Origin of the sequence: Epilithonimonas sp. (assembly GCF_036780765.1) — a bacterium.
Classification (GTDB): domain Bacteria; phylum Bacteroidota; class Bacteroidia; order Flavobacteriales; family Weeksellaceae; genus Epilithonimonas.
In genome coordinates this window covers 57,672-99,497 of the sequence record NZ_DAIQCG010000001.1, presented here as the reverse complement: position 1 = coordinate 99,497, position 41,826 = coordinate 57,672, and the positions used below count along the sequence as shown (strand labels likewise).

Sequence of the window (41,826 nt, the reverse complement as noted above, 5' to 3'; positions counted from 1 at the left end):
GGAAGCGCGGCAGAGCCATACCATTTATAAATTTCCATATCAAAAATTCCTGACTTTACAGAAGGGTCTGTCAAAACTAAACTTTCTGCTTCTTCTTTTGTTTTCGCATCGAGAATGAAAATTCCAGAATAATTATTATCATTTTTTTCTGCCATTGGTCCAGCGACAATCAGTTTTCCATCTTTTGCCATTTTGTTGATGTTGTCCATATGACCTTTCATCAACTCAGCTTTCTTTGCTTTGTCCGTAATTTCAGCTTTTCCTTTTTTGAGAATTATCAGATAATAAGATTTCATCCCGTAATCGTCCGCTCCGAGAGAATCTGCCAGTTTTTGGTCAAATCCTTTGTTCTGGGCATTGAGGAATGCTGAAAATAGAATTAATGAAAAAATTGTAAATACGGATTTCATTTTCTGAAGTTTTACTCAAATTTAGAATAAAAAATGAAACCTCAAATTAGCATAAGACAATTATCTTCGGAATCTGAAATACTCTGATAATTCGTGTTTTTTGCCCTTCAGAAATGCAGAAGCCATTTCCATTCCGATGACCGAAAATGTAATGCCGTTACCGCCAAAACCTAACACAAAGTAAGCACTTTGGAAATTCGGATGTTTTCCAATATAAGGCAATCCATCTTTGGTTTCTCCGAAAGTTCCAGCCCAAACAAAATCTGTTCTAAAATTATTTTCAGGAAGATATTTATCAAGTTTTTTAACTAATTTTTTTTCCTTGTCAAAAAGTAAAGAATCTCGTTTTTGCGCATCAACAAATTCTTCATCTTCGCCACCAATCAAGATTCTATTATCGTCTGTTGTTCGCATATAGATATAAGGTTCAGCTGTGTTCCAAACCAAAAGGTCGTTCAGCTCCTTGTGATTTTTTTCGTGCTGTTCGCCAACAATTGCGAAGGTTGATAAAAGATTGACAAATTTGTCTTTGATGATTTCTGTACTTTCGAAACCATTGCAAAAAATGACTTTTTTAGCTTTAATCGTGTTTCCGTAATCTGTTTTTGCTGTAACTCCGTTTTTCTTGTAATAGAAATTTGTAATATCGGTTTTATCAAAAATCTGCAATCCTTTTTTGTGATTATGATGTAGAATATCGTGAGCTAAACAAAACGCATCAATGCTTCCGCCTTGTTCGGAAAGGATTCCTCCAAATGTATTATCAATTTTAAATTTCTTTTTGATTTCTTCTTTCGAAAGCCATTTCACAGGAAATTTCGCAGATTTTCTAGCTTCGAATTCTTTCTTCAAATCATCGACATCTTTTTTGAAAGCAGCGAAATAAAGGGATTGTTTTTTCTTGAAACCACAATTGGATTTGACTTCTTTAGCTATTTTCTGCAAATTATCAATCGAATCATAACAAGCCCAATATGATTTTTCAGCACCTTTTCGTCCAATCATTTTTGAAAGTTCAAACAACGGAACATCAATCTCATACTGAAGCATAGAAGTTGTTGCACTCGTACTTCCATTCCCGATTTCGCGACGGTCAATTAGAACAGTTTTATAACCATCTTTTATCATTTGATGGGCGAGAAGAGAACCAGTAATTCCGCCTCCGATGATGAGGATTTCTGTTTCGAAATTTTCTCGGAGTGATGGATAAGAATGTTTTAATCCGTCTTTTACCAGCCAGAATGGTTCGGGAGATTTTAGTTTCATAGTTTGATTTTGATTTGATGTTTTTGTTCTAATCAAAAAGTAAACCGCTAATTTATTTTAAAGCTTTTGATTTTACTTAATGAAAATTAGCTGCTATTATTGAAAATTGAAAGCTTTGCTAGCTGTATGAAATTGTATTTTAATAAGGTAAACTTGATGTTATTAAAGTAAAGTCATATTAAAGAGTGTTCGAGTAGTATTACAGAATAGAGGTCTAGTGTTACAGATTACCTGAGTGGTATTACAGATGGTCGGAGTATTATTACAGGTTACCTGAGTAGCATTACGGATCAGCCGAATGGTATTACAGAATAGTGCAGTAGTATTACAGATGAGTAAAGTGGTATTATAGCTGGTTTTTTATAATTAGGAATAAGCTGGGGAGAAATTAGTTACTTCTAAATAAAAAAACCGCAGAATTTTCTGCGGTTTTGATTTTATTTCTTAATGAATTTTGAAGTCCAACTATCTTTACCCGTTAATATCCTTATGTAATAAACTCCTTTGAGGAGTTTACTAACGTCTATTTGGTTATTAGAATTTAATTCTCCGTTTACTTTTTTTCCTGAAGAATCGTAAATCTCAAAATTGTTTATTTTTTCTTTTGTATTGAGGGTAAGAAAATCAGAGGTTGGATTGGGGTAGATTTTTAAAGTATTATTTTTATCAACATCATTAGTTGCGAGAACTTCCTCTTCTAAAACTGCAATGTAATAATTATCACCATTAAGATTGTTGATGTCTCCATTTAGTAAATTATTGCCTAGAGTATTACCCGCCAAGGCAATTTTACTATTTGATAAAACCGAAATTTCTAAATTTGAAGGAGTGCTTCCGCTGCCTCTCGGAGCTGTATAGAGTTCTTTTGCATATTTGATGTTTCCATTATTGTCCAGCTTTAATAGGTTCACAGAAAAGTCATATGGTGATAGATTAAAATTAAGATTTTGGATATTGAGCTTTTCCATCCACGTACCAAAAACATAAGTATTGGAAGAACTGTCAATGTTTATCTTAGAATAGTTGAAAGTTTTTGAAAAAATAGGGGTTTCCCATATTATGTCACCTTGTTTAGAAATTTTTGTTACAAAATTATTGACTGTACCGGCATCATTAGGTGTGGAATGAATTTGCCCGTCTACTCCATAATACGTATTGTCTGGATTCTTAATCGAGGCTCCATAAGCAATGAAGTCATTACCGTTATACCTGAAGTCATTAAACCAGCCGCCAGAATAATCTTGTGGTAGATTTTCATAAAAATTTTTACCAAAAAGAGGATTTCCTTCAGAATCAAATTTTACCATTAATAAATCAGATTTTTGAGAATTTGATGGAATAGAAATATTCCCGAATTTGTAATGGTCAATTGTTTCAGGCTCCCAAACTAATGGTTCAAGAAAACCATATATATTGTCATTTTCATCAAAAGATAAATTGGCTTCATAAATGTCAGTGTTATTATAGAAATGTTTCACAAATTTAATCTCTCCATTGTTGGCAATTTTTATAAGAAAAAAACTCATATGAACATAGCCGTCCTCTATCCCATATTTTACATTATCAATTTCAATCAGCCCTTGGTCAACTCCTAATATATAATGATAACCATTATGTTCAGCAACTGTATAATTGTAAGAGTTAATATTCATTAATTTTATCCAATTTACTTCTCCTTGGCTATCAATATTTGTAATTATAACTCTACCAAATGAGTTAGGAATGGTCTGCAAGGAGTTGTTTTTTGATAAGATGCAATTGTTGTCATAACTGCATCTTGATAATGATGTAATATTACCATCCGTATCTATATAATTTGTTTTATTAAAGCCATACAAGCTTGATGGTAATGCTTCTATTCCTTTAATACTGGTTTTCCATTCTAAATTGCCAGTTGAAGAGATTTTAGAAAATACTTGTGTATAAGAATTGTCGGATAGATTTGAAACATTATTTCCAAAATAATCTGACACATTATTTTGTGTTACAACTCCATTATAAAAACTACCATCAGACATTGCTTTGAAAGCATTTGAAGAAATTACACCTTTTTTGGAGATGATATTTTTTGTAAAATTATTTTCATATGAATTGATGTTTTTTACTTCATAAACAGATGTATTTGTCATATTGCCATCACTTACAAATGCTTTGTTATTTATTAATTTAAAATCAAATTCTGATTCGGAGAATGTTCCAATGTAATTTGGGTAACCACCAATTGCATAGCCATTTTCACCATAATGCAATAATGTAGAACCTATTACCTTTCTGGATTGACTTGAATTGAAGAATTGAATTGTAGGGGAGTTACCTTTTGCGGGGGAATAATAGAAATATAAATTTTTATTAGGAAGATGATATAACTTTATATTATGTGAAATGGGAGATGAAATATTTATCATATTTCCAGCAAGCCAATATATATTTGTAAAGTCAGCTGAGGTTCTCCCTGCAAATAAATTAGAAAAGTCCTGATCCATATTATAATTACAATCTTCGACCAATCCATTTTCTCCATAAGCTTTTATTTTCTTTGAACTTAATCCAGCAAAACTAAGACTCCCATCTGTCAATATCTCTATATCAACGATTATATTATTCGCAGCTGAGAGTGTAGTTTCATAAAATTGCAATGAAGAATTTACATTATAATCTAAATCTGATTTGAGAATAAAAGACCCTTTTTTCAAAGATTCACTCCCTATATTAATTCCAGCATAAGAGTTTCCAGCGAAATATAAACTTTGGTCTTTAACTTCCAAAGAGGTTAAAGTAAAATCAGAGTTGTAAAAAGAAGAAATTAATTCCCCTGTCACATCATTGAATCTAAAAATTTTATTATTAATAAGAAAAAATGCATTGCCATTTTGTATGCTTACATCAAAATGCTTTTTTAATGTCATTGGTTCAACACTATTAGACCAGAGCACATTTCCGTTATCATCCATCTTGATTATAACCCAATCTTTTTCCGTTGAGTTATAAGTCGAATTATTAAGTGTTACAGAACCTTTGAAATTAAAAACAATATAAGTTTGGTTACTCTTAGAATAAACTAAATATGGCTTGATGCTTCCTTTGCTGCTTGGAGTAATCGTTTTAAGCCAGATTTTTTGGCCAACTTGATTATCAGACTTTAGAACAAATAAAGTATTAGTATTGGTCGTAGGAATGGTTTCGTTTCCTAAACTAAATTCACCGTTAGCGTATCCAACAGTAATATTATTCTGATTGTCATCAAAAACTGTTTTGAAAACCTCACCGCCATTGTATGTATTAACTTGATGTAATGATTTTAAGTTTAAAGATGTTTCTTGTGCGTAAGTGAAAATTCCGAAAATTACTAAACTCAGAAAATATAATTTCTTCATAGAAAATAAGTTTTTTACAAAAATACAAAAACCTCAAAGAATTTCTTTGAGGTTTTTATTTTTAAATAATAAGCTGGCGACTTTCGCTTACATATTCCTTCTATACTTTCCACCTACTTCAAACAAAGCATTGGTAATCTGCCCAAGAGAACAGTATTTCACGGCATCCATCATCACTTCAAATAAGTTTTGCTGATTGATTGCTGCATGTTGTAAAGTTTTCAAAGCTTCTGCGGATTTATCTTCATTGGAATTCTGGAAATTATGAAGCATTTCAATCTGGAATTGCTTTTCTTCCTCAGTCGAACGGATAACTTCACCTGGACGAACCGTTGGTGAACCGTCTTTTCCTAAGAAAGTATTTACCCCGATGATTGGATATTCTCCGGTGTGTTTCAACCATTCATAATGCATCGATTCTTCCTGAATTTTTGAACGTTGGTACATTGTTTCCATTGCACCTAAAACACCACCTCTTTCTGTGATTCTGTCAAATTCTGCGTAAACCGCTTCTTCAACTAAGTCAGTCAATTCTTCAATAATAAATGAACCTTGAAGCGGATTTTCGTTTTTCGCCAACCCTAATTCTTTATTGATAATCAACTGGATTGCCATCGCTCTTCTTACCGATTGCTCAGTTGGCGTTGTAATCGCTTCGTCATAAGCGTTTGTGTGAAGAGAATTACAGTTATCATAAATTGCATAAAGAGCCTGAAGCGTTGTTCTAATGTCGTTAAAATCAATTTCCTGAGCGTGAAGCGAACGTCCTGAAGTTTGGATGTGGTATTTCAACATCTGGCTTCTTTCGTCGGCTCCGTATTTCAGTTTCATTGCTTTTGCCCAAATTCTTCTTGCCACACGTCCGATTACTGAATATTCAGGGTCGATTCCGTTGGAGAAAAAGAATGATAAGTTAGGTGCAAAATCATTGATGTCCATTCCTCTTGATAAATAATATTCCACATAAGTGAAACCATTTGCCAAGGTAAATGCCAACTGAGAAACCGGATTTGCGCCTGCTTCCGCAATGTGATAACCGGAAATTGAAACAGAGTAGAAGTTTCTTACTTTTTCGGTAATAAAATATTCCTGAACGTCGCCCATCAATCTCAAGGCAAATTCGGTCGAGAAAATACAAGTATTTTGAGCCTGATCTTCTTTTAAAATATCAGCCTGAACCGTTCCACGAACTGTTGCAATAGTTTTAGCTTTAATTTCAGCATAAGCTTCCGCGGGAATAACTTCATCTCCCGTGATTCCTAATAATTTTAAACCTAAACCATTATTAGAAGGAGGTAATTCTCCGTTATATTTCGGTCTTGCTAAACCTTTATCGTCAAATTTTGCTTTTAAAACTGCTTCAACTTTAGCTTCAAGATTATTTTCAGCGATGTATTTCTCAACATTTTGATCGATTGCAGCATTCATAAAGAAAGCCAACAACATCGGAGCAGGACCATTGATTGTCATTGAAACTGAAGTCAATGCATTCACCAAATCAAATCCTGAATATAATTTTTTCGCATCATCCAAAGTCGCAATAGAAACTCCCGCATTTCCGATTTTACCGTAAATATCTGGTGGTAACGCTGGATCTTGTCCGTAAAGTGTTACCGAGTCAAAAGCGGTAGACAAACGTTTTGCTGGCATTTCCGCAGAAACGTAGTGGAATCTTCTGTTGGTTCTTTCAGGTCCTCCTTCTCCGGCAAACATTCTGGTTGGATCTTCTCCGGTTCTTTTGAAAGGATAAATTCCCGCAGTGTATGGGAAACTTCCCGGAAGATTTTCCTGGCCTTTCCATTTAATTAAATCGCCCCAATCGTTGTATTTTGGTAAAGCAATTTTTGGAATTCTTAAATGGGATAAAGATTCTGTTGAGGTCTCCACTTTAATTTCTTTTCCTCTTACAAAATAGGAGTAAAACTCTTCGTGGAAGGCTTTTTTCGTATCGTCCCAAGTTTTTAAGAAATCAATGTTTTCCTGTTGAAGTTCTTTTTCAGCTTTTTGATATTCAGCGTCCAAAGTTTCGTTGGAAATGATTTTTTTAACGCCTTCAATATGATACATTTTTCTTGCTAACTCAGCCTGTTTTTCAACGTTTGCGTCATAAATTCTGTTGTTTTCAACAATTTCAGATAAATAACGAACTCTTTTTGGAGGAATAATCGTGACTTCATCTGTAATTTCCTGTTCAACAAATCCCTGTAGATTTAAACCAGCAAATTTATCGTTGACTTTAGAAACGAGTCGGTTGTATAATTCGGTCGTTCCGTGGTCGTTGAACTGAGAGGCTTTTGTAGCATACACCGGCATTTCATCCAATGGCTGTTCCCACAATAAATGGTTTCTTTGGAACTGTTTTCTCACCGCTTGAAGTGCATCAAGAGCGCCTCTTTTATCTGATTTATTTAAAGCCACCAAATCTGCATAATCCAACATATCGATTTTTTCCAACTGCGTAGAAGCTCCATATTCAGGAGTCATTACATACATTGAAACATCAGCAAAATCAGATACCTCTGAACCTGATTGTCCGATACCTGAAGTTTCCAGAATGATAACATCTGGATGAGCCAATTTCAAAACATTCAAAGCAGAATGAATGAACGGAGAAACGGAAACATTGTTTTCTCTCGTCGCCATCGAACGCATATAAACTCGAGGATCATTGATGGCGTTCATACGAATTCTGTCACCCAAAAGTGCACCTCCGGTTTTCTTTTTCGAAGGGTCAATGGAGATAATCGCAATTTTTTTATCGGTATTTGAACGTAAAAAACGTCTTACCAATTCGTCTGTTAGAGAAGATTTTCCCGCTCCACCTGTACCTGTGATACCGATGATTGGAATATTTAAATCTTTTGATTTTTCGTCGATCGCTTTTACCAATTCTGGCTTTTCTTCTGAGAAGTTTTCAACAGCAGAAATGATTTTAGCAATGCTTGTAGAATTTTCAAAACTAATTGAATCTAAATCGCTTGCTTCAACCTCTTTTCCTGTTGCGAAATCTGATCTTTTTACCAAATCGTCGATCATTCCCTGTAAACCAAGCTCACGGCCGTCGTCCGGAGAATAAATTCTGTCGATTCCGTAAGCCATAATATCTTCGATTTCTTCAGGCAGGATTACACCGCCACCACCACCAAAAATTTTGATTTGTGGTGAGTTTTTCTCTCTTAAAAGGTCGTAGATATATTTAAAATATTCGTTGTGACCGCCTTGATATGAAGTAAGGGCAATTGCATTGGCATCTTCCTGAATGGCTGTATTCACCACTTCTTCAGCAGATTTGTCGTGACCAAGGTGAATCACTTCACATCCTGTTCCCTGAATGACACGGCGCATAATATTAATCGCAGCATCGTGACCGTCGAATAAAGACGCAGCAGTTACAATTCTTACTTTATTTTTAGGTGTATATTTTGAGCTTTCCATTTCTTAAAATCGATGTTTCCAAAGATAATATTTTTTGGGAAATGGGAAAGAGTCAGAGGCTGGAAGTCAGAAGTCGGATGTTTTCGTAGCCCCGATTGACTCTCATTTTATATTTTTAATTTTTGAATCGCCGAATCTCGTTCCTCGATTTGACACGACATCCTTTTTTGTGATGGCGCTGGCAAGCTTCGGAAAAGATCCTCAAGTTGTTTGCCATTACAAAAAAGATATAGTGGAAAGTGGGATTAAGCTCCTGAAAAAATTATTGTTTTATGAATTTGAAATTTTTGTTGCCTTCCTGTGTTTTGATAATCAGCATATAAACGCCGCTTGGGAGTTTGGAAACGTCGATTCTGGATTTGGATTCTGATAACATTTGTTTTCCACTCAAATCGTAAATGTGGACTTTCTGAATGTCATATTTTGTACTTACAATATTCAAAAATTCGGAAGTTGGATTTGGATAAATGTTGAAATATTTTGCAGATTCTTCGGTGCCTAAGACTTTAACCAAAGAAATCGGTTCTCTGAAAAGTGACAAATCAAAAACTACGGAATTGTCCAAGACGGAATAAGTGTAAGCCTCTGCAGTATAAGTGGCGTAGTCCGATTCTTCCACACTTGTGAAGTTGAGGTCTGCTGTAGTTGTAGTGGTTTTTTGATCCAGATTTTTGTACCACGTGAAAGTATAATCACTACCAGATAATGACTGGTCCAACTTCGCTGGTTGACCAATTACGCCTAAAACTTCTTTCGAACCATCGTAACGCTGAGGCGAGTAATCTAAATCGGTTTGCACATTATAATCAGCAACATAATTGGAAAGTTGTGCCTTGTTGAATCTATTATTGCTAAGATGCGTAATAGGCGGAAGTCTATCGTTGAGATCACCCGAAAGCTGATTGCTGTTGAGGTTTAGCATCAATAATTTTGGCATTCCTAAAAATTCTGATGGGAAAGCTCCGGCAAGTGAATTATTGTTTAGAAATAATTGTTGAAGGTTTGTTAAGCCAGTCAATAGAGAAACCCCGCCAGAAATCTTATTTCTACCAAGATTAAGCGTTTGCAATTTTTTCAGTTGAGGAATCTGAGAGGGAATTTGGGCTAACTGATTATTCTCCAAAGAAAGCCAAACAAGATTGGTCAAATTTGATAATCCGGAAGTATTTTGTTCGGTAATATTATTGTTGCTTAAGTTAAGGTTTGTCAGCTGTGTCAACTGAGAAACTTGAGTAGGGATTTGAGCTAACTGCAATCCAGACAAAGAAATGTTTGTCAATTTAGGATGATTTGCAATATTTCCAAAAGCATTGGCTGGGATTGGATTATTATCAAGAATCAAAGTTTCTAGATTGGTGAAAGCTGTGATTTTTGTAGGAATGCTAATTAATCCTAAATCTGAAAGATTCAGAGTTTTGATATTGTTGAAGTTTTGAAGCAAACCGTTAACATCTGGAATCGTAAAAAGATTTCCGCCCAAAGCCAAATCATCTACATTGAAAAGTCCTGTTAAAGATTGGGTTGGATCTCCAGTCAATCTATTATTGCTAATATCCAATTTTGATAAAAGACTCAGAGAAGAAATTCCCGCAGCCACATCTCCAGAAAGTTGATTATTACTAAGGTCTAGTTTTGTAAGTTTAGGAAATGATGTTAAATTGGAGGGAAAATTACCTTTAAGCGCATTGCCGGAAAGATTAAGCTCTGTAACCGCTCCGTTTTTTACGGAAATACCAAACCAGTTGCGTGGATCTTTGTCGAGATCCCAAGTTCTATTCCAGCTTTCGCCATTTGTAGCGTTGTATATGCTAATCAATGCATTACGCTCTCCATTGGAAATACTCCATTGTGAGAATAGGAAATTGGAAATCAGTAAAAAGAATATAATTTTTTTCAATTGTGTATAATATTAATGGGCAAATATAAGAGATAATAGAATTAGTTAATCTGATTTATAAAAAATTAATGATTATTTTCGCAAGCAAAATAAAAACTATGCGCAGATATCTTTATTTTTTGATTCTATTTTTTACTTTTATATTAGGCTTCCATTTTTATCTGGCGTATAGCAATCTCTCTGGAAGTGTATTTGTATATCCAATAGATGATGCTTATATTCATCTTGCTCTTGCAAGAAACTTTGCTGAAAATGGAGTGTGGGGAGTCAATCCGGGTAGCTTCGATAGTGCATCATCCTCCATTTTGTATACACTTATACTTAGCGGATTGATAAAATTATTTGGAGACAATGTTTATTATCCATTAGTCATCAACGTGGTTGCTGGTTACGGAACGGTTTATTATGCATACAAATGTTTTAGTGATTTTTATGGAAAGAAAGAGGTTTTGTGGGGATTGATTTTACTTATTCCTTATTGCCAACTTTGCTATATGGTGCTTATCGGGATGGAGCAGACCTTGCATATTCTTTTGACTGTAATGATGCTCTACTATCTGGTAAAGAATCTGAAATCTGATTTTGCTAACTATGATTGCCTTAAATTATTTTTTGTTTCCATATTATTTGGAGCAGTAAGATTTGAGAGCATGTTTTTCATTTCCATACTTGCATTTCTACTACTATTAAGAAAAAATTGGAAAGTCGGTTTAATGGTCTTTTTTGCTGGATTTCTAACAATAGTTATTTTCGGGATTTTTTCAGTTAAAAGTGGCGGTTATTTTTTTCCTAACTCGCTTCTGATGAAGGGAAATTATCCTGAAGCTAATTTTTTTGCAAGCGTTTGGAATATCTTCAAAAATGGAATAGTACTGAATATTTCTTTTTATAAATTGTTTTTAGCGCCGTTTCTTATACTATTCTTCTACTTTTTGTCAAAGTATAAAACTTTTGATTGGAGAAAAATAGTAGCTAATGAAGTTGTTACAATAACTGTTGTTGGAACAATTGTGTTGCACAGTCTTTTTGCAGTGATACGTTTCAGGTATGAAAGCTATCTAATGGCTGCTTTAGTTTTAATTGTTGTCCCGATTGTTGTTGGATTTTTCACGCAAAAACAAGCAGATAGGAAATCTTCTTTATACAAGAGACTTGTTTTGGGCTCATTTTCATTAGTGTTAGTTTATAGCATATATATAAGTGTGTTTAATTATAAGGTTGTTAGATATGCTTCAAAAAATATAGAGGAACAACAGATAGAAATGTCTAGATTTTTACATCTTTTTTACCCAAATCAAAAGATTGTAGCCAATGATATCGGGGCGATTTCTTACTTTTCCAATGTAGAGATATTTGATATTGCCGGTTTGGCTTCTACCAATGTTGCAGGTTTTTATCTTGAGAATAAGCATTTGGATACAAAGGTTTTTGATAAGAAATACCACGATTATATGTCGGAAATTATTCGGAAAGAAAAATTCCGAGTAGCCGTTATCTATCCAAAATGGTTTCCTGATGGTGTTCCAGAGGATTGGATACCCATTGTGTCATGGACAATCAAGAAAAAAATGGGCGTTGCTAATCGGACAGTTGTTTGGTATGCTGTTAATGAAAAAGAAGCGGATATTCTTTTGCACAATCTTAAAAAGTTTGATCTTAATAAGAATGTTGAAAAACAATATTATAAATAAAAAAAATCCAGCTTTCATAAGCTGGATTTTATGTTTAGTTTAAAATTACTTACCAAGATAAGAATTGTACATCCAAACTTCTTTTTCTTGTTCTGTGATGTAATCACTCATTTGAGAATTAGTTCCTTCGTCTCCTGCTTTATCTGTAATGTCTAGGAGTTCTCTTTGAAGATCAATTACAACTTTGAAAGAATTTAAAATAATTTCGACACTTTTATTGCCATCACTCACTTCTTTACTTTCTTTGATGGTAGAGACTTTCAAATAATCTGAATAATTATGTGCTGGTGTTGCGCCTAAGGTTAAGATTCTTTCCGCGATCTCATCTATTTTCAAAACTAAGCTATTATATAGTTCTTCAAATTTTGGATGAAGTGTAAAGAACTGCTCTCCCTTGATGTTCCAATGCGAACCTCTTGTATTTTGATAAAATACGGAGTAATTAGCTAAAAGGATATTTAATTTTTCTGAGATGTTTTTACAATCGGCTTCTTTTAATCCGATCAGTGTTGCATTTTTCATAGTTCTTGTAATTTATATTAATTAATGAATGTATTCTTGATTTTATGCTTCGGTAATTATCAATAATCTTTCCAAAATTAATATTCTTGAGATGATATTGATAAAAAGTGGCGAACAATCATATTGGAAAATTCTATCGTAAATTAATTTTTTATAACTACTTGTAGATTAAAAAATTATTCATATTTTTGCACCCTAAAATAAAAAGCAATTAAATGCCTACTATTCAACAATTAGTTAGAAAAGGAAGAGTCGCACTTACCAAGAAGAGTAAATCGGCTGCCCTTGATTCTTGTCCACAAAGACGAGGTGTATGTACGAGAGTATATACTACCACTCCTAAGAAACCTAACTCTGCACTTAGAAAAGTTGCAAGGGTAAGACTTTCAAACGGAAAAGAAGTTAACGCCTATATCCCAGGTGAAGGACATAATCTTCAAGAGCACTCGATAGTATTGGTACGCGGGGGGAGAGTTAAGGATTTACCAGGAGTAAGATACCACATCGTAAGAGGTGCGTTGGATACTGCTGGAGTAAACGGAAGAACACAAAGAAGATCTAAGTACGGAGCTAAGAGACCAAAACCAGGTCAGGCAGCTGCTGCACCAGCTAAAGGTAAGAAAAAGTAATCATTAAATAAGGTACAGAAACAATGAGAAAGACAAAAGCGAAAAAAAGACCGTTGTTACCAGATCCAAAATTTAATGATCAATTGGTAACTAGATTCGTAAACAACTTGATGCTTGACGGTAAGAAGTCAATCGCATTCAAAATATTCTATGATGCATTAGATATCGTAGAAACTAAAAAAGGAGATACTGAAAAAACTTCACTAGAAATCTGGAAAGATGCATTAACAAACGTTATGCCTCACGTAGAAGTACGTTCTAGAAGAGTAGGTGGAGCTAACTTCCAGATCCCAATGCCAATCAGAGCGGATAGAAAAATTTCTATGGCAATGAAATGGTTAATTAGCTACTCTAAAAAGAGAAATGATAAGTCTATGGCTTTGAAATTGGCTAATGAAGTAGTAGCTGCTTCAAGAGAAGAAGGTGCTGCTTTCAAAAAGAAAACAGATACTCACAAAATGGCGGAAGCTAACAAAGCGTTTTCACACTTTAAATTCTAATCTGAAATGGGTAGAGATCTTAAATTTACAAGAAATATTGGTATTGCTGCGCACATTGATGCAGGTAAAACTACCACTACAGAAAGAATTTTATTCTATACAGGTGTAAACCACAAGATTGGAGAAGTTCACGATGGGGCTTCTACAATGGACTGGATGGAGCAGGAAGCAGAAAGAGGTATTACAATTACTTCTGCTGCGACTACTTGTTCTTGGAACTTTCCAACAGATCAAGGTAAAGCTTTACCAGAAACTAAACCTTACCACTTCAACATCATCGATACACCGGGACACGTTGACTTCACTGTAGAAGTAAACAGATCTTTGAGAGTATTAGATGGATTGGTATTCTTATTTTCTGCAGTAGATGGAGTAGAGCCTCAGTCTGAAACAAACTGGAGACTTGCTGACAACTACAAAGTTGCTAGAATGGGATTCGTAAACAAAATGGACAGACAAGGTGCTGACTTCCTTAACGTGGTAAACCAGGTTAAAGATATGTTAGGATCTAACGCAGTTCCAATCGTTTTACCAATCGGTGCTGAAGAAGATTTCAAAGGTGTAGTTGATTTAATTAAAAACAGAGCGATCATCTGGGATGAGGCTGGACAAGGTGCTACTTTCGAGGTAGTTCCAATTCCGGAAGACATGAAGGATGAAGTTCTTGAATACAGAGAGAAATTAGTAGAAGCTGTTTCTGAATATGACGAAACTTTGATGGAGAAATTCTTCGAAGATCCGGATTCAATTACAGAAGAAGAGATCAATGCTGCATTGAGAGCTGCTACTATTGACCTATCTATTATCCCAATGACTTGTGGTTCTTCATTCAAGAACAAAGGAGTACAGTTTATGTTGGATGCAGTATGTAAATACTTGCCTTCTCCATTGGATAAAGATGATATCAAAGGTACTGACCCAAGAACTGACGCTGAAATCACAAGAAAACCATCTGTAGATGAGCCTTTCGCAGCTTTAGCATTTAAGATTGCTACTGACCCGTTCGTGGGAAGATTAGCATTCTTCAGAGCTTACTCTGGAAGACTAGATGCAGGTTCTTATATTTTGAACACTCGTTCAGGAGATAAAGAAAGAATCTCTAGAATCTATCAGATGCACGCTAACAAGCAAAACCCGGTAGAATATATTGAAGCTGGTGATATTGGTGCTGCTGTAGGTTTCAAATCTATCAAAACTGGTGATACAATGTGTGACGAGAAAAACCCGATCATTCTTGAATCGATGGTTTTCCCTGATCCGGTAATTGGTATCGCTGTTGAGCCTAAAACTAAAGCTGACCAGGATAAAATGGGTAACGCTCTAGCTAAATTAGCTGAAGAAGATCCTACGTTTACTGTAAGAACTGACGAAGCTTCTGGACAAACGATCATCTCTGGTATGGGTGAGCTTCACTTAGATATCATTGTAGACCGTATGAAAAGAGAGTTCAAGGTTGAAGTAAACCAAGGACAACCTCAGGTAGAGTACAAAGAAAACTTAACAAAAGTTGCTAGCCACAGAGAAGTTTACAAAAAGCAGTCTGGTGGTAAAGGTAAATTTGCTGATATCGTATTTGAACTAGGACCTGCAGACGAAGGTAAAGTTGGTTTAGAATTCATCAATGAGATCAAAGGTGGTAACGTTCCTAAAGAATTTGTTCCTGCAATTGAAAAAGGATTTAAAGCTGCAATGAAGAACGGTCCATTGGCTGGTTTCGAAGTTGAAGGTATTAAAGTTACTCTTAAAGATGGATCTTTCCACGCAGTGGATTCTGATGCTCTTTCTTTCGAAATGGCTGCAAAATTAGGATTCAAAGAAGCGGGACGTGCTGCTAAACCAGTAATTATGGAGCCTATTATGAAATTGGAGGTTGTAACTCCGGAAGAATATATGGGTAACATCATTGGTGACCTTAACAAGAGAAGAGGTACTATCAGTGGTCAGGAAGAAAAGAACGGTGCTGTTGTAATCAAAGGTTCAGTTCCACTTTCTGAAATGTTTGGATATGTTACAACTCTAAGAACACTTTCATCAGGAAGAGCTACTTCTTCTATGGAATTAGAGAAATACCAAGCTACTCCTCAAAACGTTGCTGAAGATATTATTGCTAAAGCAAAAGGTTAATTTTTAAAGTACAAGAAATGTCACAAAGAATCAGAATAAAACTAAAATCTTACGACTATAACTTGGTAGACAAGTCTGCTGAGAAAATCGTAAAAACGGTAAAGGCTACCGGTGCTGTTGTAAACGGTCCAATTCCTTTGCCAACGAACAAGAGAATCTTCACAGTGTTGAGATCTCCGCACGTAAACAAGAAAGCAAGAGAGCAGTTCCAATTATCAGCTCACAAGAGATTGATGGATATCTACTCTTCTTCTTCTAAAACTGTTGATGCTCTAATGAAATTAGAACTTCCTTCAGGAGTTGACGTAGAAATTAAAGTGTGATAAATGAGCTTGAAGATGGAAGTCGGAAGATGGAAATTTTTAGCTACACATTAAATATAAATCCCTTTTCGAAAGAAGAGGGATTTTTTTTAGCATAGATTATAAACTTAAAGTAAGCTTAAAATATTTGGAGTACGTTTTTGGACCGCTTTTTTTATTGGAAATTGATGACTCAGCGTCTGTAAAAGTGTTGCAGGAAATTGTAAAAACTCTTAGAAACACTTAACAGCGACAATTACCTTAAAAGAATGAAGAAGTGTAAAATTAATTTTTTAAGGATTATTGTGGTAAAATGTCCTGCTTGTGAATTCAATTGATAAAAGGTTCAAAAATCTTTGGCTTATAGAGACCAACTGTTAATAGCATTGATTGCTATTTTGAAAAATGCTCCTACTGTACTTTTCTCGACCTATACTTTTTTCTATCAACAGGTCGCCTTTACAATGTTTTTCGGGTTATTGGGATTTCATAACATAAAATTTATCAAAACACCAGATTGTATTTTTGTATTCCACAACTTCATAATCATTAAATCAAAAGCCGCCTCAAAATAGGAGGCGGCTTTTTTAAAAATTGAAATCGAAAACTTATTTTTTGGTATAATATCCGAAATACAGACAGCTGCTTTGGAGATTTTTGTAAGTAGCGGTTTGGCTGTAGCTGGTTTTCAGCTTGGCAAAATATGTTCGGAATTTATCGTTTTTGGTTTTGTTGAATAGTAATTCTTTTTGCTTATACTTTTCATCATAGTTGGGATCGCTGTATTCTATCTTGAGAGGATTGTTGGCTTCCCATTGGTAATATTTGCCTTGTTCAGCGCTTGCCATCTGGAAGAGGATTCTGGCTTGGTTCTCCTTGTCTTTTGATAAGTCCAGTGCTTTCTTATAATAATTGATGGCGAGGTCAAAGTTGTCTGCTTCTACAAAGCTTCTGCGGGAGAAGTTTTTGTAATAGAGGTAAAATGGCGATTGCAACTCGTTACCAAACTCAAACTTCGGACCGTTGTAGTTATTCACATCCATTACAAACAATTCACGGAAGTAACCGAGAACCGACGTGTTGTAAAGCAGATTCCCCAAAAGCTGATTCGCTAGTCTGGCTTTGTCATCATTTCCTTTACTAATATGTTCAAGTTGGATTACAGCGTCTGCTAGCTCAACTTTATTCATTTTGTTTTTGATGAATGGGAAGTTGGAAAGACCTTCTGCCTTCATAGACTCTTGGGGCTTGCTCTGGAAACTCTCCCAAACATTGTGTCCGAAAACAAGACTGGAGATGTTATTGAACCCATTATAAAAGCCACTATCAAAAACCATAGGTTTCTGGACATAGCTTGTGCCGTCATTACTCCATTCATAAACCAATCTTGGGATACCTTTGAAGTTTTTGGCTTTTTGGTAATACTCCTGCGCTTTTTTGAAATCTGCCAGTCGCATCGCACGGTCACCATAGATCACATTGAAGAAAGACTCAGGATCTGCAACGTCTTCCATTTTCTTCACGAGGTAATTTTCCAGAGCGGTTTTGTTAGGCTTCTTATAGAAAGCTTCTACCTTTCTCACCAAATCTGAGTTCGGGTTGTACTGTAAATCCGAAAGGCTGTTGTTCATCAGAAAAGATTTGGCATCCTGCTTTTCTATGAAGTAGCGGTTAGCGAGGATGTCCAGCACAAAATCTTTGGTGGCAGGCATCGTTTCCCAGTTTTTGGTTTGGGATTTTTGGTCAAAAACTGCAGCATATTTTTTCATCAACGTATTTTCAAACGCTGGTGTGATGGTCGGTTGAGAAACAATCTCATTCAGCATTTTGAATTTCTCTATTTCTGCCAGATACTGTTGGTCTGTGGTTTTGATTTGAGACAGGATGTTTTGGCTTCCTTTGTAATCGGTATTCAGGAATTTGATGTAGGCTTCGCAGATTTGCCAAAACTCATCATTGCCTTGCTTGTTTTTGGCTGATACGATAGTTGCTTCCAATTCCTTAGCGAAGTCTTTGCTTTCCTGCGCGTAGTTGTCCGGTGCATAGACAGGTAATCTTTTGTTTCGGAAATGCTCACATTGGTCATCGTTACAGTAAGGATTCACCACCAGATAATTTCTCTCCAATTGATTGATGGCGCGAACGGTAAGGACTTTCAGAATATCAGATTCCGTATTGTTGGCGATCATCTTATTCATAATCGGAACCGGATTGTTGAAGGAATTGTATGCCAAGAGGAAGTACGCCATATTTTTGTCTTCCGGTGTTTTGGTCTGTGCTAAGATTTTGTTGAAGTCTTTATCCGTCGCCAAAAACATAGAGTTGTAGGCACTTTCTTTCTTATTCTTCGTATTCTTGAAGACTTGGAAGAAATCCCAGTTAGCTTTGTCCAGTTGGTTCAGTCCGCGTTCTGCACCTGCTTTTTGGTCGAGTGCATAATAGTACATATGGTTTTTCAGCTTCAACGGTTCCACATAGGTCTGGAAGGCATCTACTGCAGGTATGTATTTTCTGGAGTAATGATTGAAACGAACGATTTGGTAAGCATATCTCAGTTTGATTTCTGGATTGGTAGCGGCTTTGTAAAGTGAAATTAAGGCTGCGTTTGTTTTATCATAGTTTAATTGAGTGGCATTTTTGTCTTTCGGGTCACTTGTCCGATAAGAGTAGGAATTGGGATTCTCGACATAATTGATGCGCATATAAGGTTCCATATACTTCGCCTGAATGAGATAATCCATCGCTTCCTGATACTTAGTATAAAAACCTTTTCCCAGCTTTTGAAAAAGAGGATGCGTGAGTTGTCCTTTCTTTAGGTTGTTCAGATGTTTGATGTCAACCTTAGTTACTAAGGCGTTAGTTTCGTCATAAGTTAGTTTGTTGTCGAAGTATTTGACCCAAGATTCTATGTTTTCATCCGGAACATTTTTGTCAGTTCTGCCATCATAATCGTAACCATAAAAGTGATTGCTGTAGGTGAGAAGAAAAGGTTCGTAAGTTTTATTATGAATGATTTCCTGCGCAAAGAGATTAAAGTAATCATAATCTGGATCATACCAGCTACAAGCATTATAATTTTGGTTAAATCCTAAGAAGAGAGCAGCGGTGATTATTATTTTTTTCATTGGAAAAGGGTATTGTAGTTTTTAGTAAATCGTTCGTCTAAATGATAGTAAATGATATTAAATGGATAGTCTAACTTTTCATCAATAAAATTAAGGCTTTCTGTAATGTCTTTTTCAGCAATCTCCTCGATTTTAATTTTGAAGCCTTTATTAAGATAGAGTCCGTAATAGAAATCGTCTTTCAAAACTTCGAAGTTATTTTCATTGATTATTTTGAAGTTTTTATTTTGCATCAATTCTTCTGCGGTTAATGCATTAATGAGTTTTTTCTTTCCAAGATGATTAGTCACAATCCCCCAAGAGTATATAGGAAGGGCGATGTCTAGTTTTACAGGATAATCTTCCAAATTTCGCAAATAGGATTTCAAAGTCGGAACATCCAGAATTGAGTTTTTGGTTTGATTCTCCAAAGGCGAAGATGTGGCGTAACACATTAGGTACATCTTATCAACAGGCGGAACTCCGGTTTGCAACTTATCCTTCACCTGATGAAGCCGAAGCGTACAGCTGATATTTTTCTTGGAAACTTGTTTCAGTGTTTGCAAAAATTTGAAATAATCATTTTTTGTAGAAGCTGTCCAGTCGCTGTCTATTTGGATTTCGTTTGCGGGGTTCAGTAGGTTATTTGATTGTATCCTATTAATACGGTCATTAATCCTATCAGCCAAAAATTGAATGTCGTTTGGTTTGATGTTAAACCAAGTTTCATTAGTGATGAAAATAACGGGAACGATTTTCTTGTCCGTCGAAATCTCTTTGTTGATATTAATAACCCCAAATTCCAGAAATTGGTCATTCTGTTTCACAACATCGAAGAATCTTGTGTAGAGATTTTCCACTTTACTTTTATGGAGTGTTTGCTGTTCGTTTTTGTTGAGATTAAAAGTTGATCGCCAGTAGTAGAAGCCGTAGTCATTGTGAACCTCAGTTTTGTTACAACTGTATATTAATATGATAGAGAATAGTAATATTAAAATCCTTTTCATTTTAACCATTGTTTAGGAATATTAATGAAAATTATGTCTAAATTTATTTTTTAGTTAACGCTAAAGTACATCATTAATTTAATCAATTCAAAATAATGAACAATAAAAACCTCTTCGAAAGATTCTCCAATTGGGCGACTAATTTTACAGGCAGTTCCTACGCATTTATAGGAGCTGTTTTGATTGTATTACTGTGGGCGGTGAGCGGTCCTGTTTTCAATTATTCCGAAACATGGCAATTGGTCATCAATACGGGAACTACCATTATTACATTCCTGATGGTTTTCTTAATCCAAAAAGCACAGAACAAAGATGGCAAAGCCATCCAATTAAAATTGAATGAACTTATCGCAGCGAGCAAACAAGCGAGTAACAGAATGGTAGATATAGAAGATTTGACAGAAAAAGAATTGGATCAGCTCCACGCTTATTTCGTGAAAATAGCAGAGTTGTCCAAGCAACGAGAGAATATTCATAAATGTTATTCTATAGATGCGGCGGAGAAAAATCATCACAACAAATACAAAGATGTAAATCCAGAATTATAAATCTTACACTTTAACCTTAGGCAAAAAGAGAATTTTTTACCAAAATCTCGTAACTCACAAAAAATCAAATAATTTCCGAATAATTATTTGTCATTATAAAAAATATTCTTACATTTGCACACTCATTTTAGGGAAGGAGTCTGCCTATTTCAAACATAGTATATGACAAAGACCTTTAAAATGTAAGTTTTAATATAATAGATATATATAAATAATGTCAGGTATTATTGGAAAAAAAATCGGGATGACATCTCTGTTTGACGAGAACGGCAAAAACATGCCTTGTACCGTTATTCAAGCTGGTCCATGCTCGGTTTTACAGGTCAGAACCGAAGAGGTTGACGGGTATGTTGCCGTACAACTAGGTTTCGATGACAAGAGTGAGAAGAACGTTGGTAAAGCGTTAGCTGGTCATTTTAAAAAGGCTGGTTCAGCTCCTAAAGCTAAGTTGGTAGAATTCAGAAATGCATTCGAACACGATGTTAAAACAGGAGATTTAGTAGAAGTTAACATGTTCTCAGAAGGAGAGTATGTAGATGTAACAGGAACTTCAAAAGGTAAAGGTTTCCAAGGTGTTGTTAAAAGACACGGATTTGGAGGTGTAATGCAGGCAACTCATGGTCAGCACAACAGACTTAGAGCTCCAGGTTCTATCGGTGCTGGATCGGATCCTTCGAGAGTATTCAAAGGAATGAGAATGGCTGGTAGAATGGGAGGTAAGCAGGTAACTGTACAAAACCTTCAAGTGTTAAAAGTGGATCAAGAACAAAATCTTTTAGTAGTAAAAGGTGCTGTTCCGGGAGCTAAAAATTCTTATGTAATTATCAAGAAATGGAACTAGTAGTATTAAATACATCAGGAAAAGAAACCGGAAGAAAAGTAACTCTTGACGAATCAGTTTTCGGAATTGAGCCAAATCAGCACGCGGTTTACTTAGAGGTTAAACAATATCTTGCTGCACAGCGTCAAGGTACTCATAAATCAAAAGAAAGAAGCGAAATTACTGCTTCTACAAGAAAGCTTAAAAAGCAAAAAGGTTCAGGATCTGCGAGATATGGTGATATCAAGTCGCCAACTTTCAAAGGTGGAGGTAGAGTTTTTGGTCCAAAACCAAGAGACTACAGATTCAAATTGAACAAAGCGCTTAAGAGATTGGCTAAAAAATCTGTTTTGTCTCAAAAATTGAGAGATAACAGTATCAAAGTTTTAGAGAATTTGAGTTTTGATGCTCCTAAGACTAAAGAATTCATCGCATTGTTGGATGCTTTGACTCTTACAGGTAAGAAATCATTATTCGTACTTCCTGAGGCTAACAAGAATGTATATTTATCTTCAAGAAACTTGCCTAAAACAAGAGTGTTGAATTATAACGAGATTTCTTCTTATGATTTGATCAACGCTGGTGAGATTATCTTCTTAGAAGGTGCAGTAGAAAAATTTCAGGACAACTTAAAGAAATAAATCAATGTCACTTATTATTAAACCAATTATTTCAGAAAAAGCAAACTATCTTACAGATTTAAGAGGTGCTTATTCTTTCTTGGTTGCTCCAAAAGCAAACAAGATCCAGATTAAAGGTGCTATAGAGGCAGCTTACGGTGTAAAAGTAGCGGACGTTAGAACGATGATTTATGCGCCTAAAGTTTCTGCTAAACATACAAAAAAAGGACTTCAAGTTGGAAAGACCAATAAATTGAAAAAAGCTGTGGTAACACTAGCTGCTGGAGAAGTTATTGATATTTTCGCAACAAATTAATTAATTATAAATAATAGTAATGTCTGTTAGAAAATTAAAACCTATCACCCCGGGACAGAGATTCAGAGTTGTTAATAACTTTGAGGAAATTACTACCAACAAACCAGAGAAATCTCTAACAGTTGGTATTAAAAAGTCAGGTGGACGTAACCAAACTGGTAAAATGACCATGCGTTACACCGGCGGTGGACACAAAAAGAAATACAGAATTATCGACTTCAAAAGAAACAAATTCGATGTTGAAGCTACGGTAAAAACTGTAGAGTACGATCCAAATAGAACTGCTTTCATCGCATTGGTGGAGTATGCAGACGGAGAGAAAAGATATATCATCGCTCCAAACGGGATCAAAGTTGATCAGAAAATTGTTTCTGGAGAAAATGTAGAACCAAATGTAGGTAACGCAATGAAATTGAAAAATATTCCATTGGGTACTGTAATCTCTTGTATCGAATTGAAACCTGGACAAGGTGCAATTATGGCAAGAAGTGCTGGTTCTTCAGCTCAATTGACTTCTAGAGATGGAAAATATGCAATCGTTAAATTACCTTCTGGTGAGTCTAGAATGATTCTTACAGAATGTATCGCAATGGTTGGTTCTGTTTCTAACTCAGATCATCAGTTAACTGTATCGGGTAAGGCTGGTAGAAGCAGATGGTTAGGTAGAAGACCAAGAACAAGACCAGTAGTAATGAACCCAGTTGATCACCCAATGGGAGGTGGTGAAGGACGTTCTTCTGGAGGTCACCCAAGATCTAGAAACGGTATGCCGGCTAAAGGTTACAAAACTAGAAAGAAAAACAAAGTGTCTAACCGTTACATCGTATCTAAAAGAAAATAATTATGGCAAGATCACTTAAAAAAGGACCATTCATTCATCATACTTTAGATAAGAAGGTTCAGGCAAATGTAGAGTCTGGTAAGAAGACTGTAATCAAAACTTGGTCTAGAGCATCTATGATTTCTCCAGACTTTGTAGGTCAAACTATCGCTGTACACAATGGGAAATCTTTTATCCCAGTTTATGTTACAGAAAACATGGTTGGACACAAATTAGGCGAATTTTCTCCGACAAGATCTTTCAGAGGTCACGGTGGTAACAAAAATAAAGGCGGTAGATAATCATGGGATCAAGAAAAAGAGAAAGTGCATTAGCACGTAAAATAGCAAATCAAGATGTAGCAAAAGCGTTACACAACGATTGTCCATCTTCTCCAAGAAAAATGAGATTAGTTGCTGATATCATTAGAGGAGTAGAGGTAGAAAAAGCTTTATCTATTCTTAAATATTCTAAGAAAGACGCTTCTAATAAATTAGAAAAAGTATTGCTTTCTGCTATCGCAAACTGGCAGTCAAAAAACGAAGGTGCTGATATCGAAGAAGCTAACCTAATCGTTAAAGAAATATTTGTAGACAGTGCAAGACAATTGAAGAGACTAAGACCAGCACCACAAGGTAGAGGTTACAGAATCAGAAAAAGATCAAACCACATTACATTAATCTTAGGTACTAAAAATTAATTCAAGGTATGGGACAGAAGACAAATCCAATTGGTAACAGATTAGGTATCATCAGAGGATGGGATTCTAACTGGTTTGGTGGTAAAAACTACGGTGATAGAATCGCTGAAGATTACAAAATCAGAAGATACCTTGAAGCAAGATTATCTAAGGGTGGTATCTCAAAAATTTATATTGAGAGAACACTTAAATTAGTAACAGTTACAATCACTACAGCAAGACCAGGTTTGATCATCGGGAAAGGTGGACAAGAGGTTGATAAATTGAAAGAAGAATTGAAGAAATTGACTGGTAAGGATATTCAAATCAATATTTTCGAAATCAAAAGACCTGAGCTTGATGCAGTTTTAGTTGCTGATAGCATTGCTAAACAAATTGAAAACCGTATCTCTTACAGAAGAGCTGTGAAAATGGCTATCGCTTCTACAATGAGAATGGGTGCAGAAGGAATCAAAGTTCAGATCTCTGGAAGATTGAACGGCGCAGAGATGGCACGTTCTGAAAACTTCAAAGAAGGAAGAATTCCTTTATCTACTTTCCGTGCAGATATCGATTATCACATCGGTGAAGCATTGACTCAATACGGTAAATTAGGTGTTAAAGTTTGGATTATGAAAGGAGAAGTTTACGGTAAAAGAGACCTTACTCCACTTGTAGGACAACAGAAAAAAGCACCAGCTGGCGGTAGAAACGAGAGAAACGACAGAGGAGACAGAAAACCAAGAAGAAATAATTAATAAAATTTTAGAGGATAGTTTTTAAATGACCGTTACTTTTTTAAAATCTAAATTCTAAAATCTAAAATTTAAGAAATTATGTTACAACCAAAAAGAACCAAATTCCGTAGAGTTCATAAGATGAAAATGAAGGGGATTGCTCAAAGAGGTAATCAACTTGCATACGGAACATTCGGAATCAAAGCGACTGAGGGAGCTTGGGTTACTGCAAGACAAATTGAAGCAGCTCGTATCGCTGCTACAAGATATATGAAAAGAGAAGGTCAACTATGGATCAAAATTTTCCCAGACAAACCTATTACTAAAAAACCAGCGGAAGTACGTATGGGTAAAGGTAAGGGAGCTGTAGAATATTGGGTAGCTGTAGTAAAACCTGGTAAAATAATGTTCGAACTTGGTGGTGTACCTTATGAAGTAGCAAAAGAAGCTCTTAGGCTTGCTGCTCAGAAGTTACCAATCGTTACTAAGTTCGTAGTTGCAAACGATTTCGTTAAACCTCAATAATCTCTATTAAAATGAAAAAAGCTGACATCAAGAATTTAAGCGTAGAGGATATCAACGTACAATTGGCTGAGGCTAAAGCTAACTATTCAAAATTGAAATTAGCTCACAGAATTAGCCCTGTTGAAAATCCGATTCAGATCAGAGATTTGAGAAAGACAATCGCGAGACTTAATACAGAATTAACTAACAAACAATAACTCCTTTTTACAATGGACAGAAATTTAAGAAAAGAACGTATTGGAGTAGTTTCCAGCAATAAAATGGAAAAGACTATTGTTGTTAGTGAAACTACCAGAGTGAAACATCCAATGTACGGTAAATTCGTTTTGAAAACGAAAAAATATACGGCACACGATGAGAACAACGAATGTACAGAGGGCGATACAGTATTGATTACTGAAACAAGACCTTTGAGCAAGAGCAAAAGATGGAGATTAGTAAGAATCATTGAAAAAGCTAAGTAATAATGTTACAAACAGAATCAAGATTAAAAGTTGCTGATAACACAGGTGCAAAAGAAGTACTAGTTATCAGAGTTCTAGGAGGAACTAGAAGAAGATATGCTTCAGTTGGTGATAAAATCGTTGTTACTATCAAAGATTCTACACCATCAGGAAACGCAAAAAAAGGTCAAGTATCTAAAGCGGTTGTAGTAAGAACTAAAAAAGCAGTTAGAAGAAAAGATGGATCTTACATCAAATTCGAAGACAACGCTTGTGTATTGCTAAACGCTGCTGGAGAAATGAGAGGAACTCGTGTTTTCGGACCTGTTGCACGTGAGTTGAGAGACAAAGAATATATGAAAGTTATTTCATTAGCTCCTGAAGTACTTTAATTTTAAAATTTTAAGAAAATGACAAAAGTTAAAATAAAAAGAGGAGACAATGTACTAGTTACTACTGGAAAAAATAAAGGTAGTAAAGGTGAGGTTCTTGAAGTAATCAAAAAAGAAGGTAAAGATCCAAGAGTAGTAGTTGCTGGTGTAAACATCGTGAAAAAACACGTTAAGCCATCTGCATCTAATCCTCAAGGTGGAATTGTAGAAAAAGAAGCTTCTTTACATATCTCAAATGTAGCACTAGTTGATAAAAACGGTAAAGCTACTAAAGCAGGTTACAAAGTAGACGGAGATAAAAAAGTAAGAGTAGCTAAAACTACCGGTGAAACTTTATAATTAAATTACGATGGAATATATAGTAAGACCAAAACAACAATATAAAGAGAAAATTGTTCCTGCAATGATGGAAGAATTTGGGTACAAATCTGTTATGCAGGTTCCTAAATTGGAGAAAATCGTTGTAAGCCAAGGACTTGGTGCAGCTGTTCAAGATAAAAAAATCGTTGACTATGCTGTAGAAGAATTGACTGCTATCACTGGACAAAAAGCAGTAGGTACTCTATCTAAAAAAGATGAGGCTGCTTTCAAACTAAGAAAAGGTATGCCAATCGGAGCTAGAGTAACTCTTAGAGCTGATAAAATGTATGAATTCTTAGATAGATTAACTTCTTCTGCACTTCCAAGAATTAGAGATTTTTCTGGAATCAAAGCTGAAGGATTTGACGGAAGAGGTAATTACAACTTAGGTATTACGGAGCAGATTATCTTCCCAGAGATCGTAATTGACAAAGTGAAAAAAATCCAAGGGATGGACATCACTTTCGTAACAACTGCGAAAACTGATAAAGAAGCAAAATCATTATTAACTCACTTCGGTTTACCTTTCAAAAAGAACTAAGAGATGGCTAAAGAATCAATGAAAGCGCGTGAGCGCAAAAGAGAAGCTACAGTGGCTAAATATGCTGAAAAAAGAAAAGCTTTGAAAGAAGCTGGAGATTATGATGCATTACAGAAATTGCCTAAAAATGCTTCTCCTGTAAGATTACACAACAGATGTAAACTAACAGGAAGACCAAGAGGATATATGAGAACATTCGGTATTTCCAGAGTAACTTTCCGTGAAATGGCTAACAATGGTCTTATCCCAGGAGTTAAGAAAGCTAGTTGGTAAGCAATTAAAATTTTACAGCTGACTTTTATTTTTTTAGAAGTCAGCTGTATTTTAATAAATAGAGAACAAAACTAAATCAAAGTAAGGGCAAAGAAAAAAATATTTGTTATTATTTTTTTTGTACTTTTGCACCCGCTCAGAAAAATTATTATTTCTATGAGAGGCAATTTTTCGTTTTGACTATATTTATTAGAATAAAATGAAATTAAGAAAATCAAAGTGACAATTAAGTTGTTGAGATACTGAAGGTAAAGAGATTCGGCGAAGAATTATTCGAAGCTCTATAACTCTTTAATCTTCAAGTCTTTTCAATACTGGTTGTCATTAACCAATAATTTTAAAACAAAGAAATGGTAACAGATCCAATTTCAGATTTCCTAACAAGAGTAAGGAACGCACAAAGCGCAGGCCACAAGGTGGTGGAAATTCCTGCATCGAAAATCAAAAAAGAGATCACTAAGATTCTTTTTGACCAAGGTTATATCTTGAACTACAAGTTCGAGGATAATGCAGTTCAAGGAGCTATCAAGATCGCTTTGAAGTATGATAAGCAAACAAACAAGCCAGCTATCAAGTCTATCCAGAGAGCATCAAGACCAGGTCTTCGTCAGTACAAAGGTTCTGAGGAACTTCCAAGAGTACTTAACGGACTAGGTGTAGCTATCATCTCTACTTCTAAAGGAGTAATGACTGATAAAAAAGCTAGACAAGAGAAAGTAGGAGGTGAAGTAATTTGCTACGTATATTAATTTTTTAAAACAAGGAAAATGTCAAGAATTGGTAAAGCAATTATAGAAGTTCCTGCTGGTGTTACAATTTCCGAGAATAACGGTGTTGTAACGGTTAAAGGTCCTAAAGGAGAATTATCTCAGGAGCTTACAGGAGGGATTAGCTTCTCACAAGAAGACGGTGTACTTACGTTCACTCGTCCTTCTGACTCAAAAGAACATAAAGCGCTTCACGGTTTATACAGAGCGCTTATCAACAATATGATTGTTGGTACTTCTACAGGTTTCACTAAGCAATTAGAACTAGTAGGAGTTGGATACAGAGCATCTCACAATGGCCAAAGATTAGAATTGGCTCTTGGATTCTCACACGGTATCGTATTGGAACTTCCAAAAGAAGTTACAATCGATACATTGACTGAAAAAGGGAAAAACCCAATCATTACAATATCTTCTTACGATAATCAACTTCTTGGAATGGTAGCTGCGAAGATCAGATCTTTCAGAAAACCTGAACCTTATAAAGGAAAAGGTGTTAAATTCGTGGGTGAAATCATCAGAAGAAAAGCCGGTAAATCTGCATAAAATTTAAGAAAATGGCATTAACAAAAGTTGAAAAACGAATCAGAATCAAGAGAAGAGTAAGAGGGAAGATTTCCGGATCTGCAGAATTACCAAGATTATCTGTATTCAAAAGTAATAAAGAAATCTATGCTCAATTGGTAGATGACAAAGACGGTAAAACATTAGTATCTGCTTCTTCTAGAGAGAAAGGAGTAGACGCTAAAGGAACGAAAGTAGAAGTATCTGTAGCAGTAGGTAAAGCTATCGCAGCTAAAGCTAAAGCGGCAGGTATCGAAAGTGTTGTATTTGATAGAAATGGTTTTGTGTATCATGGTAGGGTGAAAGCTCTTGCTGACGGTGCTAGAGAAGCAGGTCTTAAATTCTAATTTTAAAAATCTAGAAAACATGGTAGATAGTAATATAGAAAGAGTTAAACCTGGAGGATTAGAATTAAAAGATCGTCTGGTTGCTGTTAACAGAGTAACTAAAGTAACCAAAGGTGGTAGAGCATTTGGATTTTCTGCAATTGTTGTTGTAGGAAACGAAGATGGAGTAATCGGTTACGGACTTGGTAAATCTAAGGAAGTTGCTTCTGCTATCGCGAAAGCTGTAGAAGATGCTAAGAAAAACTTAGTGAAGGTTCCTGTAATCAATCACACAATTCCTCACCAAACTTCTGCTAGATATGGAGGTGCTGATATCTTCTTGAGACCAGCTTCTCACGGTACAGGACTTATCGCAGGTGGTGCGGTAAGAGCGGTACTAGAATCTGCAGGGGTACATGATGTATTGTCAAAATCTAAAGGTTCTTCTAACCCACACAATGTTGTGAAAGCTACTTTCAACGCATTGTTGGATATCAGAAGACCAGAAGAAATTGCAAGAATGAGAGGAGTTTCTTTAAGTAAAGTGTTTAACGGTTAATCAATATAGCAATGGCAACAATCAAAGTAAAATTAGTTAGAAGTGCTATTAATCGTTCTAAAACTCAGAAAAGAACACTTGAAGCACTAGGATTTAAAAGACTTCAACAAGTTGTAGAACACGAAGCTACGCCTTCTATTTTAGGAATGATCGCTTCTGTAAGCCACTTATTAGAAGTTCAGAAATAAGAACAATAGACAAAGGGAAAAGAGACTCGATTTTAGCAGTCTCTTGTCTCTTATCTTTTAATCTATAATCTCAATACAACAATGAATTTAAATAATTTAAAACCATCAGCTGGTTCTACATTCAGCACAAAAAGAATTGGTAGAGGCCAAGGAAGCGGATACGGTGGTACTTCAACAAAAGGACATAAAGGTCAAAAAGCGAGAGCTGGTTATTCTCAGAAAATCGGTTTCGAAGGTGGACAGATGCCTTTGCAAAGAAGACTACCTAAATTTGGTTTCAAAAATATTAATAGAAAAGAGTTTAGAGCAATCAATCTTGATACTATCCAAACTTTGATCGATACTAAGAATATCACTGGTGATATCACTAGAGATGTATTAGTTGAAAACGGTCTTGCATCTAAAAACGAATTAGTAAAAATCTTAGGAAGAGGTGATTTGAAATCTGGTGTTTCTATCTCTGCAGATAAATTTACTAAATCTGCTGAAGAAGCAATCAACAAAGCAGGAGGTAAAGCAATTACTCTTTAATTAATAACTAATGAAAGAATTTATACAAACACTTAAAAACATTTGGAGTCTGAAAGAGCTTAGAGATAAAATTCTCTTGACGCTTTCTTTGGTCCTTGTGTATAGATTCGCATCTTATGTTTCTCTTCCTGCTATTAACACGGCGGAAGTAGGAAACTTATTACAACATTACCAAAATCAAGGCGGGAACCAACAAGGGGCCGGCCTTTTGGGTTTATTGTCATCTTTCACAGGTGGAGCTTTTAGCCGTGCCTCTATTATGGCATTGGGAATCATGCCATATATTTCGGCATCTATTATTGTACAGTTGATGGGAATGGCTATTCCTTATCTTCAGAAATTACAGAAAGATGGTGAAAGTGGAAGAAACACTTTGAACCAAATTACCAGATGGTTAACTATCGGGGTTTGTCTTGTACAAGCACCATCGTATTTAACATCCGTTACACAATTCTTTTTACCTTATTCACAATTCTCATCAGCATATTATGTTGATCCAGCATCTCTGATGTTTTGGTTACCAAGTATCATTATTCTGGTAGCAGGTTCTGTATTTGCAATGTGGTTAGGAGAGAAGATTACGGACAAAGGTATTGGTAATGGTATCTCTATTTTGATTATGGTGGGTATCCTTGCGGATCTTCCAACTGCGTTTTATCAAGAAGTTCTTACACAGAATGGTAAAGGTGGATTAGGAAGCATCATGATTTTAGTAGAAGTTGTATTCTGGTTATTGGTAATTCTATTAGCTATCGTATTATCTGTAGCAGTTAGAAAAATCCCAATCCAGTATGTAAGTAGAGCTCAGGCAAGAGGTGGCGTAAGCAGAAACTTGATGGAAGGCGCTAGACAATGGATCCCATTGAAGGTTAATGCAGCGGGTGTAATGCCAATCATCTTTGCACAAGCATTAATGTTTGTTCCTGGATTACTTACGAAAGTTGATGAATCAAATACGTTTTTGGCTGGTTTCAAGAATGTTTTTAGCTGGCAATACAACGTATTGTTTGCGTTATTGATTATAATTTTCTCATTTTTCTATACAGCAATTACCATTCCTGTAAATCAGATGGCTGATGATTTGAAGCGTAATGGTGGGCTTATTTCTAAGGTTAGACCTGGAAAAGAAACGGCAGATTATTTGGATGATATTTTATCCAAAATAACTTTGCCTGGTGCAATATTTTTATCTATCTTTGCAGTCCTTCCGGCAATAGTGCACGGAGCGTTTGTTCAGACAGATAGATTTGCTCTCTTTTTTGGGGGTACATCGTTGTTAATTATGGTTGGAGTTATCTTGGATACCGTTCAACAAATTAACACATATCTGCTGAACCATCATTATGATGGGTTGATGCAATCTAAATTATCAAGATCATCAAACCTTTAATAAAGTAAATGGCTAAACAGAAACATATAGAACAAGACGGCGTGATTACGGAAGCACTTTCCAACGCGCAGTTCCGTGTAGAGCTAGAGAATGGGCATGTTTTAATTGCCCATATTTCTGGTAAAATGAGAATGCATTATATAAAACTCTTACCTGGAGACAAGGTAAGACTCGAACTCTCTCCTTATGACTTGACTAAAGGGAGAATAACTTTTAGATATTAAAATTAACAAAATGAAGGTTAGAGCATCTATCAAAAAAAGAAGTGCTGATTGCAAGATTGTACGCAGAAAAGGTGTGCTTTTCGTGATCAACAAGAAGAACCCTAAATTTAAACAAAGACAAGGTTAAGAACCAATTAAATTATGGCGAGAATTTCAGGTATTGATTTACCAAAGAACAAAAGAGGCGTTATCGGTCTTACTTACATCTACGGTGTTGGAAGAAGTACTGCTTCAGAAATTTTGAAAAACGCTGGAATCAGCGAAGACAAGAAAGTCAACGAATGGAATGACGATGAATTGGCTGCAATCAGAGGTTATATCTCAGACAACGTAAAAGTTGAAGGAGAATTGCGTTCTGAAGTGCAATTGAACATCAAGCGATTGATGGACATAGGATGCCAACGAGGAATACGTCACAGACTAGGACTACCTTTAAGAGGCCAGAGAACGAAAAACAACTCTAGAACCCGTAAAGGAAAGAGAAAAACAGTTGCTAACAAGAAAAAAGCAAGTAAATAATCGTTAGGAATTATGGCAAAACAAACTAAAGTAGTTAAAAAAAGAAAAGTAAAAGTTGAGGCTATTGGTGAAGCGCATATTCAAGCTTCTTTCAATAATATCATCATTTCTTTAACAAATAAAGCAGGAGAAGTTATCTCTTGGGCTTCTGCCGGTAAAATGGGTTTCAGAGGTTCTAAAAAGAATACTCCATTCGCAGCTCAAATGGCTGCAGAAAACTGTTCTCAAGTAGCTTTCGAAGCTGGTCTTAGAAGAGTTAAGGTGTTTGTAAAAGGTCCAGGTGCTGGTAGAGAATCTGCAATCAGAACTTTACACAATTCTGGAATCGAAGTAAGTGAAATCGTTGACGTGACGCCTATGCCTCACAACGGTTGTAGACCACCTAAAAGAAGAAGAGTTTAATTTTTAGAATTTACCCATTATGGCAAGATATATTGGACCTAAAACAAAAATTGCTAGAAAATTTGGTCAGGCAATTTACGGAGACGATAAAAACTTCGAAAGAAGAAAAAATCAACCACCAGGACAACACGGTCCTAACAAAAGAAGAGGTGCGAAAAAATCAGAATACGCTACTCAGTTAGCTGAAAAGCAAAAAGCTAAGTACACTTATGGTATTCTAGAAAAACAATTCGCTAACCTTTTTGACAAAGCTCATAGAAGCAAAGGTGTAACAGGTGAAGTTCTTTTGCAACTTTGTGAATCAAGATTGGATAACGTTGTTTACAGATTAGGTTTTGCGAAAACAAGAGCTGCTGCTAGACAATTGGTTTCTCACAGACACATCACTGTGAACGGAGAGCTAGTTAACATCCCTTCTTATTTGCTAAAAGCTGGTGACGAGATTGCAGTAAGAGAGAAATCAAAATCTCTTGAAGTAATTTCTAACGCTTTAGCATACAAAGCAAATTATGAGTGGTTACAATTCAATGACGAGAAGAAAACTGGTACTTTCACAAGTGCACCTGAGAGAATTCAGATTCCTGAAGATATCAAAGAACAGTTGATCGTCGAATTATACTCTAAATAATAATTTTTTCAAATTTTTGCTCAACCAGACTATGGCAATTTTAACATTTATAAAACCCGATAAAGTAATCCTATTAAACTCAACTGATTTTAAAGGACAATTCGAATTCAGACCTTTGGAACCAGGTTTCGGGCTTACTATCGGTAATGCATTGAGAAGAGTTTTACTTTCTTCTCTGGAAGGATATGCTATTTCATCTATCAAAATAGAAGGCGTAGAGCACGAGTTTTCAACTATACCAGGAGTGATCGAAGATGTTACGGAAATCATTCTTAATCTTAAACAACTTCGTCTAAAAGCTAAGACAGAAAACCCGGGAACAGAGCAGGTAACTGCAAAAATATCTGGAAAAAATGTAGTTACAGCTGGAGATCTAGGAGAATCAATTGTAAATTTTGAAGTTCTTAATCCAGATTTGTTAATTGCTACTTTAGCTGAGGATGTTACCTTTGAGATAACTTTCAATGTAGAAAAAGGAAGAGGATATGTTCCGAGTGATCAGAACAAATCAAACAATGCTCCTGTTGGGACTATTGCTATCGACTCTATCTTTACACCTATCAAAAAAGTACAGTACAGTATCGAAAATTATCGTGTAGAGCAAAAAACAGACTACGAAAAATTAGTATTGGATATCGAAACTGATGGATCTATCACACCTCAGAATGCTTTAACAGAAGCCTCTAAGATTTTGATTTATCACTTCATGTTGTTCTCGGATGAGAGAATTACTCTAGAGACAGAGGCTGTAAAAGCTTCTATCCAATATGACGAAGAAACACTTCACACAAGACAACTTCTTAAGTCAAAATTAGCAGATATGGATCTTTCTGTAAGAGCCCTTAACTGTTTGAAAGCGGCTGAAGTAGAAACTCTTGGAGAGCTTGTTTCTTTCAGTAAGTCTGATTTGATGAAATTCAGAAATTTTGGTAAAAAATCTTTAACAGAACTTGAAGAATTGGTTCACTCAAAAGGACTAAATTTCGGGTTTGATGTTGCAAAATATAAGTTAGACGCTGATAAATAATCCTTAAAATGAGACACGGTAAAAAAATAAATCACTTAGGTAGAACAGCTCCGCATAGAAAAGCAATGCTTTCTAACATGGCTTGTTCACTAATTGAACATAAAAGAATCAACACTACTGTTGCTAAAGCGAAAGCTTTAAGAGTTTACGTGGAACCAATCCTTACTAAAGCTAAAGAAGATACAACACACAATAGAAGAACAGTTTTCTCTTACCTACAAAGTAAAGAAGCTGTTACTGAATTGTTCAGAACTGTAGCTCCTAAAATAGCTGAAAGAAATGGTGGTTACACAAGAATCATCAAAACTGGCTTCAGAGCTGGTGACTCTGCTGATATGGCAATGATTGAATTGGTAGATTTCAACGATATCTACAATCCAAATGCAGAAGAGAAGAAAACAACTAGAAGAAGTAGAAGATCTACTGCTGCGCCTAAGGCTGCTGCAACTGTTGAAGCTACAGAAGCTAAAGTTGAAGAAACTCCTGCTGCAGAAACTGCTACAGAAGAAAAAACTGAAGAGTAAGAACTTTAAGTTTTTAAATATAAAACCACCTCATATCGAGGTGGTTTTTTTATGCATACTAATTTCAAACGTTTATTTTGTACATATATCTGACCTTAAAATATTATTAATGAACAATAAAACCATTAATTTTACGGTTTAAATTTTATTAAAAATAGTTATGAATCTAATTCGAAAATTCACATCTCTATATTTTTTACTGATAAGTTTAATCACTTTTTCTCAAACAGAAACTCCGGTTTATACTTTACCCAAAATCAAATCCAACATCACACTCCCTGTTTCACTTCCTATTTCCGAGATCAATAGTCTCATCAATCAATCGGTGAAAGGTGTTTTGTATGAGGATCAATCTTATACGGATAATAATAATGACCAATTTAAAGTTAAAGTCGAGAAGCAGGCAAACATTAACATAAAAGCTTTGACCAATAACAGATTGATGATTTCTGTTCCATTGAAAATTTGGGCAGAAAAGGGCTACGGAAGTTTTGGCTATTACCTTTACAAAGACACGAATCTGAATGTCATAATGAATTTTATTACCAGTTTGACGGCAACACCAGATTGGAAACTTGACACAAAAACGACAACTGCAGGTTTTGTATGGACACAGAAGCCTGTTTTGGACTATGGGAAAGTGAAGATCCCGATCACGCCTTTGGTAGAAAATGTTTTGAAGGAGCAGCAAAGTAAATTCACAAAGGTTATCGATCAGCAGATCAAAACGCAATTCAATCTTCAACCGTATTTGTTAATGGCTTGGAATCAGTTTTCAAAGCCTATTAATATTTCTGAGGAATATAATACTTGGTTGAAGATCTCGCCACAAAATACATATATGTCGCCACTCCAAGTTTTTCAGGACAAGATCAAAACAACTATTGGGATTGATTTGTATTCGGAAACATATGTTGGGCAAATTCCTTTGGCAACAAGAGATGCAGTTTCGGTTCCGAATTTTATATTAAATCCAAATCTCCAGAATGTCTTCAACCTGCAAACTACAGCCAACATCAGTTTTGAAGAAGCAACAAGACTTGCAACCCAACAATTTCTGAATAAAGAATTTGCAATGGGAAGCGAAGATAAAAAGGTAAAGATTACCGATATTTCTGTTTATCAAGAAAAAGAAAATATCGTAATAGAAGCTCATACAAGCGGCGAAGTGAACGGGACTGCTTTCATCAAAGGCAAACCATACTACAGTGCAGAAGAACACAAAATAAAACTGAATGTTACAGATTTTAACCTCAAAACAAAGAACTTTTTTCAGAAAGCTTTAACTGTTTTATTCGAAGGGAAAATCAAAAGAATGATAGAAAAAGATTATGGTATTCCGCTTCTTGATATCGAAAATGCTTCCAAGAAAAGTCTCACGGAAAACTTTAACAAAGAATATGTGAAAGGTATTAAATTACAAGGACAAGTTCTTGACCTGAAACCAACACAGTTTCTGTTATCTGAAAAATACATCACCATTGTTATTGATACCAAAGCACAATTGCAGATGAATGTTTCGGGATTGAGTTTTTAATAATGTTTGTTGGTTTTCTTTGTGTTTTATTGATTAATATGCTGAAGATATTGTATATATTTGTTAGCAATTAAATTTAATATGAAGAAAACATTTACTCTAGCACTTGCTTTAGCTTATGTCTGCGGATTTTCCCAAGAATCCCAAGAATTGGCTCAATTGAAAAAGAAAACCAACGCTAACGTTACAATCAGTAGCAGCACATCTAATCCTAATTTTATTCTTTTTAAAGATGCCAAAGCACTTCAGCTGAAATCGGCTGGAGCAAAAGCAAAAGCTGCAGAATTCTTAGCACAAAACTTCAAAGCTTTCAATCTGAAATCCGCGAATGATTTGGTTTTTGTAGAAGAAAAGATTGATAATTACGGTTTGAAGAATGTAGTCTATATGCAGCAACATCAAGGTGTTCCTGTGTATGATGGTGTTCTAAAATTCCATTTCAATGGAAAAGAAGAATTGACGTCCATTAATGGAAATGCACTATCTAATATCAAAGTTGGTTCTACACCTGGTATTTCTTCGATAGAAGCTGAAAGCATTGCAAAAAATATTGTATCTAAGCAAGACCTTAATCTATCTAATACACCTTTGGATGCTTTGAAAACCAAGCTTTTGATTTTTCCGAAGAATCTGGCTCAAGGCGGTATTGTAACACCATATTTAGCATACGAAATAGAGGTTACGAATAAAAAAGATGTGAGAGAATTTCTTTTCATCAATGCTCACACGGGAGAACTGATAGAGCAGTTTACCGGAATTCACCCTATCGACAGAAAACTTTATGAAACCAATACCAATGCTTCTAATCTGAAGTGGAAAGAAGGCGATGGGTTTCCTGGGACTTTGAGCAACTGGCAACAAAATGAAGTTGTTACATCAGAACATGTTTATAATTTCTTCAAGAATGCCTTTGGATATGTATCTTATGATGCAGCAGATCACACGATGATTACTGTCAATAATGATCCGACAATCTCCTGCCCAAATGCAAGATGGAATGGAACTTATGCCGGATATTGTGACGGAACTGCCACGGATGATGTTATCGCACACGAATGGGGACACGCTTATACAGAGTACACAAGTGGTTTGATTTACCAATATCAATCTGGTGCATTGAATGAGTCTTACTCGGATGTCTGGGGAGAAACCATCGATCTATTGAATAATTATGAAGATGATGGCGAAAACCTGAATGTGAGAACTACAACATCTTGTTCAGAATCTTTGCGTTGGAAGATGGGAGAAGATGCAACATCCTTTGGTGGAGCTATCCGTGATATGTGGAATCCCAATTGTAACGGTGATCCTGCAAAAGTTTTGGATGCTGCCAATTATTATTGCGGCACTGCCGATTCGGGAGGCGTGCATACCAATTCGGGTGTGACCAACCACTTATATGCATTATTGGTAGACGGCGGTACTTACAACGGATACACAATGACTGGGATAGGTTTTGTAAAGGCTGCACATCTATGGTGGAGAGCACAAAAGAATTACCTTACAGCAACCAGCGATTTTGCTAATTTTGCCGATGCGCTGGAAGCATCTGTTAACGACTTAATCGGAATCAATTTGCAAGGATTATCAACAACAACTACTCCTGCAGGATTAAGCGGACAATCATTCACTACAGCGGATCTGCAGAATATTAAGAACGGAATTCTTGCTGTACAATTGAGAACTTCTCCAGCTACCCAATGTAATTATCAGCCTATACTAAAACCAGTACCGGATCTTTGTGCTGTTGCAACTTCTAACCCTTTGTTCAAAGAAGATTGGGAAAATGGTTTAGGAAACTGGACGGTTTCTAATATTCCTACAAAACCAGCAACTTGGGAAGCTAGAGATTGGACAATAAAAAGTAATTTGCCAAAGAGCAGAGCTGGTAAAGCAATTTTTGCGGTTGACCCAATCAACGGAGATTGTGCATCCAATTTACAAAACGGAATTCTTCGTCTGGAAAGTCCAACAATTACTATCCCAACTTTCTCTTCTGGGAAGTACGAAATGGCTTTCAACCATTATGTAGCAACAGAATCTACTTGGGATGGAGGAAATATCAAATATAGTTTAAATGGTGGTTCTTGGACATTGTTGCCAGTGACAGCATTTACACAAAATAGCTTTAATAGTGCCTTAGACGGAACTTCCCAAAATGATAATCCATTGAAAGGACAAAGAGCGTTCACAGGAACAGATGGTGGCTCTCTTGGCGGAAGCTGGGGACAAAGTGTGATCGATCTTTCTAAAATCGGTGTTGTTTCCGGATCTAATATCAAATTCAGATTCGAATTGGGAACTGATGGCTGTAATGGTGTTGAAGGTTGGTACTTAGACGAAATTTACGTTTACAACTGTAGTTCGCTACTTGCTGTAGAAGATGCTCAGAAACAAAATTCAATCAGTGTTTATCCTAACCCAACTTCAGGTTTTGTAACGATTCAGAATAAGAACAATTCTAACTTGAAGAATGTTGAGATTTATAATGTTGCAGGCCAATTGGTTCAAAAATTCAATGTGAGCAATGCTAAAAATGCGTCTTTGGATATGAGTCAGTTAACGAATGGAACTTATGTTCTGAAAGTAATTTCTGAAACTGAAACTAATTCGGTGAAAGTCATTAAAAAGTAATCTTTCGAGTTATTTATCATAATAAAAATGCTTCTGATAATTCAGAAGCATTTTATATTAATGTAAATCAAAGTTCTAATCTCTAACTTCTAAACTCTAATATCTCAAATTATAACTTAATCGCCGTTTCAAGAGATAATTCCATCATTGTTCTCAATGCTTTTTCTCTTTGGTCAGCAGAGATTTGCTCGTGTGTTGGGATGATGTCAGAAACTGTTAAAATTGTTGCTGCATTTTTACCAAGATGTTTTGCATTAGCAAAAAGCGCAAAAGCTTCCATTTCTACTGCAGGACAATTGTGTCTCATTGCAATTTCCGGAACAGCAGGATCTTTTCTGTAGAAGATATCGCTAGAGTGGATGTTGGTTGCTTTTGCTTCAAGTCCCAATTCTTTTGCCGTTTCATTGATTTTATCAAAAGCATTTCCTTGGTTAGAAATGACATCTTCTTCAATTCCCCAAGCAAATTTGGCGTAAGTACTTTCACTGGCTGCATTTTCTACATTCAGGATGTCGAATAATTTCAAATCAGTTGAGTAAGCCCCACAAGTTCCGATTCTGATGATCGTCTCAACCTCATATTCTGTAAATAACTCGAAAGAATAGATTCCGATACTTGGGAATCCCATTCCGCTCGCGCCAACAGTGATTTCTTTACCTTTATAATTTCCTGTGTAGAAATAGATATTTCTTGTTTGACTTACCAATTTGGCATCCGTCAAAAAGTTATCAGCAATATATTTTGCTCTAAGTGGATCGCCGGGCATCAAAACCGTCTTAGCGATTTCTCCTTTTTTAGCACTAATGTGAACACTCATTTTATGAATTTTTTTAAGACCGTGAATATAAAATTTATAATCCGATTTCTAAAATTGATTCTGAAATAAAATTCATAAGCTAGGTTAAATCATTTATACCTTTCAATAATCCCAGAAAGATAAGTCTTATACTTTTCACTCACTGGGATTCTTTCGTCGCCAATAGTTAAACTGTTTTTGCCCACACTTTGCAAATGCTGAAGCGAAATAATATGCGAATTGTGAACTCGGATAAAATTATCAAAATTCATCTTTTCCATAATTGATTTCATTGTTTGATGCACGATCAGTTTTCTGTTATGAGTATAAATCACAATATAATCTTTCAGCGCATTGATTCTCATAATTTCATCTAGATTCAGTTTCACATCTTCATTATTTGATCTTACGAATATGAAAGATTCTTTCAAAGCGTTACTAGTTTCTTGTAGAATTCTTTTGTTGTTATAAAGATTAAAACATTTGTAAGTCGCCTTCAAAAATCTCTCAAAAGAAAATGGTTTGAGAAGATAATCAATCACATCCATCTCAAAACCTTGGATGGCACAATTGTCATAAGCCGTTGTGATAATGACATTCGGGAGTTTGTTGAAGCTTTTTAGAAATTCTATTCCCGAAATATTCGGAAGATTGATATCCAGAAAAATTAAATCAACAGTGTTATTTTGCAACACATTAATGGTTTCCTGGATGTCGTAACAATTCGCCACAAGATTCAGAAAAGGGATTCTGGAGATAAATTCTTCAATCACGTGATGTGCCAATTCTTCATCATCTACTATTATACAATTCATCTTTAATTTAATTGAAGTTTTAAACTTATTTCGTATTCAGAGCCATTATCCTTGATATCCAACTGATATTTTTCGGGATAAAGCAAATCGAGTTTCATTTTTGTATTCTTAATGCCTAGCTGATTATTATCTGTTCTGGCACTGGGTTTATTCTCATAAAAATTTTTGACATTGAAATCCAAAATGTGATCTTGCAAATGAACTTTAATATCGACTGGACCTTTTCCAAAATCTGCATATTTGAAAGCATTTTCTATGAATGTCAGAAGCAATAAAGGTTCTATTTTGTAAGCCTCGAAGTTACCATAGAATTGCCAATTGATATTATTGAATTTATTAAATCGGATTGACTGGATCTCGATGTATTTTTTGATGTTGATGATCTCATCATTCAGATTGTTTTTCTGTCCGTTTTTGTCATTCAGAACATAACGCATAATATCAGACAAAACCAAAATGACTCTCGGCGTATCTTTGGATTGTGTGATTGATAAAGAATAAATACTGTTCAACGCATTGAAGAAAAAATGAGGATTGATTTGTTCTCTTAGGATTTTCAGTTCGCTGGATTGTCTCTCGAATTCCAAAGCTTTTATCATTTTCTGATTTTCCATCCATTTGTCAACAAAAAACAATAATGTGCTGAAGATGATTGAAAACAATCCTATTTTAAAGAATATATCGTGGAGATTAAGCCTTTTATTCATCATTCTTTCCGGTCTTGGGAAATCCTTAGGGAAATCTTTTGGTGGAAAAGGCGGATGATGCATTGGTGGAGAAAATAAAATTGTCAATCCAATGTACATCACAAAAAACGAAATCACGATGATGAAAATCGTCTTTGGTTTTTGCTTAATGATATAAGGCAATGACCAATAATAATTGAGGTAAAATAAAAAAATGGCAGCGACAAAAATCTGAAGATTCATCAGAAACAGAAAGTTTCCAAAGACAGAAAAATCCATTATCAATTTGAACGCGATAAGAATCATCCAGATAATCCAGTGGTAGATGTAGGTGGTTTGTATGCGTTTCAGAAACGTTTTCATAACAAGTATTT

Annotated in this window: 47 protein-coding genes; 36 read left to right on the top strand and 11 right to left on the bottom strand. The window is 35.4% G+C overall.

Annotated elements, in window-relative coordinates:
- The 5 genes from V7P73_RS00495 to V7P73_RS00475 all read right to left on the bottom strand — a co-directional run.
- Window positions 1-410, bottom strand: a 410-nt coding sequence (locus V7P73_RS00495) for a YciI family protein (RefSeq protein WP_333850553.1), incomplete at its 3' end; no start/stop codon positions are given.
- A gap of 60 nt (window positions 411-470) precedes the next feature.
- Complete coding sequence (locus V7P73_RS00490) at window positions 471-1,676, bottom strand: NAD(P)/FAD-dependent oxidoreductase (RefSeq protein ID WP_333850552.1); 1,206 nt, start codon at window positions 1,674-1,676, stop codon at window positions 471-473.
- Between the two features lie 437 nt (window positions 1,677-2,113).
- On the bottom strand, window positions 2,114-5,050 hold the full coding sequence (locus V7P73_RS00485; RefSeq protein WP_333850551.1) for a T9SS type A sorting domain-containing protein: 2,937 nt from the start codon (window positions 5,048-5,050) through the stop codon (window positions 2,114-2,116).
- An 87-nt stretch (window positions 5,051-5,137) separates the two neighbouring features.
- A complete protein-coding gene (locus V7P73_RS00480) occupies window positions 5,138-8,485 on the bottom strand; it encodes a methylmalonyl-CoA mutase family protein (RefSeq protein WP_333850549.1) in 3,348 nt (1,115 codons plus the stop codon).
- 262 nt (window positions 8,486-8,747) lie between these two features.
- Window positions 8,748-10,382: a leucine-rich repeat domain-containing protein gene (locus tag V7P73_RS00475; RefSeq protein ID WP_333850547.1), complete on the bottom strand. Its 1,635-nt coding sequence runs from the start codon at window positions 10,380-10,382 to the stop codon at window positions 8,748-8,750.
- A gap of 98 nt (window positions 10,383-10,480) precedes the next feature.
- On the opposite strand from V7P73_RS00475, the gene V7P73_RS00470 reads away from it, so the two are divergent.
- Complete coding sequence (locus tag V7P73_RS00470) at window positions 10,481-12,073, top strand: hypothetical protein (RefSeq protein WP_333850545.1); 1,593 nt, start codon at window positions 10,481-10,483, stop codon at window positions 12,071-12,073.
- A gap of 45 nt (window positions 12,074-12,118) precedes the next feature.
- Here the strand turns inward: V7P73_RS00470 and V7P73_RS00465 are convergent, their stop codons facing one another.
- Window positions 12,119-12,595: a Dps family protein gene (locus V7P73_RS00465; RefSeq protein ID WP_333850544.1), complete on the bottom strand. Its 477-nt coding sequence runs from the start codon at window positions 12,593-12,595 to the stop codon at window positions 12,119-12,121.
- A 215-nt stretch (window positions 12,596-12,810) separates the two neighbouring features.
- Between V7P73_RS00465 and rpsL the strand changes: the two genes are divergently transcribed.
- From rpsL to rpsJ, 4 genes are read left to right on the top strand one after another with little or no spacing between them, the layout of a single operon-like run.
- Entirely contained in the window at window positions 12,811-13,224 is a 414-nt protein-coding gene (rpsL, locus tag V7P73_RS00460; RefSeq protein ID WP_031503575.1) for a 30S ribosomal protein S12, read from the top strand.
- Window positions 13,225-13,247: 23 nt separating this feature from the next.
- Window positions 13,248-13,724 carry a 30S ribosomal protein S7 gene (gene rpsG, locus V7P73_RS00455; RefSeq protein WP_333850539.1) on the top strand — a complete coding sequence of 159 codons (477 nt, stop codon included), beginning with the start codon at window positions 13,248-13,250 and terminating at the stop codon, window positions 13,722-13,724.
- A 6-nt stretch (window positions 13,725-13,730) separates the two neighbouring features.
- Window positions 13,731-15,848 carry an elongation factor G gene (gene fusA / locus V7P73_RS00450; RefSeq protein ID WP_333850537.1) on the top strand — a complete coding sequence of 706 codons (2,118 nt, stop codon included), beginning with the start codon at window positions 13,731-13,733 and terminating at the stop codon, window positions 15,846-15,848.
- Between the two features lie 17 nt (window positions 15,849-15,865).
- Window positions 15,866-16,171, top strand: coding sequence for a 30S ribosomal protein S10 (rpsJ, locus tag V7P73_RS00445; protein ID WP_002661363.1), 306 nt, complete (start codon window positions 15,866-15,868; stop codon window positions 16,169-16,171).
- Between the two features lie 587 nt (window positions 16,172-16,758).
- On the opposite strand, the gene V7P73_RS00440 is transcribed toward rpsJ, so the two are convergent.
- Complete coding sequence (locus V7P73_RS00440) at window positions 16,759-19,275, bottom strand: hypothetical protein (protein WP_333850513.1); 2,517 nt, start codon at window positions 19,273-19,275, stop codon at window positions 16,759-16,761.
- Window positions 19,272-20,261: a hypothetical protein gene (locus V7P73_RS00435; RefSeq protein WP_333850511.1), complete on the bottom strand. Its 990-nt coding sequence runs from the start codon at window positions 20,259-20,261 to the stop codon at window positions 19,272-19,274. The genes V7P73_RS00440 and V7P73_RS00435 overlap by 4 nt, the downstream gene beginning before the upstream one ends.
- A gap of 95 nt (window positions 20,262-20,356) precedes the next feature.
- On the opposite strand from V7P73_RS00435, the gene V7P73_RS00430 reads away from it, so the two are divergent.
- The 31 genes from V7P73_RS00430 (at window position 20,357) to V7P73_RS00280 (ending at window position 39,155) form a co-directional block, all read left to right on the top strand.
- Window positions 20,357-20,809, top strand: a complete 453-nt coding sequence (locus V7P73_RS00430; RefSeq protein WP_333850510.1) for a low affinity iron permease family protein — start codon at window positions 20,357-20,359, stop codon at window positions 20,807-20,809.
- A gap of 214 nt (window positions 20,810-21,023) precedes the next feature.
- Window positions 21,024-21,650, top strand: a complete 627-nt coding sequence (gene rplC / locus V7P73_RS00425; protein WP_333850509.1) for a 50S ribosomal protein L3 — start codon at window positions 21,024-21,026, stop codon at window positions 21,648-21,650.
- The gene (gene rplD, locus V7P73_RS00420; protein ID WP_333850507.1) at window positions 21,641-22,270 is read left to right on the top strand and encodes a 50S ribosomal protein L4; all 630 of its coding nucleotides are present in this window, start codon (window positions 21,641-21,643) and stop codon (window positions 22,268-22,270) included. Before rplC ends, rplD begins: the two co-directional genes overlap by 10 nt.
- 4 nt (window positions 22,271-22,274) lie before the next feature.
- A complete protein-coding gene (rplW, locus tag V7P73_RS00415; RefSeq protein ID WP_027383319.1) occupies window positions 22,275-22,565 on the top strand; it encodes a 50S ribosomal protein L23 in 291 nt (96 codons plus the stop codon).
- A gap of 19 nt (window positions 22,566-22,584) precedes the next feature.
- On the top strand, window positions 22,585-23,406 hold the full coding sequence (gene rplB, locus V7P73_RS00410; protein WP_333850505.1) for a 50S ribosomal protein L2: 822 nt from the start codon (window positions 22,585-22,587) through the stop codon (window positions 23,404-23,406).
- A gap of 2 nt (window positions 23,407-23,408) precedes the next feature.
- Window positions 23,409-23,687, top strand: coding sequence for a 30S ribosomal protein S19 (rpsS, locus tag V7P73_RS00405; protein ID WP_027383317.1), 279 nt, complete (start codon window positions 23,409-23,411; stop codon window positions 23,685-23,687).
- Between the two features lie 2 nt (window positions 23,688-23,689).
- Window positions 23,690-24,085 (top strand): 50S ribosomal protein L22, encoded by a 396-nt coding sequence (gene rplV, locus V7P73_RS00400; protein ID WP_074236351.1) that lies wholly within the window; start codon window positions 23,690-23,692, stop codon window positions 24,083-24,085.
- 8 nt (window positions 24,086-24,093) lie between these two features.
- The gene (rpsC, locus tag V7P73_RS00395) at window positions 24,094-24,822 is read left to right on the top strand and encodes a 30S ribosomal protein S3 (RefSeq protein WP_333850502.1); all 729 of its coding nucleotides are present in this window, start codon (window positions 24,094-24,096) and stop codon (window positions 24,820-24,822) included.
- Window positions 24,823-24,900: 78 nt separating this feature from the next.
- Entirely contained in the window at window positions 24,901-25,326 is a 426-nt protein-coding gene (gene rplP, locus V7P73_RS00390) for a 50S ribosomal protein L16 (RefSeq protein ID WP_074236353.1), read from the top strand.
- A gap of 11 nt (window positions 25,327-25,337) precedes the next feature.
- The gene (rpmC, locus tag V7P73_RS00385; protein WP_074236354.1) at window positions 25,338-25,523 is read left to right on the top strand and encodes a 50S ribosomal protein L29; all 186 of its coding nucleotides are present in this window, start codon (window positions 25,338-25,340) and stop codon (window positions 25,521-25,523) included.
- 12 nt (window positions 25,524-25,535) lie between these two features.
- Window positions 25,536-25,790: a 30S ribosomal protein S17 gene (gene rpsQ, locus V7P73_RS00380; protein ID WP_027383312.1), complete on the top strand. Its 255-nt coding sequence runs from the start codon at window positions 25,536-25,538 to the stop codon at window positions 25,788-25,790.
- A 2-nt stretch (window positions 25,791-25,792) separates the two neighbouring features.
- Window positions 25,793-26,161: a 50S ribosomal protein L14 gene (rplN, locus tag V7P73_RS00375; protein WP_027383311.1), complete on the top strand. Its 369-nt coding sequence runs from the start codon at window positions 25,793-25,795 to the stop codon at window positions 26,159-26,161.
- 18 nt (window positions 26,162-26,179) lie between these two features.
- Window positions 26,180-26,500, top strand: coding sequence for a 50S ribosomal protein L24 (gene rplX, locus V7P73_RS00370; RefSeq protein WP_074236355.1), 321 nt, complete (start codon window positions 26,180-26,182; stop codon window positions 26,498-26,500).
- A gap of 10 nt (window positions 26,501-26,510) precedes the next feature.
- Entirely contained in the window at window positions 26,511-27,062 is a 552-nt protein-coding gene (rplE, locus tag V7P73_RS00365) for a 50S ribosomal protein L5 (RefSeq protein WP_074236356.1), read from the top strand.
- Between the two features lie 3 nt (window positions 27,063-27,065).
- A complete protein-coding gene (gene rpsN / locus V7P73_RS00360; RefSeq protein WP_034962852.1) occupies window positions 27,066-27,335 on the top strand; it encodes a 30S ribosomal protein S14 in 270 nt (89 codons plus the stop codon).
- A gap of 350 nt (window positions 27,336-27,685) precedes the next feature.
- A complete protein-coding gene (rpsH, locus tag V7P73_RS00355) occupies window positions 27,686-28,084 on the top strand; it encodes a 30S ribosomal protein S8 (RefSeq protein WP_027383307.1) in 399 nt (132 codons plus the stop codon).
- An 18-nt stretch (window positions 28,085-28,102) separates the two neighbouring features.
- Window positions 28,103-28,648 (top strand): 50S ribosomal protein L6, encoded by a 546-nt coding sequence (gene rplF, locus V7P73_RS00350; RefSeq protein WP_333850493.1) that lies wholly within the window; start codon window positions 28,103-28,105, stop codon window positions 28,646-28,648.
- A gap of 11 nt (window positions 28,649-28,659) precedes the next feature.
- The gene (gene rplR, locus V7P73_RS00345; RefSeq protein ID WP_074236359.1) at window positions 28,660-29,013 is read left to right on the top strand and encodes a 50S ribosomal protein L18; all 354 of its coding nucleotides are present in this window, start codon (window positions 28,660-28,662) and stop codon (window positions 29,011-29,013) included.
- Window positions 29,014-29,032: 19 nt separating this feature from the next.
- Entirely contained in the window at window positions 29,033-29,551 is a 519-nt protein-coding gene (rpsE, locus tag V7P73_RS00340) for a 30S ribosomal protein S5 (RefSeq protein ID WP_074236360.1), read from the top strand.
- An 11-nt stretch (window positions 29,552-29,562) separates the two neighbouring features.
- Window positions 29,563-29,739, top strand: coding sequence for a 50S ribosomal protein L30 (gene rpmD, locus V7P73_RS00335; RefSeq protein WP_027383303.1), 177 nt, complete (start codon window positions 29,563-29,565; stop codon window positions 29,737-29,739).
- 81 nt (window positions 29,740-29,820) lie between these two features.
- Window positions 29,821-30,270 (top strand): 50S ribosomal protein L15, encoded by a 450-nt coding sequence (gene rplO / locus V7P73_RS00330; RefSeq protein ID WP_074236361.1) that lies wholly within the window; start codon window positions 29,821-29,823, stop codon window positions 30,268-30,270.
- Window positions 30,271-30,280: 10 nt separating this feature from the next.
- Entirely contained in the window at window positions 30,281-31,660 is a 1,380-nt protein-coding gene (gene secY / locus V7P73_RS00325) for a preprotein translocase subunit SecY (protein WP_333850487.1), read from the top strand.
- 8 nt (window positions 31,661-31,668) lie between these two features.
- Entirely contained in the window at window positions 31,669-31,884 is a 216-nt protein-coding gene (infA, locus tag V7P73_RS00320) for a translation initiation factor IF-1 (protein WP_027383300.1), read from the top strand.
- Window positions 31,885-31,894: 10 nt separating this feature from the next.
- Window positions 31,895-32,011, top strand: a complete 117-nt coding sequence (rpmJ, locus tag V7P73_RS00315; protein ID WP_007839480.1) for a 50S ribosomal protein L36 — start codon at window positions 31,895-31,897, stop codon at window positions 32,009-32,011.
- Window positions 32,012-32,025: 14 nt separating this feature from the next.
- Window positions 32,026-32,403, top strand: a complete 378-nt coding sequence (gene rpsM, locus V7P73_RS00310) for a 30S ribosomal protein S13 (RefSeq protein WP_074236363.1) — start codon at window positions 32,026-32,028, stop codon at window positions 32,401-32,403.
- Window positions 32,404-32,415: 12 nt separating this feature from the next.
- The gene (rpsK, locus tag V7P73_RS00305) at window positions 32,416-32,805 is read left to right on the top strand and encodes a 30S ribosomal protein S11 (protein ID WP_027383298.1); all 390 of its coding nucleotides are present in this window, start codon (window positions 32,416-32,418) and stop codon (window positions 32,803-32,805) included.
- Between the two features lie 19 nt (window positions 32,806-32,824).
- A complete protein-coding gene (gene rpsD / locus V7P73_RS00300; protein ID WP_074236364.1) occupies window positions 32,825-33,433 on the top strand; it encodes a 30S ribosomal protein S4 in 609 nt (202 codons plus the stop codon).
- Window positions 33,434-33,464: 31 nt separating this feature from the next.
- Window positions 33,465-34,460 (top strand): DNA-directed RNA polymerase subunit alpha, encoded by a 996-nt coding sequence (locus V7P73_RS00295; RefSeq protein ID WP_074236365.1) that lies wholly within the window; start codon window positions 33,465-33,467, stop codon window positions 34,458-34,460.
- 8 nt (window positions 34,461-34,468) lie between these two features.
- Complete coding sequence (gene rplQ / locus V7P73_RS00290; RefSeq protein WP_074236366.1) at window positions 34,469-34,984, top strand: 50S ribosomal protein L17; 516 nt, start codon at window positions 34,469-34,471, stop codon at window positions 34,982-34,984.
- A gap of 160 nt (window positions 34,985-35,144) precedes the next feature.
- Entirely contained in the window at window positions 35,145-36,521 is a 1,377-nt protein-coding gene (locus V7P73_RS00285; RefSeq protein WP_333850373.1) for a DUF4403 family protein, read from the top strand.
- A gap of 81 nt (window positions 36,522-36,602) precedes the next feature.
- A complete protein-coding gene (locus V7P73_RS00280) occupies window positions 36,603-39,155 on the top strand; it encodes a M4 family metallopeptidase (protein ID WP_333850371.1) in 2,553 nt (850 codons plus the stop codon).
- 109 nt (window positions 39,156-39,264) lie between these two features.
- Here the strand turns inward: V7P73_RS00280 and deoD are convergent, their stop codons facing one another.
- From deoD to V7P73_RS00265, 3 genes are all read right to left on the bottom strand, one after another.
- Window positions 39,265-39,972, bottom strand: a complete 708-nt coding sequence (gene deoD / locus V7P73_RS00275) for a purine-nucleoside phosphorylase (protein WP_333850370.1) — start codon at window positions 39,970-39,972, stop codon at window positions 39,265-39,267.
- An 89-nt stretch (window positions 39,973-40,061) separates the two neighbouring features.
- Window positions 40,062-40,766 (bottom strand): LytR/AlgR family response regulator transcription factor, encoded by a 705-nt coding sequence (locus V7P73_RS00270; protein ID WP_312421379.1) that lies wholly within the window; start codon window positions 40,764-40,766, stop codon window positions 40,062-40,064.
- 2 nt (window positions 40,767-40,768) lie between these two features.
- Complete coding sequence (locus V7P73_RS00265; RefSeq protein ID WP_333850364.1) at window positions 40,769-41,815, bottom strand: sensor histidine kinase; 1,047 nt, start codon at window positions 41,813-41,815, stop codon at window positions 40,769-40,771.
- Window positions 41,816-41,826 lie beyond the last annotated feature (11 nt).

Excerpts from the sequence above, each read along its gene's own strand:
- rplF (WP_333850493.1), top strand. The coding sequence starts at position 28,103 with ATGTCAAGAATTGGTAAAGCAATTATAGAAGTTCCTGCTGGTGTTACA.
- rpsQ (WP_027383312.1), top strand. The coding sequence starts at position 25,536 with ATGGACAGAAATTTAAGAAAAGAACGTATTGGAGTAGTTTCCAGCAAT.
- V7P73_RS00430 (WP_333850510.1), top strand. The coding sequence starts at position 20,357 with ATGAACAATAAAAACCTCTTCGAAAGATTCTCCAATTGGGCGACTAAT.
- V7P73_RS00265 (WP_333850364.1), bottom strand. The coding sequence starts at position 41,815 with ATGAAAACGTTTCTGAAACGCATACAAACCACCTACATCTACCACTGG.
- rpsM (WP_074236363.1), top strand. The coding sequence starts at position 32,026 with ATGGCGAGAATTTCAGGTATTGATTTACCAAAGAACAAAAGAGGCGTT.
- rplX (WP_074236355.1), top strand. The coding sequence starts at position 26,180 with ATGACAAAAGTTAAAATAAAAAGAGGAGACAATGTACTAGTTACTACT.
- rpmD (WP_027383303.1), top strand. The coding sequence starts at position 29,563 with ATGGCAACAATCAAAGTAAAATTAGTTAGAAGTGCTATTAATCGTTCT.
- rplR (WP_074236359.1), top strand. The coding sequence starts at position 28,660 with ATGGCATTAACAAAAGTTGAAAAACGAATCAGAATCAAGAGAAGAGTA.
- V7P73_RS00480 (WP_333850549.1), bottom strand. The coding sequence starts at position 8,485 with ATGGAAAGCTCAAAATATACACCTAAAAATAAAGTAAGAATTGTAACT.
- rpmC (WP_074236354.1), top strand. The coding sequence starts at position 25,338 with ATGAAAAAAGCTGACATCAAGAATTTAAGCGTAGAGGATATCAACGTA.
- rplO (WP_074236361.1), top strand. The coding sequence starts at position 29,821 with ATGAATTTAAATAATTTAAAACCATCAGCTGGTTCTACATTCAGCACA.
- rpsD (WP_074236364.1), top strand. The coding sequence starts at position 32,825 with ATGGCAAGATATATTGGACCTAAAACAAAAATTGCTAGAAAATTTGGT.
- V7P73_RS00270 (WP_312421379.1), bottom strand. The coding sequence starts at position 40,766 with ATGAATTGTATAATAGTAGATGATGAAGAATTGGCACATCACGTGATT.
- rpsJ (WP_002661363.1), top strand. The coding sequence starts at position 15,866 with ATGTCACAAAGAATCAGAATAAAACTAAAATCTTACGACTATAACTTG.
- rplB (WP_333850505.1), top strand. The coding sequence starts at position 22,585 with ATGTCTGTTAGAAAATTAAAACCTATCACCCCGGGACAGAGATTCAGA.
- V7P73_RS00280 (WP_333850371.1), top strand. The coding sequence starts at position 36,603 with ATGAAGAAAACATTTACTCTAGCACTTGCTTTAGCTTATGTCTGCGGA.
- infA (WP_027383300.1), top strand. The coding sequence starts at position 31,669 with ATGGCTAAACAGAAACATATAGAACAAGACGGCGTGATTACGGAAGCA.
- V7P73_RS00285 (WP_333850373.1), top strand. The coding sequence starts at position 35,145 with ATGAATCTAATTCGAAAATTCACATCTCTATATTTTTTACTGATAAGT.
- rpsS (WP_027383317.1), top strand. The coding sequence starts at position 23,409 with ATGGCAAGATCACTTAAAAAAGGACCATTCATTCATCATACTTTAGAT.
- V7P73_RS00465 (WP_333850544.1), bottom strand. The coding sequence starts at position 12,595 with ATGAAAAATGCAACACTGATCGGATTAAAAGAAGCCGATTGTAAAAAC.
- rplE (WP_074236356.1), top strand. The coding sequence starts at position 26,511 with ATGGAATATATAGTAAGACCAAAACAACAATATAAAGAGAAAATTGTT.
- rpmJ (WP_007839480.1), top strand. The coding sequence starts at position 31,895 with ATGAAGGTTAGAGCATCTATCAAAAAAAGAAGTGCTGATTGCAAGATT.
- rpsC (WP_333850502.1), top strand. The coding sequence starts at position 24,094 with ATGGGACAGAAGACAAATCCAATTGGTAACAGATTAGGTATCATCAGA.
- rplP (WP_074236353.1), top strand. The coding sequence starts at position 24,901 with ATGTTACAACCAAAAAGAACCAAATTCCGTAGAGTTCATAAGATGAAA.
- rpsL (WP_031503575.1), top strand. The coding sequence starts at position 12,811 with ATGCCTACTATTCAACAATTAGTTAGAAAAGGAAGAGTCGCACTTACC.
- V7P73_RS00485 (WP_333850551.1), bottom strand. The coding sequence starts at position 5,050 with ATGAAGAAATTATATTTTCTGAGTTTAGTAATTTTCGGAATTTTCACT.
- V7P73_RS00490 (WP_333850552.1), bottom strand. The coding sequence starts at position 1,676 with ATGAAACTAAAATCTCCCGAACCATTCTGGCTGGTAAAAGACGGATTA.
- deoD (WP_333850370.1), bottom strand. The coding sequence starts at position 39,972 with ATGAGTGTTCACATTAGTGCTAAAAAAGGAGAAATCGCTAAGACGGTT.
- rplW (WP_027383319.1), top strand. The coding sequence starts at position 22,275 with ATGTCACTTATTATTAAACCAATTATTTCAGAAAAAGCAAACTATCTT.
- rplV (WP_074236351.1), top strand. The coding sequence starts at position 23,690 with ATGGGATCAAGAAAAAGAGAAAGTGCATTAGCACGTAAAATAGCAAAT.
- rpsN (WP_034962852.1), top strand. The coding sequence starts at position 27,066 with ATGGCTAAAGAATCAATGAAAGCGCGTGAGCGCAAAAGAGAAGCTACA.
- secY (WP_333850487.1), top strand. The coding sequence starts at position 30,281 with ATGAAAGAATTTATACAAACACTTAAAAACATTTGGAGTCTGAAAGAG.
- rplD (WP_333850507.1), top strand. The coding sequence starts at position 21,641 with ATGGAACTAGTAGTATTAAATACATCAGGAAAAGAAACCGGAAGAAAA.
- rplQ (WP_074236366.1), top strand. The coding sequence starts at position 34,469 with ATGAGACACGGTAAAAAAATAAATCACTTAGGTAGAACAGCTCCGCAT.
- rpsH (WP_027383307.1), top strand. The coding sequence starts at position 27,686 with ATGGTAACAGATCCAATTTCAGATTTCCTAACAAGAGTAAGGAACGCA.
- rplC (WP_333850509.1), top strand. The coding sequence starts at position 21,024 with ATGTCAGGTATTATTGGAAAAAAAATCGGGATGACATCTCTGTTTGAC.
- V7P73_RS00435 (WP_333850511.1), bottom strand. The coding sequence starts at position 20,261 with ATGAAAAGGATTTTAATATTACTATTCTCTATCATATTAATATACAGT.
- fusA (WP_333850537.1), top strand. The coding sequence starts at position 13,731 with ATGGGTAGAGATCTTAAATTTACAAGAAATATTGGTATTGCTGCGCAC.
- rpsK (WP_027383298.1), top strand. The coding sequence starts at position 32,416 with ATGGCAAAACAAACTAAAGTAGTTAAAAAAAGAAAAGTAAAAGTTGAG.
- rpsE (WP_074236360.1), top strand. The coding sequence starts at position 29,033 with ATGGTAGATAGTAATATAGAAAGAGTTAAACCTGGAGGATTAGAATTA.
- V7P73_RS00470 (WP_333850545.1), top strand. The coding sequence starts at position 10,481 with ATGCGCAGATATCTTTATTTTTTGATTCTATTTTTTACTTTTATATTA.
- rpsG (WP_333850539.1), top strand. The coding sequence starts at position 13,248 with ATGAGAAAGACAAAAGCGAAAAAAAGACCGTTGTTACCAGATCCAAAA.
- V7P73_RS00440 (WP_333850513.1), bottom strand. The coding sequence starts at position 19,275 with ATGAAAAAAATAATAATCACCGCTGCTCTCTTCTTAGGATTTAACCAA.
- rplN (WP_027383311.1), top strand. The coding sequence starts at position 25,793 with ATGTTACAAACAGAATCAAGATTAAAAGTTGCTGATAACACAGGTGCA.
- V7P73_RS00295 (WP_074236365.1), top strand. The coding sequence starts at position 33,465 with ATGGCAATTTTAACATTTATAAAACCCGATAAAGTAATCCTATTAAAC.